This is a genomic window from Sulfurivermis fontis (genome assembly GCF_004001245.1).
Classification (GTDB): domain Bacteria; phylum Pseudomonadota; class Gammaproteobacteria; order Thiohalomonadales; family Thiohalomonadaceae; genus Sulfurivermis; species Sulfurivermis fontis.
The window spans coordinates 2,828,227-2,885,897 of sequence record NZ_AP018724.1; the positions used below are offsets into that span (position 1 = coordinate 2,828,227).

The window sequence follows — 57,671 nt, forward strand, 5'->3', positions numbered from 1 at the left end:
ACCTATTCCTCCCTCGACGGCATGGAGCGCATCCCGGCGCTGGCGGACAAGCACGGCCTCACCGTCACCGCCGGTGCCTGGCTCGACACCCGGCGCGAACGCAATGCCGAGGAACTGCTCAACCTGATCCGCAACGCGCGCAACCACCGCAACATCGACCGTCTCATCGTCGGCAACGAAAGCCTGTTGCGCGGCGACCTGGAGGTGGTGGAGCTGGTGGCCTACCTGCGCGAGGTACGCCATCAGGTGCGCCTGCCGGTGAGCACCGCCGAACCGTGGCATGTCTGGCTGGCCCATCCGGAACTGGCCGACGAGGTGGATTTCATCGCCGCCCACATCCTGCCCTACTGGGAAGGGGTGGCGGCGGACGAGGCGGTCAATTACGTGCTGCACCGCTACCAGCAGCTGACCCGTGCCTTCCCCGGCAAACCGGTGCTCATCGCCGAGGTGGGCTGGCCCAGTGCCGGCCATGCGCTCAAGGCGGCAGAGCCATCCAAGGCCAACGAGGCGCAATTCCTGCGCCGCTTCTTCAATGCGGCGCACGAACACCATATCGACTACTTCGTGATGGAGGCCTTCGACCAGCCCTGGAAGCGCGCCGAAGAAGGCAGCGTGGGACCGTACTGGGGACTGTGGGATGTGGAGCGCGAGCTGAAGCTGCCGCTCACCGGCGCAGTGTGGCAGAACCCGGGCTGGCCCTGGCAGGCGGCCCTGTCCGTGCTGCTGGCGCTGGCGCCGATGCTGTGGTTCCTGCAGCGCTGGCAGGCGCTGCGCCGCCGCGGCCGCCTGTTCTTCGCCTTCGTGCTGCAGTTCTGCGCCACCCTGCTGGTATGGACCCTGGCGCTGCCCTATACACTGCGCCTGGACTGGAACGAGACCCTGCTGTGGGCCCTGCTGATCCCCGCCCAGCTCGCCCTGCTCGCCGTAGTACTGATCAACAGCCTGGAGCTGGTGGAGCTGCTGTGGCAGCGCGGCCTGCGCCGCGGCTTCCACCCGCAGGAGCCCGCGCCAGGGCAACCGTTGCCCATGGTGTCGTTGCACCTCGCCATCTGCAACGAGCCACCCGCACTGGTGATCGAAACCCTCGATTCGCTGGCACAGCTCGACTATCCGGAGTTCGAGGTCATCGTGGTGGACAACAACACCACCGACCCGACGCTGTGGCAGCCGGTGCAGGCGCATTGCGCGAAACTCGGCGCGCGCTTCCGCTTCTACACGCTGGGCAAGTGGCCGGGCTTCAAGGCCGGCGCCCTCAACTTCGCCCTGCGCGAAACCGATCCGCGCGCGGAGGTGGTGGGCGTCATCGACGCCGACTACGTGGTGCAACCCTACTGGCTCAAGACCATGGTGCCCTACTTCGCCGACGGCAAGGTGGCCGTCGTGCAGGCACCGCAGGATCACCGCGACTGGGACGACAAGCCCTTCGAAGAAATCATCAACTGGGAGTACGCCGGCTTCTTCCACATCGGCATGGTGCACCGCAACGAGCGCAACGCCATCATCCAGCACGGCACCATGACCCTGGTGCGCAAGAGCGCGCTCATCGAACAACAGGGCTGGCCGGAGTGGTGTATCTGCGAGGATGCCGAACTCGGCCTGCGCCTGTTCAAGGCCGGCTTTGATGCGGTGTACGTCAATCACCCCTTCGGCCGTGGCCTCACCCCGCACACCTTCGCCGGCTACAAGGGCCAGCGTTTCCGCTGGGCCTACGGCGCGGTGCAGATATTGAAAATGCACTGGCGCTCCCTGCTGCCCTGGGACGACAACCCGCTCACCCCGGCACAGCGCTACCACTTCGCCATGGGCTGGCTGCCCTGGTTCGCCGACGCACTGCACCTGATCTTCACCGGTGCGGCGCTGCTGTGGAGTCTGGGCCTGGTGCTGCTGCCGCAATACTTCGCCTTTCCGCTGGCCGAGTTCCTGCTGCCGGTGCTGACGCTGTTCGGCTTCAAGCTGCTGCACTCGCTCACCCTGTACCGCGCCCGCGTACCCTGCACCTGGCGCCAGACCCTAGGCGCGGCGCTGGCCGGCATGAGCCTGACCCATACCGTGGCGCGTGCCATCATCCAGGGCCTGTTCACCTCCAGCCAACCCTTCCTGCGCACACCCAAGGCCGCGGAGAAGACCGCCTGGGTGCGCGCCCTGCTGCAAGCGCGCGAGGAACTGCTGGTGTTCACGGCCCTGCTGCTACTCGGCGGCGGCGTAATCGCCCGCTACGGCCTGGATAACACCGAGGCGGCACTATGGCTAGCCATACTCGCGGTACAGTCGCTGCCCTATCTCGCCGCCGCACTGGTATCGCTTGCCACTGTCCTGCCCGTGCCACTGCCGGCCTGGCTGCGGCGGCTACGCCGCCGCTTACCCACAGGTACTAGGGACAAGACACGGGATGCGAGCGCGGTGGGCGCTACGCGCACGACCATTTGAATTCATAGACACCACACGCTCATCCACCCTGCAAAAATACAGACTGCGGTTCTGGTAAAGTGCGGCTATGCACCCGCTCGCCATCCTCTACCAGGACGAACACTATGTCGCCATCGACAAGCCCGCCGGCATGCTGGTGCACCGCACCTGGATCGCCGAGGAGGCGGAATACGCCATGCAGCGGCTGCGCGATCAGCTCGGCCGGCATGTGTTCATCATCCATCGTCTCGACCGGCCTACCTCCGGCGTGCTGCTGTTCGCACTGAGTTCTGAAGCTGCACGCGCCATGTGTGCAGTATTCGAATCACGTCAGGTGGAGAAGCGCTATCTCGCCGTAGTGCGCGGCTGGACCGAGGAGGCAGGCGTCATCGACTACCCGCTGCGCGAGGAGAAACACAAGGAGGCACAGCATGCCGTCACCGCCTGGCGCCGCCTCGCCACCGTCGAGCTGGACATCGCCGTCGGCCGCTATCCCAAGGCGCGCTATTCATTGATTGAGGCAATACCGGAAACCGGGCGCATGCACCAAATCCGCAAGCATTTCGCCCACATCTTCCATCCCCTCGTCGGCGACACCACCTACGGCGAAGGCCGTCACAACCGCCTGTTCCGCACTCACTTCGACTGTGAACGCCTGCTGCTGATGGCCACGGAGTTGCGCTTCATCCATCCCTACTGCAATGCGCCCGTCGTCATCCACGCACCGCTGCCGCCGGATGTGACAGAATTGTTTGCGCGACTGGGTTGGAATGCGAGCTACCCGTACGCGGCAGCCTGTTAATGTGACCGGACATAGCGATAGCGGTGTCCGACAAACTGCCTCTGGCGACGGCAACCTGTAACGAGAAAGAGGTATCCTGATGGCAAAGGCCCAGGCCCGCCCCTGGTTCACAACCCGGAATTCAACGCAACACAATGTGGTTCAAACAGGCCATTCTCTATAAAAAAGCGGAACTGACGCGCATGCTGGAGGCCCCGCTGGCGGCGCTGGCGGAACGCTGTGCCACCGTGTGGCCGGAGCCGGCGGCGCTGGACGCGCTGCTGCAAGACGGTATGGCCAGCGTACCCCATGCGCAACGTCTGTACGTGTGCGACGCCGACACGCGGCAGATATCCGCCGGGATCACCGCCGGGCAGGTCGAGGAACACCGCCGCGGCCGCCGTTTCAGCGAACAGCCTTACGATGCCGGCAACCTGCCGTTCCGCGGCATGACGCTCACCTCGGTATTTCTCGACGAGGACACCCTGAAACGCCGCATCGCCGCCATCCAGGCGGTGATCGGCGACGACATGCTGCGCGGCTTTCTGGTGGCGGAGTTCGAGCTGGATACCATACCGCTGCCGCAAAGCGCCTTCACCGGCGCCGGCTGGACGCAGTACAAGGGCGACCCGGCGATCCGCGCCGGGGTGTTCAACCAGTGCCGCAGCCGCAGCCGCCTGGATCAGCACATCGACCAGGTGGTAGACACACTCGATGCCCTGATGCGCAGCCACGGCATCTATCACGTGATCCTGCACTTCTCCAGTTCGCGCGCCATCTTCTGGGTGTTCGACGATCCCTACAGCTACCGCTTTCACGGCGTGGACGAAATCCTCGACCCGGAGATCTGGCTGGCCTATCCCGCCCGCCCCTATCCGCGCAACGCCAAGGTGCCGGCGGCGCAGATCCGTTCCGTGCTGGAACGCTTCCAGGCGCTGCGCGAGTCGGACGAAAACATCTACCTGCGATCCGGTTCGCTCAACGTCATGAACGGCATCGTCGGCCTCACCTTCTCCTGCGACGGCTCGCACTATCTGACGGTGGACGAGTTCCTCAACCAGCAGCATCCGTTCTGGGCCTGACGCTACGGCGGACCCGCAAGGACAGGGCATACAGCAATCCGCTGAGCGCTCCATAAAAGTGGGCGTCGACGATTACACCGCCCCCCACCCACTGGGCTGTCGGCAATTCGCTGCCGCCAAACTGTTCCCAGGCAAGCTTGGCAGCCACAACCACAAGCACCAGCCGTGCCCTGTGTCGCTCCCGCGGCAACATGGCCACGGCCCCCGCCACCAACATGCCGTGCAGCACACCGGAAAGTCCCACGTACCACGCCAGGGCCGTAGCAAACAGATACAGTCCGGCACCAATGGCAAACGCGCACCATACAAAGGCGAACAGCCATGTCGCCGTGCGCATGGCTCTGCCGCACCAGATCCAGATCAGGAACATGCCAACCAGGTTCAAGGCGAGATGCGCCCAACCAAGATGGGCTACATGGGCAGTAAACAGCCGCCAGGGGGCTGCGCTCAGCAACGCGCGCTCATAACGCAGGTACGTACTCCAACCAGCCCACTGCACAAGCACGCAGACAACCCCAAGAGTCAGCGGCAACCGCCACTGCCGCAACATTTGGCACACCGTCCGAAAACTCGCCGACCACGTAATCATCATGCAACCACAACCGACATGTGCAGCAGAGTTGCTGTACGCATGGATCGGCAGTGTAGGGAGGCAGCCTGAGCCGCTTCTGAACGTTCCCGCGGTTGACGCTGAGGCCGAATCATTTTACATCATAGGCTGCAAGCGGCTGCAGCTTCCAGATGTCGGCGGCATACTCACTGATGGTGCGATCGGTAGAGAATTTTCCACTGGTGGCACTATTGATGATGCTCATACGCGTCCAACTATCCTGATCGCGGTAGGCAGCAGCGGCTCGACGCTGGGCATCGACATAGCTACGGAAGTCGGCAGCAACCAGCCAGGGGTCGTGCGGGTTACGGATAGCATGCACGATAGAGTCGAAGATACCTGGCTCAAGCTGGTTGAATTGGCCAGCTTCAATCAGGGCCATCACGCGCATCAGATCGGCATCGGCTGCAATAATGGCATTGGGGTCATAGTTACCGCGCAATGCCTCCACCTCGGCGGCGGTAAGCCCGAACAGGAAGAAATTCTCCTCCCCTGCCTCTTCGCGAATTTCGATATTGGCACCATCGAGTGTGCCGATGGTGATCGCGCCGTTCATCATGAACTTCATGTTGCCGGTACCCGATGCCTCTTTGCCGGCCGTCGAGATCTGTTCCGACAGGTCGGTACCAGGGCAGATGACTTCCATCGCCGAGACACGGTAGTCGGGCAGAAAGGCCAAGCGCAGCAGACCGAAGGTATCCGGGTCGCTATTGATGACATCAGCCACGTTGTTGATCAGCTTGATGATGCGCTTGGCCATGGCATAACCCGGCGCAGCCTTGCCGCCGATGAGCACGGCACGCGGCGTCCAGTCTCCCATGTCACCACGCTTGATACGGTCATACAGATGTATCACATGCAGTACATTCAGCAACTGGCGCTTGTACTCGTGAATGCGCTTGACCTGAACATCGAACATCATTTCGGGATCGAAACTCACACCGCAGTCGTCTTGCACCAACGCGGCCAGGCGCACCTTGTTGTCGAACTTCACCGTGCGCCAGCGCTCCCGGAACAAGGCGTCGTCAGCCAGCGGCAGCAGACGGCGTAGTTGCGCCAGATCGGATACCCAGTCACCCCCAATGGATTCAGTGATCAGGCGACTCAACCCGGGATTGCAGGCTGCCAGCCAGCGACGCTGGGTTACGCCATTGGTTTTGTTGTTGAATTTATCCGGCCATAGTTCGTAAAAATCACGGAACAACCCTTCCGTGAGCAATTGCGAATGTAGCGCAGCCACGCCGTTGACGGAGTAGCTACCGACGATCGCCAGATAGGCCATGCGCACCATCTGCTCGTGGTTTTCCTCGATAATGGACATGCGCGCCAGTCTTTCTGTATCCCCCGGCCAGCGCTGTGCCACCTGTTTGAGGAAGCGGGCATTGATCTCGAAAATTATATCGAGGAGGCGCGGCAACAGGCGTCGGAACAGACGCACCGGCCACTTCTCCAGGGCCTCGGGCAGCAGCGTATGGTTGGTATAGGCCATGGTGCGTGAGGTGATGCCCCAGGCATCTTCCCACTCCATGCCATTCACATCCATCAGCAGACGCATCAATTCAGCGACAGCGATCGTGGGATGAGTATCGTTGAGTTGGAAACAGTTCTTCTCGGCAAACTGGCTGAAATCGCTGCCGTGAAACTTGATCCAGTGACGCAATACATCCTGTAACGAGGCCGAGGCAAGGAAATACTGCTGCTTGAGGCGCAGTTCCTTGCCGCTCTCCGAGGCATCGTTGGGATACAGCACCATGGTGATGTGCTCGGCATCGTTCTTGGCGCGCACCGATTCTGTATAGGAACCGGCATTGAATTCGCCGAGATCGAACTCGTCTGTGGCCGCAGATTTCCACAGCCGCAGCGTGTTCACCGTACCGTTGCGATAACCGGGAATGGGAACGTCATAGGGCACGGCCAGCACATCATGGGTATTGAGCCAGCGCACATGCAGCTTGCCAAACTCATCGGTCCAGCTTTCCGTATGGCCGCCAAACTGTATGCGCTGGGTATATTCCGGCCGCTCCAGTTCCCAGACATGGCCGTTGCGCAACCAGTGATCCGGCTCCTCGACCTGATGGCCATCAGCTATCTCCTGACGGAACATGCCGTACTCATAACGCAGCCCATAGCCGATGACCGGCAATTGCAGCGTGGCGCAGGAATCGAGAAAACAGGCCGCCAGACGACCGAGGCCGCCATTGCCGAGGCCCGCATCGCGCTCACAATCGGCCAGCTCCTCCATCACCAGTCCCAGTTCGCCAAGTGCTTGTGTCGCCGCATCCTGAATGCCGAGATTGAGCATGGCATTGCCCAGCGCACGCCCCATCAGGTATTCGAGCGACAGATAGTAAGCGCGCCGGCTGTCCTGCTCGATATAGGCATAATTGGTATTTTTCCAGCGGTCCATCAGCCGATCACGCACCGTGAGGGCAAGCGCCTGATAGGCATAGTGCGGGGTAGTACAATATTTGTCGCGGCCGAGGGTATGGGAGTAATGGCGCCTCAGATCGGATGCCAGTCCGTCCGCATCGAGGGTACGTGCCGGCAGTTCGGTCATGGCAGTGCTAGGGCGGAATTTATCGCCAGGGCAGGGGGACATTGGTAGCTCCAAACATTCACGAAATTACAATCCGCACACTATAGCCAATCAGGCTGTGGATTAGCAGTCGCTAATCCGCCGGGTCACGCACCAGATTGGTGCATAGCCCGGCAGAAATGTTGTGCTCAGTCGGGAACACTTTGCTGCCTCTGCATGAATCGCAGATTTCCCACCCCTGCTGTGTGTTTTCCCCGCCCAGCAGTGCCACTGCCTCTAGGCCTAACGCTGCCCATTGCCGGCTCCCCGCCAGAACGCCGCCATCAACGGCTCTGTCAAGCACCACAGGTCTTGTTTTCAACAACTTATTGTCATTCAAAATTGGCGGCACATCCCTGTAGCGCGGAAGCTCTGAACTTATTCTGAGCTTACTTACGTATGCGCGAGTTGGTCAGCGAAACACTCATAGACATGCATGTCTATGGTGCCGTGCCGACTATGCCGGCAAGGAACAGAAGAGTTTATGGCAATCGTGGTAAGGCCGCCCACGGAGCGGAGCAAATCAAAGATTACGAGGCCCTGGAAGCTACGTGGCTGAAGCTGTGGCTGGGGACGTGGCAAGAACCCATTAGTTTCTTGTCACGTTAGCTGAGGGATGGTTCATCTCATCCAACCGGATGAGTATTTCCTTGATGACACTGCGTACGGAACGATCATCAGTGTACAGCACCATGTCCGCGACCTCACGATATAGCGGATCACGCACGCTCATCAGTTCTTCCAACTTGGCACGCGGATCCGCTGTCTGCAACAGTGGCCGATTGCGATCACGCGCGGTTCGTTTGAGCAACTGGTCAATGGAAGCAAACAAATAAATGACCACGCCCCGCTCGTGCAAATGCCGGCGATTCTCTTCATACAAAACCGCACCACCACCTGTGGCAAGAACGAGATTGTTTTCCTCGGTCAGGTCGGCTATCACGTCCCGCTCACGCTTGCGGAAGCCATCCTCACCTTCGATGTCGAAGATCAGCGGGATACTGGCACCGGTCCGGCGCACGATCTCATGATCGCTATCCTTGAATTCCCATTGCAAGACATTGGCGAGCTGCCGACCGATGGTTGTCTTGCCGGCCCCCATGGGGCCGACAAGAAATAGATTGTCATGTTTCGCCATCGGTCAAGAATACACCAGCAATCAAATCAGCGGGCAACGGACATGTCCTTCATGATCTTGGGAGTAACAAAGATCAGCAGCTCGGATTTTTCATCCTTGTTATAACTGTTACGGAACAACGCACCAATCAGCGGGAGATCGGCGAAGAACGGAACTCTATTGACCTGATTCTGCTTGGTCTGCTCGTACACACCACCGAGCACAACCGTTTCGCCATTATCAACTAACACCTGTGTTGTTACATTTTGTGTATTGATAGGCGGTTGACCCAAAATCGAGCGCGCATAATCCGGGCTATCCTTGTTGACTTTCAAATCCATAATAATGCGATCATCCGGTGTAATCTGCGGTGTCACTTTCAGGCTGAGTACCGCCTTCTTGAAGGTAATGTTCGTAGCTCCACTTGAAGTAGCTTGCTGGTAGGGTATTTCCACGCCCTGCTCAATTGTTGCTTCCTGCTGATTAGCAGTAATTACACGCGGGCTGGATACCACTTCTGTTTTCCCCTCGGCTTGTGCAGCTGACAGTTCCAACTCCACCAGCGTCCCGAGCGGCAAACGAGCCAGTGCAATGCCAATAGTGCCGGCAGTACTTGCTAGATTAGTAACTGGTAAATTCACATTATACCGATCGGGTGCGGTAATCGTTTCACCATTAATTACCTGTGTTGTTGCATTCAGGCTACCGGAAGTAACAGCAGTATCTCGGGAGGTGGGTGGGAACTCCGGCGTACTAGTAACACCGAAGCGCACACCCAATTCTTTATTGAAGTTATCAGTTGCAAGAACGATGCGCGAATCGATCAATACCTGCCGCACGGGAATATCGAGCTCAGTCACAAGCTTCCTAATAGCTACCAAATTCTCCGCGGTATCTTTTACCAGCAATTTATTGGTGCGCTCGTCGATCGTAATACTCCCCTGCTCAGAAAGAAGAGAGTTATCTTTGGACTTGAGCAAAGCAGCCAAATCACTGGCCTTCGCATAGTTAACTTGAATACTATCGCTGTATAGCGGCGCAAGTTCGCGTAATTGCCTCTGTGCTTCCAGCTCTAACTTTTCACGTGCGGCAAGCTCATCGGTTGGTGCAATCATTACTACATTGCCCATCTGACGCATCCCAAGACCACGCGCCTTAAGGATGATATCCAGCGCCTGATCCCACGGCACGTTCTTCAGACGCAAAGTAATATTTCCACGCACGCTGTCACTGGTAACGAGATTCATCCCAGTGAAATCAGCCAACAACTGCAGCACGGCACGAACTTCGATATTTTGGAAATTGAGCGACAGCTTCTCTCCTGTGTATTGCTCTTTTTCCTTACGCAAGGCATCCTCTTCGGCCTTGGACACCGGCTGGACCTCGATAATCAGCGTTTGCCCCGTCTGATAGGCCAGATGCTGATATTTGCCGCTCGCACCGATCTCCATACGGACATTATTGCCCCGTGTGAATGTATCTACAGTCTCAACCGGTGTCGCAAAGTCGACAACGTTAAGGCGGCGCTCCAGCTCCTCCGGCAGGTTCGTAGCCAAGAACTCCACTACAACCTTGCCGGCCTCCTCGGTAATATCCGCCACAATGCCAGAATTAGACAGGTCGACAACTATGCGGCCTTCACCATTCTCACCACGACGGAAATCAATATTGGTCAATCGATTGCGAGACGACGCTTCCACAGCAGCTTCGGCCGTCTTGGCACTTGCAGAAACGGGGGACACTGCAGTCGCAGCCTGCCCCAAGGTCACAACAATTGCGCGTTCCTCCGTCTGCACCTGGTAAGGCACAAGACGCACCAGATTAATCACAACTCTTGTGCGCCCACCCGCCTCAACAGCCTGAATACCCCGTGCGACACCAATACCAATGGTCTGATTTTTTTGTACTTCACCCAGAGCAATGCCAGGCAGGTCCAGGGCGATGCGCGCCGGATTGTCAATGGTAAACGTGCCGGGCTTTGGCGCCTCACCGGAAAGGTCCAACCTGATTTGAACATTGTCACCCGGCAATGAAGCGTAGGTAATTTCATCAAGTGTCAGGGACGCCGCTCGAGCAGCACCCACTGCCAGCAGAGCCAGTGCAACCAATGCCGTCAGCCTGCGACCTAGATTCATAGCACGTTGCATCTGCGTATCTCCCGACCTATGGGCCATAAATATTTTTCCACCAGCATTCATTCTTGCGCACTCCATGACACTTATTCTGCCAACATCAATGTAGCATCACGCTCTGTCCATCCTCCCAGACCGTTGGGGACAATCTCCCGCACGTCAATCTGGGTTTCACTAATATGAACAATCCGGCCGAAGTTCTGCCCCACGTAATTTCCTTCTTCGACACGGTACACCATGCTGTCCGGCGCGGTAATTACAGCCCAGACACGCCCCTCCTGCTCAAGATGGCCAACGAACTGCAGAGAGTCCAGCGGGAATGCTTCCAACGGCTCCTTGTTTCGTTCAACATCAGGCTGCAGGCCTTGATCAGCGACACTCTCGGCTATTGCTTCTTCTACTGTCGGCTTGAACGGATCACGCAGATTTTCTTTTTTATAAGCATATGACTCGTAGCCTTTGATTTCCGGCAGAGGAGGTATCCGCCCGGCTTTGCGCGCCTTCACTTCTGCTACGTAATTGGCAAGGTCGGTATGGCTATCGCTCGTACATGCCGCCACACCCAGCACAGACAATACGCATATTGCGATGATGCGCGCCACGGAACGAGGTGCAATATGTGGAACCATAACCATTATATTCCCCTCTATCGACATCAGCGCCGCGCCTTCTTCTTCGCTGCGGCCTGACTCTTGCGCGCAGCAGCAATTTCTTCTTCATCCAGATATCGATAAGTTTTGGCATTTGCTTGCATTATCAATTCATCACTCTTGGCACCTTTTTTTGTCGACCTCGATATATTTATATCGTGGAGAGTGACGATACGCGGCAGAGCCGCCACACCACTCACAAACTCGCCAAATGAGTGATATGCACCGTTAACAACGATCTGGATGGGAAGTTCAGCATAGAACTCTTTTGGAGTGTCGCCACCTGGCTTGAATATCTCAAACTCCAAACCACTCGCCAAACCTGTCTGAGTAATATCTACTAGCAAATCTGCCACTTCCGTCTTGCTCGGCAACTGACGCAGCATGGTGCCGAACGATTCCTCCATTTCCACCATCTGTTGTCGATAGGCATCCAAATTGACAGCCTTGGCCTGTTTCGCTTCAAAGTCCTTTTTGAGCTTGATTTCCGATTGGCGCGAACGTTCCAACGCAGCCAACTGCTCCTTGGTATCAAACCAATAACCGAGCCCCAGCACCACAACACAAACCAAGCCAATCAACCCGCCCTTCGCAACTGCTGGCCAACTGCCGATGTTGTTGGGATCTAGATTCCTGAATTGCGACAGATCCAGTGCCATGGTTTATTCCTTTTCAGCGGTCGATGCTTGGCTTACCCGAAGGGTGAACGATCGCATCCCCTTGTCCGCTTTGCTGTCAGTCTGGATTATCTCAAGCACAGGATTTTCGAACCAAGGAGAAGCATCCAGATTACGCATAAAAGTTGAAACACGCGCGTTCGACTGTGCCTGTCCCTGAATCGTCAGATTACGTCCGCTTTGCTTGACATTGGTTAGATACAAACCTTCCGGCACCGCCTTCGCCAACTCCTCGAACAGGTAAACAATTTCGGAGCGATTACCCTGCAACTGCTCGATTACCTTCATGCGCGCAAGCAACTGTTGTCTTTGCCGCTCCAGGTTGTCGATCTCTTTTATTTTGGACTCGACTTCCTTGATTTGCGTCTGCAGATAACTATTACGTGACTCCTGATTCTGAATCATGCCGTTGATGTGCAGATGCACATAGCCCACCACCAGCAACATCAGGAAGGCGGAACCACCCAACATGACGAAAAACTGCCTGCGCTGTTCCTTGCGCAGTTCCTCACGCCAGGGAAGAAGATTTATGCGCGCCATTAGTCGAAGCTCCGCAGGGCCAGGCCACAGGCAATCATCAGGGCCGGAGCGTCATTACTCAGCACCTGAGCCTTGATCCTGGGCGCGATACTCATGTTGGTAAAGGGATTTGCCACCATGGTCGGCACTCCCAGTTTGGCCTCGATCAACTCATCGACGCCGGTTATGGAGGCGGAACCACCGGCCAATACGATTTGATCAACACTGTTGAACTGGCTGGATGAGAAGAAAAACTGGAGTGAGCGGCTGACCTGCTGGGCCATCGCCTCCTTGAACGGGTCCAGCACTTCAGGAACGTAGTTGTCCGGCAAGCCGCCCTGACGCTTGGCCATGCCAGCTTCCTCGTAGGAGAGACCGTAGCGGCGCTGGATTTCCTCGGTCAGTTGCTTGCCGCCGAACACCTGTTCGCGGGTGTAAATCGTCTTGAGGTCGTGCAGGACGTTAAGCGTGGTCATCGTCGCACCGACGTCGACCACGGCAATGGTCTTGTCCACACCCCGTTCCGGCAGTTGCGCCGCAATCAGGGTGAAGGCATTTTCCATGGCGTAGGCCTCGACATCGATGACCTTGGCAGTCAGGCCCGCCAGTTCGATTGCTGCCACGCGCACATCCACGTTTTCGCTGCGTGAGGCTGCCAGCAAGACATCGACGCGGGTCGCGTCACTGTCCGAAGGGCCAAGAACCTGGAAATCCAGGTTTACTTCCTCCAGGGGGTAGGGAATGTACTGATCCGCCTCCAGTTGGATCTGGCTTTCCATCTCGGCATCCGAGAGGTTGGCGGGCATGGAAATGACCTTGGTGATTACCGCCGAGCCGGCTACGGCGGCGGCGGCATGCTTGGCCTTGCTGCCGGAGCGCTTGACCGCCCGCTTGATGGCCTCGCCAACCGCATCAACATCGGAAATATTCTTCTCGATCACGGAGTTAGGTGGCAGCGGTTCGACCGCATAGCTTTCCACCCGGTAACGGTCGCCACTCTTGCTCAGCTCCAGCAGCTTGACCGCAGTCGTGCTGATATCGAGTCCGAGTATCGATGGCTTACTTCCTTGCAAGAGCTGGGCTATCGAGAACATTTTTCCTTTATAAACCCCTATGTTAGGAGATATATATGTTTTACTACATTAAATACCAGTGTCAACTGCGGGTCAACAAATAATTTCGCCAACCTGCGCATAGTTCCGAGACAGCAAAACCTTTATACTCCAAGCCGTTATCCGGATGTGTTGATGCCGTCGCAAAGCCCACCCCTGATGAAAAGCCCTCGGAAACTCCTCCGCCTCCTGCTATGGGGCCTAATTACCCTCTGCCTGCTGGGCGGAGTGGCAGCGGTCATACTCTATGTGCAGATCGCCCCCACGCTCCCTTCCACCGACACCCTGAAAGATGTCCGCATGCAGGTACCGTTGCGAGTGTACGCTCGTGGCGGCGAACTCATCGGTGAATACGGCGAGATGAAACGCACCCCCCTGGCCTATAAGGATATACCCGATCTGATGGTCAAGGCGGTTCTGGCAGCCGAGGATGATCGCTTTTTCGAACACCCCGGCGTCGATTACCAGGGCTTGCTGCGTGCGGCGGCACACCTGCTACGCACCGGTGAAAAAGGCCAGGGCGGCAGCACCATCACCATGCAGGTAGCGCGCAACTTTTTCCTCACCCCGGAAAAGACCTATACCCGCAAGATCACGGAAATACTGTTGGCCCTGAAAATCGATCGTGAGCTGAGCAAGGAGGAAATCCTCGAGCTCTACCTCAACAAGATATTTCTTGGCCAGCGTGCCTATGGCGTTGCCGTTGCCGCACAAACCTATTATGGCAAGGATATTCACGATCTGACCCTGGCTCAGTACGCCATGCTTGCCGGACTGCCCAAGGCACCGTCCACCATGAATCCGGTGAGCAACCCATCCGCCGCACTGAACCGCCGCAACTACGTACTGGGCCGCATGCTATCTCTGGGCTATATATCGCAGGACCAATACGACGCAGCCGTCGCCAGTGGCGTCACTGCCAGCCTGCACGTGATGACACCCGACGCGGAGGCCCCCTATGTCGCCGAAATGGCCCGCGCCTGGATGGTGGATCGCTATAGCAACGATGCCTACACCGCCGGTTACAAGGTCTACACCACCATCGACACCCGTCTGCAAACTGCCGCCAACAAGGCTCTGCGCGATGCCTTGCTCGCCTACGATCAACGCCACGGCTACCGTGGTGCCGAGGCCCATATCGACCTGGCGAAGAATGCGTCGTTCGATGCCTGGGATCAGGCGCTGAGCGGCTACGGCATCATTGGCAACCTGCGTCCCGCCCTGGTTGTCGCCCTTGAGGAACAGTCCGTGATTGCTTATCACCCTGCCGTCGGCATGGTGCTCATCGAGTGGCCGGGACTGGCTTGGGCGCGCCGCCATGTCGACGAAAACACCCTCGGCCCAGACCCGGTGCGTGCGGCTGACATATTGAAGGTAGGCGACATCATCCGTATTCAGCTGCAGGACGACTGCAGCTGGCATCTGTCGCAAGTTCCCGATACCGGCGCCGCCCTGGTAGCGCTGCGCCCGCAGGATGGCGCCCTGCAGGCACTGACCGGTGGCTTCGACTTTTTCCACAGCAAGTTCAACCGCGCCATTCAGGCAGAGCGCCAGCCCGGCTCCAGTTTCAAACCCTTCATCTACGCGGCCGCCCTCGACAAGGGGTTCACCCCGGCCACAGTGGTAAACGATGCACCGGTGGTATTCGAGGATGCAGAGCTGGAAAGCGCATGGCGTCCGGAAAACTACAGTGGCCGCTTTTATGGACCTACGCGTCTACGCGTGGCGCTAACCAATTCACGCAACCTGGTCTCTATCCGGGTACTGCGCTCTATCGGCATCGGCTACACCCTGGAGTATCTGGAGCGCTTCGGCTTCAACCGCAGCAAGCTGCCGCGCGACTTGTCCCTGTCCCTGGGCAGTGGCAGCCTCACCCCCATGGAATTGACGCGCGGTTATACGGTCTTCGCCAACGGCGGCTTCCTTGTCGAACCTTACTTCATCGAGCGGGTGGAAGATGCTGCCGGAAACATCATCTATCAGGCAGCACCCCTACGGGCCTGCAACGAATGTGAAACGACGTCTCCCGACGAGGCTCCGAACCAAACTCTGGAGGAAACGCCGACACAGGAACCACCGCCGCCATCCGCGAACCCGGCCGGCTTGGCGCCGCGGGTTCTGGATGCCCGCACCGCCTATATCAGCACCAGCATGATGCAGGACGTGATTCGCTACGGTACCGGCCGTCAGGCACTGGCACTGGGCCGCAAGGATCTGGCTGGCAAGACGGGGACTACCAACGAACAACGTGACGCCTGGTTCGCCGGTTACAACCAGGCCCTCGCCGTGACCGCCTGGGTTGGTTTCGACACACCCCGCCCGCTCGGCAACCAGGAGACCGGCGCCCGTGCCGCACTGCCGATGTGGATCGACTTCATGGCTGAGGCGCTGCGTGATGTACCACAGTTGCCGCTGCAACAGCCGCCAGGACTGGTCACGGCACGCATCGACGCGGAAACCGGCGAATTCACCAACGGTACCAACCCGAATGCCATCTTCGAAGTGTTCCGCAGCGAGGATGTCGTAACGGAGCCTACGCCTGCGATGGCCAACGGCACACCCGCTGGAGAGGACGCCGGCAACCTGTCGGAACAACTGTTCTAGCCATGAAGCGACGACGCGGCGCGGCCACCCGCTCCGGCAGTGACTCCCGCGCCTACCAGCAGGTGGTGCAGGAGGCAGCTCGTCTGCTGGCGCAGGGTGAAGCCGCGGGTTTCGACGACGCCAGGCGCAAGGCGGTCAGTCGCCTCGGCATCACCCTGCGCCAGACGCCTGACAATGCCGCCATCGAGCAGGCCATGCTGCAGTACCGCACCCTGTTCCAGGCAGACGGCCAAACCAAGCAATTGCGGCATTTGCGTCAGACGGCCCTGCAGGCCATGCGCCTGCTCGCCCCCTTCGAACCCCGTCTGGTCGGTCCGGTGCTGGCCGGGACGGCACCGCCCCACTCACCCGTGCATCTGCACCTGTTTGCCGACACTGCAGAGGCCGTGGCACTGTTTCTGCTGGAACGGAACATCCCCTGCGAGCATGACGAGCGGCGCGTCCGCTATACGCTGGAGACATGGGAGAACCTGCCCCTCTATCGCTTCGTCGCCGGCGATGTCACTGTGGAGTTAACCGTCTTTCCGGCCCAGAGCCTGCGCCGCCGTCCCTTGAGCCCGGTGGACAACCGCCCCATGCAACGCGCCGATGCTGCGGCTGTAGCGCAATTGCTGGGTGGCACCACCTAAGGAAGGTCTGAACAAGTCCATCCGTGGACAAAACCACGCCATCCCTGTGCCGCGGAAGCTCTGAACTTATTCAAAGCGTCCCTAACCTCCCGCGATGCACTTCAGTTACAAATGAACAAGGCCGCCGAATTTCCATCCGGCGGCCTTGTTCATTGTCCAGAAACAAAAATCAGAGCGGAGGATAATGCGCCGGCCACGGTGCCCGTGCCACCCCGGTAACAACGGCGGCACGCGCCACGGCAGGCGGCACATGGGTAATCAGGCGTGGATCGAACGGCTTGGGAATGATGTAGTCGGGGCCGAAGCTCAGGCTCTCCAGGCCATAAGCCTGCAGCACCTCCGCCGGCACCGGCTCATGAGCCAGCTGGCGCAGGGCCTCCACCGCCGCAATCTGCATTTCACGGTTGATGCTCTTCGCCTGCACGTCGAGGGCGCCGCGGAAGATGAAGGGAAAGCCCAGCACGTTGTTGACCTGATTGGGATAGTCGCTGCGGCCGGTGGCCATGATCAGGTCGTCGCGCACCTCGCGTGCCACCTCGGGGCGGATCTCCGGCACCGGATTGGACAGGGCGAACACCACCGGGCGCGGCGCCATTGCCGCCAGCGCCTCACGGCTCACCAGATCGGGGCCGGACACGCCGATGAACACGTCTGCACCGGTCATGGCATCGAGCAGGGTACGGCGCTCGGTGGTGAGGGCGAACTGCTGCTTGTAGACACTGAGATCGTCACGGCCACTGTGAATCACGCCCTTGCGGTCCACCAGCGTGATGTTCTCACGCATGGCGCCGAGGGCCACCAGCAGATTCATCGAGGCGATGCCCGCAGCACCGGCACCGAGACAGACGATGCGCGCCTCGGCCAGACTCTTGCCCTGCAATTCCAGCGCATTGAGCAGGCCGGCGCCGATGATGATGGCAGTGCCATGCTGATCGTCATGGAACACGGGGATATCCAGCCGCGCCTGCAGGGCCGCCTCGATCTCGAAGCAGTGTGGCGCCGCGATGTCCTCCAGGTTGATGCCGCCGAAGGTGGGGGCGATGCGCGCCACGGTGTCGATGAAGGCCTGCGGCGACTCCGCCTGCACCTCGATATCGAACACATCCACGTTGGCAAAGCGCTTGAACAACACGCCCTTGCCTTCCATCACCGGCTTGCCGGCCAGCGGGCCGACGTTGCCGAGTCCCAGCACCGCCGTGCCGTCGCTGATCACCGCCACCAGGTTGCCCTTGCCGGTATAGCGGTAGGCGGCGGCAGGGTCGTCCTTGATGGCCAGCACCGGCACGGCCACACCGGGCGTATAGGCCAGGCTCAGCTCCGCCTGGGTGGCGCAGGGTTTGGTGATGGCCGTGGCGATCTTGCCCGGCATCGGCTGGGAATGGTAATCGAGCGCGGCCTGTTCACGCGCAGTAAGAGTCGGGGTCGTCATGTGGCTTGCGCTCCGCGAGGTCTGGCAGCCAAAAATGCCCGGCGCAAACGACAAGGGGTGCCCACCGGACACCCCTCGTATCAGCGCCGGGACCGGTGCTGTTACTTCTTCATGCCGTACTTCTGGCGGAAGCGATCCACGCGGCCGGCGGTGTCGACAATCTTCTGCTTGCCGGTATAGAACGGGTGGCACATGGCGCACACGTCCAGGCTCAGGTCACGGCCCACGGTGGAGCGGGTCTTGAAGGTATTACCGCAGCTGCAAGTCACGGTAATTTCATTGTATTCGGGGTGGATAGCCTGCTTCATGGTCACAACCTCTGTGTGGGGTTCCATGCGTGCCGCCACCCGTGCCAAGGCCGGGCACCGCACGCGAAAAAGGTGGTGATCATACGTAAAATCCCCGCCGTCAGCAAGCCGCCCGCGCCCCGCTATATCAGGGGCGCCATCCGGGTTATTCTAAGTCCAATCTCTTTCCCGCCCAGGCAATGGACAGATACATGCCCAGCAAGCCATCTTCACAGAGCTTCAAATACGACTACCAGGGACTGGATGCGGCCTCCCTCAAGCACTCCCTGGCCAACCGCATGATCTTTACCGTCGGCAAGGACTCCTACACCGCTACCGACCGCGACTGGTTCCATTCCCTAGCCTATGCCGTACGCGACCGCCTCATCGAGCGGTGGATGGAAACCATGCGCAGCTATTACACCGCCGATGCCAAGCGGATCTACTACCTGTCGATGGAATTTCTCATCGGCCGCACCCTGACCAACAGCCTGCTCAATCTGGGATTCTACGAGGAGTGCGCCCGTGCCCTGCAGGAACTGGGGCTGGATCTGGAAGAGGTGGTGGAACTGGAGTATGACGCCGCCCTGGGCAACGGCGGTCTCGGCCGCCTCGCCGCCTGCTTTCTCGACTCCATGGCCACCCTGCGCCTGCCCGGCTACGGCTACGGCATCCGCTACGAATACGGCATGTTCCGCCAGAGCATCGAAAACGGACGCCAGGTGGAACACCCGGACAACTGGCTGCGCTACGGCAATCCCTGGGAGTTTCCCCGCCCGGAAGTGCTCTACCCCATCAAGTTCGGCGGCCACGTGGTGGAGTATCCCAACGAACGCGGCGAACTGCGCCACCGCTGGATCGACACCGACCAAGTCATGGCCATGGCCTACGACACACCGATCCCCGGCTATGGCGTCGATACCGTCAACAACCTGCGCCTGTGGTCGGCCAAGGCCACCCGTGACTTCGAGCTCAAATACTTCAACGAGGGCAACTACATCAAGGCGGTGGAGGACAAGACGCGCTCGGAGAACCTGTCCAAGGTGCTGTATCCGGCCGACACCACCACCGTTGGCCGCGAACTGCGCCTGATGCAGCAATATTTCTTCGTCAGCGCCTCGCTGCAGGACATCCTCTATCGCTACCGCAAGGTGCACGGCAACTTCGACCTGCTGGCTGACAAGGTGGCGATCCAGCTCAACGACACCCACCCCTCCATCGCCATCCCGGAGCTGATGCGCATTCTGCTCGACGTGCACCACCTCAGCTGGGACAAGGCCTGGGCCCTGACCGTCGACACCTTCGCCTACACCAACCATACCCTGCTGCCCGAGGCGCTGGAAACCTGGCCGGTGGCGATGTTCGAGGAGCTGCTGCCGCGTCATTTGCAGATCATCTACGAAATCAACCACCGCTTCCTGCAGGACGTGATGCACAAAAATCCCGGTGATGTGGACCTACTACGCCGCATGTCGCTCATCGACGAAAGCGGCGAGCGACGCATCCGCATGGCCCACCTGGCCATCGTCGGCAGCCATCGCGTCAATGGCGTCGCGGCAGTGCACTCCCAACTCATGCGCGACACCATCTTCGCCGACTTCCACCGCCACTTCCCCGACAAATTCATCAACATCACCAATGGCATCACGCCGCGACTGTGGCTGAATCAGTCCAATCGCGGCCTGTCGGCGCTGATCAGTAAGCACATCGGCGAAGAATGGAAAACAGATCTCGAGCAGCTGCGGCGGCTGGAGCCCTTGGCCGAGGATGCCGCCTTCCGGGCCGAATTCAGTGCCGTCAAACGCGCCAACAAGGCACGCCTCGCTGCGCGCATCGGTCAGCAAATAGGTGTGGAGGTAAATGTCGACTCGCTGTTTGATGTGCAGATCAAGCGTATTCATGAGTACAAGCGCCAGCTGCTCAATGTGCTGCACGTAATCACGCTGTACAACCGCATCCGCCGCAACCCGGACCTGGATACTGTGCCGCGCACAGTCATCTTCGGCGGCAAGGCGGCACCGGGCTACACCGCCGCCAAGCGCATCATCCACCTGATCAATGCGGTGGCCGACATCGTCAACCACGACCCGCAAGTGCATGGCCTGCTCAAGGTAGTGTTCCTGCCCAACTACGACGTCAGCTCCGCCGGTGCAATCATCCCCGCTGCCGATCTGTCGGAGCAGATATCCACCGCCGGCACCGAGGCTTCCGGCACCGGCAACATGAAGCTGGCGCTGAACGGCGCGCTGACCATCGGTACGCTGGACGGCGCCAATATCGAGATCCGGGAAGCCGTGGGCGAGGACAACATTTTCATCTTCGGCCTGGATGTACCACAAATGAAGGAGATACGGGCACGCGGTCACAATCCGTGGGATTATTACCACGGCAACGACGAGCTGCGCGAGGTACTGGACATGATCGGCAACGGCTATTTCTCGCCCGACGCACCAGACCGCTTCCGGCCCACCGTCGAGGCACTGTTGCAGGGCGGCGATCACTATCTGCTGCTGGCCGACTATGCCTCCTACGTGCAGTGTCAGGAGCGGGTGGCGGAGCTGTACCGCGACAGCGAGGAGTGGACGCGCCGCGCGATTCTCAACGTGGCGCGCATGGGCCGCTTCTCCAGCGACCGTACCATCGGCGAATATGCAAGTCAGGTGTGGGACGTCAAACCCGTGTCCGGCTGACCGCAGGATGCCGCTGCCCCCCTGAAAACGCAGAGGGCGCAGGCAACACCGCATACCATGGTGTTGCCTGCGCCCGCGGTGCTTCCGCAACCGGTTCTGATCAGCGCTTCATGGAGTCGAAGAAATCGCCGTTGGTCTTGGTGGCCTTGAGCTTGTCGAACAGGAATTCCATCGCCGCCAGCTCGTCCATCGGATGCAGCAGCTTGCGCAGGATCCACATCTTCTGCAGCTCATCGGCATCGGTGAGCAGCTCTTCGCGGCGGGTGCCGGAACGATTGATGTTGATGGCCGGGTAGATGCGCTTCTCGGCGATGCGGCGATCGAGGTGGATCTCCATGTTGCCGGTGCCCTTGAACTCTTCATAGATCACGTCATCCATGCGCGAGCCTGTGTCGATCAGGGCGGTGGCGATGATGGTGAGTGAGCCGCCTTCCTCGATATTGCGCGCCGCGCCGAAGAAACGCTTGGGACGGTGCAGGGCATTGGCGTCGACACCGCCGGTGAGCACCTTGCCGGAGGACGGGATGACGGTATTGTAGGCGCGCCCCAGACGCGTGATTGAGTCGAGCAGAATCACCACATCCTTCTTGTGCTCCACCAGGCGCTTGGCCTTTTCGATCACCATCTCGGCCACCTGCACATGGCGGCTGGCCGGCTCGTCGAAGGTGGACGACACCACCTCGCCGCGCACCGAGCGTGCCATTTCCGTCACTTCTTCCGGACGCTCGTCAATGAGTAGAACGATGAGGAAGCATTCGGGGTGGTTGTGGGTGATGGAGTGGGCGATGTTCTGCAGCAGCATGGTCTTACCGGCCTTGGGCGGCGAGACGATGAGGCCGCGCTGCCCCTTGCCGATGGGCGCCACCAGATCGATGACGCGGGCGGTGATGTCCTCGGTACTACCGTTGCCCAGTTCGAGGTTGAGACGCTCATTGGGATGCAGCGGCGTCAGATTCTCGAACAGCACCTTGTTCTTGGCGTTCTCCGGCGGCTCATAGTTGATGGTATCGACCTTGAGCAACGCGAAATAGCGCTCGCCTTCCTTCGGCGGCCGAATCTTGCCGGTAACCGTGTCGCCGGTGCGCAGGTTGAAGCGGCGGATCTGACTGGGTGATACATAGATGTCGTCAGGACCGGCCAGGTAGGAACTGTCGGCGGAACGCAGGAAACCGAATCCGTCCTGCAGAATTTCCAGTACACCGTCACCGCAGATATCCTCACCGCCCTTGGCCGTGGCCTTGAGCAGGGAAAAGATGACGTTTTCCTTGCGTGAGCGTGAGGCGCCCTCGATGCCGAGGGACTCGGCCAATTCAATCAGTTCGGCGGCGGGTTTTCTCTTGAGTTCGGTCAGATTCATGGTCAAGCCGTTGGATGGAGCGTGGATTGCAACGTGATATGGGGGTGTTCAGGATCGACAGTAGGGCCACTCTGGGGGCCTGCATGCTGTCTTGGGGAATGGCCGGGGGCCGGTGCTAGTTCTTGTATCTTAGGGGAACTGCGGGAAAATCTACCACCAACTGCTCACGGCGTCCAGCCCTGGCCGGACGCCGTGCCGTGGATTACAGGTTGCTGTCGATAAACGCGGTCAGTTGCGACTTGGAAACGGCACCGACCTTGGTCGCCTCGACATTGCCGTTCTTGAACAGCATCAGGGTGGGAATGCCACGGATGCCGAACTTTGGCGGGGTGTTGGGGTTCTCATCGATATTCAGCTTGGCCACCTTGAGGCGGCCGCTGTATTCCTCGGCGATCTCGTCGAGGATCGGGGCGATCATCTTGCAGGGACCGCACCAATCGGCCCAGTAGTCGACCAGCACAGGGCCTTCGGCCTTGATGATTTCCCGCTCGAAGGTGTCGTCGGTTACGTAAACGATTTTGTCGCTCAAGGGAATTGCCTCCATCGTGCCCGTGACCGCAGACCGCACGGCCAGGCTTGTTCGTTGTTGAGCCTTGGACCCACATTTGAGCCGAATCCGCCCGCCAATGCAAGCCCATAACCGATGCGTTTTTGGTATGCTCCTTGCCCCATGAGCGAAACGCATCTGACGGACACCCGCTTCACGGACTTCGATCTCCCGGCATCGTTGCTGCAAGGTATTGAAGAAGCTGGATTTTCAAACTGCACGCCAATTCAGGCCAATACCCTGCCCTTGTCCTTGCAAGGCATCGATGTGGCCGGGCAGGCGCAAACGGGCACCGGCAAGACCGCCGCCTTCCTGATTGCGGTCTACAACCACCTGCTGCGCGATCCCGGTGCGCCGACGCGGCGCATCAATCAACCGCGGGCACTGATTTTGGCCCCGACGCGTGAACTGGCGATCCAGATTCACCACGACGCTGCCATTCTCGGCCGCTACACCGGCCTCAAGCTCGGCCTGGCCTACGGCGGCACCGGTTACGAACAGCAGCGCAGCACCATCGAACAGGGCGTGGATATCCTCATCGGCACACCCGGCCGCCTGATCGACTATTTCAAGCAGCATGTCTTCGATCTGAAGGCCATCCAGGTGATGGTGGTGGACGAGGCGGACCGCATGTTCGACCTCGGCTTCATCGCCGATCTGCGCTACATGCTGCGGCGCATGCCTCCGCCACACCAGCGCCTCAGCATGCTGTTCTCCGCCACCCTGTCGTTGCGCGTGACGGAGCTGGCCTACGAACACATGAACAACCCCACCCTGGTGGAGGTGGAGCCGGACAAGGTCACCGCCGATCGGGTCAAGCAGGAGATGTATTTTCCCGCCAGCAATGAAAAGATTCCGCTGCTGCTCGGCCTGTTGCACAAATTGCGGCCGACGCGTGCCATCGTTTTCGTCAATACCAAGCGCGCCGCGGATCGTGTATGGGCCTATCTGGAAGGCAACGGTTACAAGACCGCCATCCTCTCCGGCGACGTGCCGCAGCAAAAACGCCAGCGCCTGCTGGCCCAGTTCGAATCCGGTGCGTTCCCCATGCTGGTCGCCACCGACGTGGCGGCACGCGGCCTGCACATCCCCGACGTCACCCACGTATTCAACTACGACCTGCCGCAGGATGCCGAGGACTACGTACATCGCATCGGCCGCACCGCGCGGGCCGGCGCCAGCGGCGAGGCGATCAGCTTTGCCTGCGAGGAATACGCCTTCTCGCTGATGGACATCGAGGCCTATGTCGGCCACAAGATCCCGGTCAGCAGCATCAGCAGCGAGTTGCTGCGCGAACCGCTGCCACCGGTGAAGTCGGAACACCGCCGCCATCCCGACAAGCGCGGCGGCCCGCGCCGCTCCGGTGGCGGCGGAGGCCGTCGTCGCCGCTAGCCCAGTCGTTCCAGCAACGCCAGCAGCTGTTCCTGTTCCACCGGCTTGGACAGAAATGCATCCATTCCTGCCGCCAGGCAGCGCTCCCGATCTTCGACCGTGGCATTGGCCGTAAGCGCGACAATGGGCGTGCGCTGCCCGGCCGGCTCTTCCATGCGCCAGCGCCGTGTGGCCTCCAGGCCATCCACCTGCGGCATGCGCATGTCCATCAGCACCAGGTCAAAATGACCGCGCGCCAGCATCGCCAGCGCATCGGCACCGTTCTCAACCCAAACGACGCGATGACCGGCCTGTTCCAGAAAACTGCGGATTACCAGGGCATTTATGCGGTTATCCTCCGCCAGCAGCACCCGGCGCTGTACTGCCGCGGGCAACACCGTGGGCAGCGCCATCCCGTTGCGGGCGGCACTCATCCGGGGCTGATGCTGCAACAGCGCTTGCAACGTGTCACGCAGCGACTCCAGTGTCACCGGCTTGTTCATCTGGCCGTCGAATAGAACGGCGTCGCTGTCACCATTGAAGAATGTCACGTGACAGAGCAAAACATGTTCCGTCTTCTTGTCCTGGCGCAACTGGTGCGCCAGTTCCAGCCAGGACGCTTCGCGACCGTGCTCCACCAGCATCACCAGCACCGGTGGTGCGCTGGACACAATCAACCCTGCCACTGCGGCTCCGTCCGCCGTGGCCTTCACATTCAGCCCGAGGCGTAGCGCCAGATCTTGCAGGGCACGCCGCCCCTCATTGTCCTGCTGGACGATCACCACAGACAGGCCGTGCAGCACGGCCGGCGCATCTGCTATCGCAGCCGTTGCCTCCACGGTCCACGGCAACTCGAACCAGAACAGGCTGCCCTGCCCCTCGGCACTGAACAAGCCTATCCGTCCGCCCATCAGTTGAACCAGTTCACGGGCGATGGTGGTGCCCAAACCACTGCCGCTGTAGCGGCGGGTATTGGAGGAGTCGATTTGGGTGAAACTGTCGAAGATGCTCTGTTGCCGATCGGCCGGGATGCCGATGCCGGTGTCCTCGACCTCGAAACGAACCCAGCTGCGGGCATCCGGGGCAGATTCCCCTGCCAAGGAGAAGGCGCGCACCACCACCGAACCGGACTCAGTGAACTTGATGGCATTGGACACCAGATTGATCAGTACCTGGCGCAGGCGCAGGGAGTCGCCGCGCACCAACTCCGGGATATCTGCGGCCGTATGACAGATTAGATCGAGTCCTTTCTCATGCGCCGAACAGGCCAGCATCAACGCCACCTCGTCCAGCAACTGGCGGGGTGAAAAGGTCTGTTCCAGGAGCTGCAGCTTGCCGGCCTCGATGCGCGACAGATCGAGGATGTCGTTGAGCAGGGTATGCAACGCATCGGCCGCCAGTGACAGATTGGTTACATAGGCGCGTTGATTGGGCTGCAAATCGGTTTTCTCCAGCAAGCCCAGCATGCCGATGATGCCACTCAGCGGCGTGCGTATTTCATGGCTCATGTTGGCCAGAAACTGGCTCTTGGCATGACTGGCGGCCTGGGCCCGCATGCGCTCCTCATCCAGGGCAAGATTCTTCTGCTCCAGGGACGAGAGGGTCTCGCGCAGTTGTGCCGTGGCGTGATCGATGCGCCGCAACATTTCGTCACGCCCGGAGGCCAACGAGGCAATCATGCCGTTTATGCCCTGAGCCAGCGAATTGATTTCACCGCCGCCGTTGACCTGGGTGCGCACGTCGAGGTTACCGCGCGCCACCTTTTGCACCGTTTCGGTCATGGCAACGATGGGACGGGATATCTGGTAACCGATGTAGATGGCAAACAGGCTGGTAATGAACAGCAACAGGCTGGTCAGCACCAGCGACTGGGCCATGACCTCGACGCGGCGCCGGGCATTGGCCTCGGTGGACATTTCCACGAACACCCAACCGATGATATCGTTCCCGGAGTGCTCCTGGTTCACATCCGGAAAGTCGCTCACCTGGAGGCGGGTCTTGCGTATCGGTGCGCAAAACAACAGCGACTTCCGGGATTCGGCACAGACACCATCGGCATCCGGATTGGTCGCGATGTTATGCCAGTCAAAACGCACCTGGCCCACCTGCTGATACACCGCGCCCTGGGTATCACGCACACCGATCCATACGACGTCACGGCGCTGCAGCATGGATGTCGCCAGGCGCGCCAGCATCTCCTGGTTGCCCGACACCACACCATATTCGCTCGCCGGCGCGAACTGTGTGGCCAGCACGGAACCTTCCTCGCGCAGGGCGCGGTCCAGAGCCTGCAGCTGCAGGGAGGTGAAATAGGCCGACAGCGTGAGGGCAATGACCGTCCCCGGCACCAGGGCGAGCAGCAACACCTTTCGTGTAATGCTCCAGGTCTTCATTGCGCCACCTCCTGCTGCCGCACCAGGGCAGCCAGTCGGTCTTCCGGCGGCAGATTCAGCTCCAGCGCCCGCGCGACCTGATAATTCACCGAAACCGTGAAATAGGCCGGATGGCGCGCTGGCGGCAGATGTACCGGGCTGGCCGACAGAGCCGCCCGCACCATCTCACCCGCATCCTGACCGAACTGTTCCGGTGTTGAATGCACTGCCATCAGGGCACCTGCCTTGGCCAGGGCCTGGGAATACCCCACCAGGGCAATGCCCCGGTGATAGGCCGTCATGATCAAAGTACGCGCCGTGTCGGCATTGACGACGACCGGATCGGGCAGCGCCAGCAGCACCCCCGACGGTCGCATCACCTGCTCCATGGCCGCGGTCAGTTCGCGCTCGGCGGTGATGCTCGCCGTCGTGATCTGCAGCCGCTGCCGCTCACCGGCCTGGCGCAAGTCAGCGGCCAACGCAGCGGACACCGGCCCAAGTACGGCACCGACCTGATCGCGCTGCGGCAAGGCCAGACGTAACAGGGCCAGGTAACGCGACAATGGCTGTTCGAGGAACAGGCCGCTCATTTCCGTGCCCGCAGACCGCGCTAGTGCCAGATAATCATCCCGCGGCAACAACACGCAAAGCAGCGGCGCGTCCTCCCGCGCAGCGCTCAGTGTGCGTGCCGCGGCCACACCCACCGCCACCCGCAAGACAGGCCTGCTGCCGCTGTCGGATCGATACTGCTCGACGGTGCGGTAGACCAGTTCATAGTGCGCGCTATCGCGCGCAAGGGCCTGGCGCATGGCGGCAAATACGGCCCAATGATAGGTATTTTCTCCCCCCACCACCAACACACGAGGCAACTCGGCGACAGCCAGCAGCGGCATGGCCAGCAGACAAAACAGCAGCGCCAGCGCAGGCATCCGGCCTGCACCCGATTTCGGCATCCTTTCCTCAACTAAGCGCATGATTGGCGGGCTGCGTCCGGCAGCGTTCCCCTTCCTCAGGGCACCTGCAATTCGATGCCGAAGTAGACGCGCTTCTCGAGAAACACGTCATTCACGTAATCATAGTAGGGGCCGAGCAGATCGCGCACCGTGAAGAACATGGCGCCTTCCGCACCATTATTCCTGAACTGCTTGCGCAGGGTGGCATCGGCAGTCGTAAAGCTGACCGGATCACCGGCACCGGGCCACTCGAAGTTGGTGACATGGTACAGCCCCAGGCTGCCATGCCAGTCGGCAGACAGACGGCTGGCCAGCAACAGGCTCAGGGTGTGCTCCGGTGTCGCCACCGACATGTCGATATATTCATCGGGCGTGACGCGGTCCAGCGTATATCCCCTGGCATGGGCATAGGCATAGGCCAGGCTGATCAGGCTGGCGTCCGTCGGCTGGACGCGGGCCTGGATCTCGAAACCGGTGATGTTGGTGCTGCCGTCATTGGTGAATTTGTACGCACCGAAGTTCATCAACTCGTCCTGGGTCTGTGCCGGGTCGATATACGGGGCGATGACGTCACGTATTTCCTCGCGGTACAGCTTGATTTCGTACCCCACCCGGCGGTCGGCCGCATAGCTGCCGAAGCCCAGCTCATAGGAGGTCATGTGCTCCGGCCGCAGGTTGCCGGCGCTGTAATAGATCTGATCCATGGCCGTACCGGCCGGCAGCGGCGGAAAGGGCTGCTGCAGCAGCACGGCGGCATCGGCCCGCTGCTCGAACACCGCCGGGGTGCGGTAGGCCTCGGTATAGCTGGCACGCAGATAATGCGCCTCATCGACGCGGTAGTTCACAGCCAGACGCGGCGAGGTGTTGCTGCGATTGAATTCATTGTGCTCCACCAGGGCACCGACGTTGACGGTCCAGCGCTCATCCGGCTGCCACTCACCATTGGCGAAGAGGCGATACAGATTGTGCTTGTAGGCATCGGGCGTGCCCAGATAACCGGGGGCGCGGCTGTAGTCGATACGCGCCTCGGCACCCCAGGCCAGACGCCAGTCATCCGCCGGGGCGAACAGGTGCTCGAACTCCAGGTTGTAGCGCTCGGTTTCGATGGTGTAGTCCAGGCCGAGCACAAACGGCGGGATATCCGCCACCACGCCGTCCGAGTGCAGCTGGTAGTTGCGGTAAACCTGCACGCTGAACTCTTCCGTCGAACTGTGGATGTGTTTCCAGCGCAACTGCTGATAATCGCCATGGGACTGCTGCCAACGGATGGGATCATCCTCCGACGGCCCATAGCCACGCTCCCGCGGCCCGCGGCTCTCGCCGACATGGAAGGTCAGATAGTCATTCACCGTGGCGCGGTAGTCGGCACGCAGGGTCAGCGCCGTGGTGCGCTGATCGTCATTGGCCGCCTTGAGCGCACCATTATCCCAATTGAGATCGGTATGGCCGCTGTCCTCACGCTGCTCCACGGTAAGGCGATAGTCCAGGGCACCTTCAGTGCCGGCATAGCGCATGGTGCCCTTGCGGTACTGGTCCTCGCCCAGCGTAGTCTTGAAGGCAAAGCCCTGCACATCGGCCGGATGGAAGGTGATGATGTTGATGATGCCGAGGAAGGCGTTGGCGCCATAGGCCACGCCATTGGGGCCCCGCGTCACCTCGATGCGGGCGATATCCTCCAGCGATACCGGCAGGTCGACCCAGTCGACGCCGCCGGTGATGGGGGTATAGATGGAGCGCCCGTCCACCAGCACCTGCATGCGGCGGGAAAACTGGTCGCTGGCGCCGTGATAGGTCACCGTCACCCGCGACTCGCGGTCATGGCCCACCTGAAAACCGGCCACCAGCCGGAACAGCGAGGGGATATCGGTCACGCCGGCCGCCTCAATCATCTGCCGATCGATAACGGTCACCGCCGCCGGCACGTCGGCACGCTGCTGCGGCAGACGTGTGGCAGTGAGGATTACCGGCAGCTCGGCAAAGAAATCCTGCTCGCCGAGCGCCAAATCCAGTTCGTCCGCCGCCTGCGCGTGGCCGGTCCATGCCGCCAATCCCAGCAATGCACCGAGGACTTTAACCCTGTTGTTATTTGTGCTCCCCACCCGACTCTCCCCGGACGCCGCAAGGCGGGCGCCGTGCTACCATAGCACGGATCAGCCCTGCCGGGCCCGTCCCAACTATCGTGAAGCAAGCTCCGATGTCCGCCGAAAACAAGTGCAGCCTCTGCCGCAACTCCAAATGTTGTACTTATATCACCCAGCAGATCGATACGCCGCGCTCGATGCACGACTTCGACCACCTGCTGTGGCAGATTTCGCATCATAACGTTTGCATCTACAAGGATGAAGACGGCTGGTATCTGCTGGTCAACACCCCCTGCCGTCACCTGCTGCCGGGTGGAGGCTGCGGCATCTACGAGGAGCGCCCCGACATCTGCCGCCAGCATTCCAACGACTATTGCGAGTACGACGCCCCGGCGGAAGACAGTTTCAAGAAGTTCTTCGACAGCTACGAAAGCCTGCTGGCCTACTGCCGCAAGCGCTTCAAGAAGTGGGACAAGCGTTTCAAGAAGAGCAAATAGCCCGGGGCAATCCGGAATACGGCATCTGCCTATTCCGCCAGCGGCATGATATCGCCGAAATCGGCGATGGCGGGAAATTCGGTCACCTCACGCAACGGCTGGCGGCTGTCCGGCTTGCTCACCGCGCGCAGGTGGGCGATACCGTAGCTCTGGGCGGCACGCAGCACCGGCAGGCTGTCATCCACCAGCAGGGTACGGCGGGGCGCGAAGGGTTCGCGCTGCTGCATGCGCTCCCAGAACGCCGGATCCTCCTTGGGCAGGCGGAAATCGTGGGAACAGACGATGGCGTCGAAATGCCCGGCCAGGCGGGTGCGCTCCATCTTCAGCGCCAGGCTTTTCATGTGAGCATTGGTCACCAGCACCACCCGCTTGTCCATCCCCCGCAGCCGTTCCAGAAACTCCGGCACCTGCGGATGCACCGCAATGAGGTGGTCCACCTCCTCCTTGAGCAGGGCGATATCCAGCCCCAGCTCGCGTGTCCAGTAATCCAGGCAGTACCAGTCCATGGTTCCCGCCACCGCGTGAAAACGGGGATAGAGCTGGGCCTTGGCCTGCTCCGGGGCAATACCGTTCTTCTCGGCATAGCGCTGCGGCACATGCTCGGTCCAGAAATAGGTGTCGAAATTGAGATCGAGCAGGGTACCGTCCATGTCGAGCAGGACAGTGTCGATCTCCTCCCAGGGCATGGGTTGGGTAGCGGAAATGGTCATGGCCGGCATTGTACTGCGCCCTTGCCGGCGCATGTCACCCCAAAAGGGCAGGTTTCCCCTCCCTGGCGCCTCGGGTATCATCGGCCGGGCGGGACGGTGGCCGACGACTTGATCTGATGCGCGAAAAACCCAGGATTCTGCATACCAAGACGCTGGTTCAGACGCGCCTGTTCCGTATCGAGCAGGTCGACCTGCGTTTTTCCAACGGCGTCGAGACCCGCTTCGAGCGGCTCATCGGCGGCCCGCGCGGCGCCGTCCTCATCGTCCCCCTGCTCGACGACGACACCGTGCTGCTGATCCGCGAGTACGCCGCCGGGGTGGACCGTTACGAGCTGGGCCTGCCCAAGGGCCGCATCGAGGGCGAGGAGTCCATTGTCGATGCCGCCAACCGCGAGATCATGGAAGAGATCGGCTACGGCGCCCGCCACCTGCACCACCTCACCTCCCTCTCCCTGGCGCCGGGCTACCTCGGCCACACCACCCATGTGGTGCTGGCGCGCGGCCTCTATCCGCACAAGGTGCCGGGCGACGAACCGGAAGAGATCGAGGTGGTGCCCTGGCCGCTTGAGCGCCTGACAGAACTATTACAACAAGATGATTTCACCGAGGCACGCAGCATCGCTGCGCTGTTCCTCACCCGGGAGCACCTTCAGCATGAGTCAGCACCCTCATAACGATCCCTGCAACCTGCTGACGCCGGCCATCGAGATCGCCATCGAGGCCGGGCGCAAGATCATGGAGATCTACGAGAGCGACTTCGCCGTCGAGCACAAGGACGACAGCACGCCGCTCACCGCCGCCGACACCGCCGCCCACCACATCATCGACGCCGGCCTGCGCGAGCTGACCCCGGACCTGCCCATCCTCTCCGAGGAATGCGCCGACATCCCCTACAGCGAACGTGCCGCCTGGCGGCGCTACTGGCTGGTGGACCCGCTGGACGGCACCCGTGAATTCGTCAAGCGCAACGGCGAGTTCACCGTCAACATCGCCCTCGTCGAAGACCATATGCCCTTGCTCGGCATCATCTACGCGCCGGTCTTGGGTGTGTACTACTACGCCTGCCACGGCCAGGGCGCCTGGAAGCGGGATGCCGTCAACCAGCCGGTGCGCCTGCACTGCCGCCGCTGGACCGGCAACCGCGCCGTCATCGCCGGCAGCCGTTCGCACCGCGGCGCCGCGATGGAGACCTTTCTCGCCAATCTGGGGGAATATGAACTGATACCGATGGGCAGCGCGCTGAAGTCCTGCCTGGTGGCCGAGGGCAAGGCCGACATCTACCCGCGCCTCGGCCCCACCTCGGAATGGGACACCGCCGCGGCGCAGTGCATCGTGGAAGAGGCCGGCGGCCGCATCACCGACACCGCCATGCGGCCGCTGCGCTACAACACCAAGGACTCGCTGCTCAATCCCTACTTCTTCGCCTACGGCGACGCCACGGTGGACTGGTCGCAGTATCTGTAGGATGGGTGAAGCGCAGCGCAACCCATCATGAACTTTGGCCGATGGGTTTCACTTCGTTCCACCCATCCTACCAAACCTGAAAATACCATCAGTCATAAGGCGGGCCGTGCCCGCCGCAACACGGCGCCCATGGCGCGCCCTATGCCGGGCTAGTCCCTAGCCCCTGTCATACACCGCCATGATGGCCTTCAGCTCGGTCAGCACGCGCCGGCGCTGCTCCGCATCCAGTCCGTCCATCTGGGCTACCGGCTGGCCGGCCTCCAGCGCGGCGATGGTGTTGCGCACGCTGTCGCAACCCAGCTGACACAGGGCCTCGATACATTGGCTGGTGCCGTCGTTGTCACTCATGCAACCGGGATTCCTGGGGGTGGTGGTCATAGAAATATACATCATCCTGCCTGCTGCGCCTCCAGCATCTCCCAGCGCTCGTAGGCGACGGCAAGCTCGCCCTCCAGGGCCGCCAGCCGGTCCTGCGCCGCGGCGACCGCCGCCTTGTCCTGCTGGTAGAAATCCGGCGCGGACATGGCCTGGTGCAGCGCCTGCTGCTCCGCCTCCAGCGCCTCGATGCGCTGCGGCAGGGTTTCCAGCTCGCGCTGTTCCTTGTAGCTCATCTTGGCCTTGGGCCTGTCGCGCGGCGCTGCCGGGGTGGCGGGCGCCGCGGCCTTCTCCGCCGGCCGCTCTGCCGGGGTGCTGCGGCGCTGGCGTAGCCAGTCGTCGTAGCCGCCCACATAGTCGCCGATGCGCCCCCCGCCCTCGAACACCAGGGTGGAGGTGACCACGTTGTTGAGAAAGGCGCGGTCATGGCTCACCACCAGCAGGGTGCCGCTGTAGTCCACCAGCAGCGACTCCAGCAGCTCCAGTGTCTCCATGTCGAGGTCGTTGGTGGGCTCGTCCAATACCAGCACGTTGGCCGGATGGGTGAACAGCCGCGCCAGCAGCAGGCGGTTGCGCTCGCCGCCGGACAGGGCCTTGACCGGCGTGCGCGCCCGCGCCGGGGCGAACAGGAAGTCCTGCAGATAGCTCATCACGTGCTTGCTCTGGCCGTTGACGGTGATCTGCTCGCTGCCCTGGGCAACGTTGTCCAGCACCGACTTCTCCTCGTCGAGGATGGCCCGGTGCTGATCGAAATAGGCCACCTCCAGCTTGGTGCCGAGGCGCACGCTGCCCTGTTGCGGCGCCAGCTGACCGAGCAGCAGGCGCAGCAGGGTGGTCTTGCCGGCGCCGTTGGGGCCGATGATGCCCACCTTGTCGCCGCGCATGATCACCGTGGACAGATCCTTGATCACCGGTTTGCCGTCATAGCTGAATGACACGCCCTCCGCCTCCACCACCAGCTTGCCGGAACGCTCCGCCTCATTCAGCTGCAGCCGCGCCGTGCCCTGGCGCTCGCGCCGCTCGGTACGCTCGCGCCGCATCGCCTCCAGGGCGCGCACCCGGCCCTCGTTGCGCGTGCGCCGCGCCTTGATGCCCTGACGGATCCACGCCTCCTCCTCCGCCAGCTTCTTGTCGAACAGCGCATTGGCGCCGGCCTCGGCGTCCAGCGCCTCCTGCTTGCGGCGCAGGTAGGTGGCGAAATCACCGGGCCAGGAGGTCAGGCGGCCGCGGTCCAGTTCGATGATGCGGGTGGCGAGGCGTTGCAGGAAGGAACGGTCGTGGGTGACGAACAGCAGGGTGCCGTTGAAGCCGAGCAGGAATTCTTCCAGCCAGGTGATGACGTCGATGTCGAGATGGTTGGTGGGCTCGTCCAGCAGCAGCAGGTCGGGCTTGGTGATCAGCGCCTGCGCCAGCAGCACGCGGCGCTTGAGACCGCCGGAGAGGGCGGAAAACTCGGCCTCGGCGGGCAGCTCCAGGCGCGACAGCACCGTCTCCACCTCGCGGTTCAGCTCCCAGCCGCCGGCCGCCTCCAGCCGCTGCTGCACCTGCTCCAGCTTGCGCAGCATCGCGTCGCTGCAGTCCGCCGCCAGCTCGTGGCTGACATGGTGATACTCGGCCAGCAGCGCGCCGGCCGCGCCCAGCCCCGCCGCCACCACGTCATACACCGAACCGGTCAGGCCGTGCGGCACCTCCTGGGTCAGGCGCGCCACCTTCAGGCCGCCCTGGCGCACCACCTCGCCATCCTCCGGCACGATCTCGCCGGACAGCACCTTCATCAGCGTCGACTTGCCGCTGCCGTTGCGCCCCACCAGACACAACCGCTCGCCGCGCTCGATGGACAGCTCCACCCGGTCGAGCAGGGCCGGGCCGCCGAAGCTGACCGTAATACCACGCAAACCCAGTAACGCCATGACCCACATCCAAACCAGAACAAAAGGAAACTATATTCTCTCACGTCAGCCCCCGACTTACCCCATGCGGAGAGAGCCGATGCGTTACCTCTGGGCCGTCTGCCTCCTGTTCCTGCTGCCCGCGGCCAACGCCGCCGGCAGCGCCGAACTGATGGAATACCGCAGCCGCGTCATGGAAGGGGCCCAGCGCCACCTGCGCGCCGCCGCCTCCATCGTCAACGACGGCGTCGAACTGCCCGCCCACCTCGCCGAACACGCCCGTGCCCTGCAGGTCTTCAGCCGCATGATCCCCGAGATGTTCCCCCCCGGCAGCCACGGTGCCGGCAGCGACGCCAAAGCGGAGATCTGGCAGCGCTGGGAGGAATTCAGCGGACTGGCGCAACGGCTGGGGAAGAACGCGGCAGTGCTGGAAGAAACAGCGGCGGATGCAAAACGGCGCAAACAGGCCTACACCGACGTGCTGGAAACCTGCCGCACCTGTCATCGGGAGTTTCGCAAACAATGAGGCGGTTTTCGGCCAGATGCGGACGCTTGAGTGAAACAATTGCCGGTCGACACCGAAATGCCGCGCGGCATATTGCGGATCAGGAGATGCAACTTGTTGAATTCTGGCAATCAAACGCTATCCCGCGGCCGCCACTGTGCGGCGCATATTCCTTTTTCGCTGCTATGCGGCCATTCAGCGGCATAGCGGCGGTAGAAAGCCGCACAGGAAATATTGGCAATCCATTGATACTGAAAGTAATATCGAAATTCAGCGCGGGCATCCCGTCCGCATATGCGGCGGATAGTTCGCCGAATAGTAGTTAGACACCATGGGTCGTCGTCTCATACTCACGCTATTTACTGCTTTCGTAGCCGGGGTGAGTTTTGCTCAACCCAAATCATTTGTCATCTGGCTCGTAACACCTGCTGAATCAAGCAGCGCAAGCGTCGAGGTCTGGCCCGCGCCAGGAGATCGGCAGTCGTTTGTTTGGCGGCTTGTCTCTGCGGGCGGCACCATACTGGCTGAAATGAAACAACCCGTGGTACCGCCCGGCTATTCCGTCAACTACGGAGACTGCAAAGTCAATGGCGTGCTCAGGCATGATGTCATTGCATTTGTCCGCCACGCCGAAAGCCGTGAATGGTCGAGCGACATTCATAGTTTCTGGTTTGTCGACGCAAAGGCCAAGGCCTTTACCAAGTCACGGCCCAAACAAGTTACATGTCGTAATGAAGGCTATGGCGTCTAACATCGCGGTCGAGAGGGACCTTCGGCAAGCTACACTTGCCTCGGCCCCTCACCTTAAACGTTCGGCATTACACCATGATGTTCTAGGGATGCCCTGAACAAGTAATCCAATATGAGCAAGTCGTCGATATCAGCGAGTCATCACACGCCGAATCGCACCGGCAGCGCCGGTATTTGCTCATCCCGGCGGCCCGTGAGCCGCATTTGGCGTAGTGCATCGGCACTACGCCTCCAACGTGTGCAAGAGTTGCCTGCGCACCAGGTAGATGTTGGCCAGGGCGCAGGTGACAAACAGGCGGTTGGCATTCTTCTCCAATCCCCGGTAGCGGGTCTTGGCGAAACCGAATATCCGTTTGATGACACCGATGCTGCGAGCTCGGGGAGCTCGGGGTCAGAGTAAAAACTCTCGGAGCTCGGGGTCAGAGTAAAAACTCTCACCCATCCCCCTTGCTGCACTCCTGGCCCGGGTTCCCCAGCAATCCGCCATAGTCACGGAGCAAGGCTGAGGGCACCAAACTACTCTGGACGTGACAAAGCCAGCGTATCCTGCCCTCCCAACAGCTGCGCATGAAGCGCGGCCGGCTGTTCCGTCACCGGATTGCCGTCGTGGTAGAGCAGCACCAGCTCCAGCGGCCCGCCGGGCAGCGCCTTCACGGCCACCTGATCGGGGCTGATGGTGGCGCGGCCGAGGGTTTTGGTGGTCGGCCAGCCGATGTCGGTGTAGGTGGCGTAGACCAGTTCCGAGCAGACGATGCGGTCGGTGGTTTCCACGTCGAAGTTGAAATCGTAGCCCTTGCCGATCTGGCGCAGGGCGTTGAGGATGCGCCCGATGCGCTGCTGTCGATCGTTGTCCCGCGCGCGCAGGACGGCGAGGTCGTCGATGTTGAGAAAGCCCGCCAGCGGATTCAGCTCGACACCGGAGCGCAGGGCCTCGACCACGCCGGCGCCGGCGCGGATGGCCTCCTGGTGCGGCGCCACCAGCGGGTGGTCCCACAGGCCCAGGTCGCGCAGTTCCGCCTCGGTGCCGATCCAGATGGCGGCATGGCCCCAGTGGCCCGGGATCAGGGCGTCGGTCAGGCGGAACGGCGTCTTCTCCAGCAGGATGTCGCCCGCCTGCAGCCGGGCGGCCACCACCGCCGCGACATCCGTGCGCTGGTACAGCTTGCCGTGGCGCGTCTCCACCAGGCCGACGGTGTTGCCGAACAGCATGCTGAACACGCTCACGCCGCCGGCCGCTACGTCGGCCAGCTGATCCCCCGTCACCCGGCCCATGAAATTCAGCTTGCGCCCGACCACGTAGGCCGGCGAAAAGGCCTTGGTCATGTCATAGGAGGCGCTCTGCTCGATCAGGCTCTGCAGATAGCGCAGGCGTGGCGCGACATTGATTGCGGAGGCATGACGCCGCGCCCCCTCTTCATAAAAGCGGATGGCGCGCCGCACACGGGCGCGGTTGCCGATGGAGTTGTAGGAGCGGCCGATGGCGGCCAGGATCTCGCTGCCGATGCCGTAGCCGGAATCGCTGGCGTTGAGCATGCGCCGCAGGCGCACGTCCTCCTCGAACAGGGTGATGGCGAGCAGATAGTTGTCGTACAGCACCAGGGCGGCAGACAGGGACAGCATCACCCCTTCCAGGCGCTGCTGCGGGGTAAGGAGGCGGTTCAGCTCGGCATCGGCATCGAGCCAGCACTCATGCTGCTCGGCCATTTGCAGCAGCCGCTCGCGCAGATGCAGATGCAGCACCATGCCTTCGTTGAGCAGCTGCAGATCGGCACCGGTCAGCGGGCCGTTCACGCGCTTCAGGCGGCGCCCCTCGGCGATGGTATTGGCCCGATACACCAGGGCCTGCTCCACCAGTTGCTGGTAGTCCTCCAGCTCCCGCGCCAGCACCTGTTCCGCCTGCGCTACCGCGCTGTGTTCCTGTTGCAGGTGCGTCGCGCACAGCGATGGCGCCGGCGGTGCCTCCCATCCCTCCAGGATCGGATCGATGCTGGCGTGCACCGGCCAGGCCAGCAGCAGCCACAATCCGCACAGACTCTTCCGCATGATGCTCATGCCTCCCTGCCCTCCGCCGTGACACTATGCCTGCCGCCCAGTGTGCCAAACACGGCACGGCCGCCACAAGGACGGCCGCAGCAGGCGCCGCTCAGGACGGCTCCTTCATCGCCACCGCGCCGCTCTCGCGCAGATAGGCCTCCTCCACCGGGGTGAGGTCCACCTCGTCGTAGCCCGTGAGCATCGGCTTGACGTGTTCGGCGAAGGAATGGCCGGTGGTGAGCAGGTAGATGTGGGCGATGACGAAGGCGAGGATGGCGTAGGCGCTCAGCACGTGCACCGCGGCGACCCAGCCCAGCGCACCGCCCGCCGTGCCCCAGAAGTCGTAGGCGAGATAGAGCAGGCCCGACAGCCACACCGCCGGGAACAGCACCAGCTTGAGGCTGAGATAGGCCAGTGCCTGCAACGGATTGTGCTTGCGCCAGTAGGCCTTGCGGTAGGGATGGTGCTCGCCCTTGAAGATGCCCCAGGCATAGAAGCGTGCCACGGCCCACAGCCCCTGGGTCGTCGGCAGGTAGTGGCGCCAGGTGCCGGTGGTGAAGTGCCAGAAGATCGCCAGCAGCCACAGCGCGATGAGCGCGAGGGCGCACCAGGTGTGCACCGTCACCGCCGTGTCGAAACCGATCATGCCGTGCACGCCGCGCACCGCGAGGCCGGTGAACAGCAGGGTGAAGATCAGCGCCATCTGCGTCCAGTGCCAGAAGCGCTCGAAGCGGCTGTAGACCATGATGATGCGCGTGCTCATGCGGCAGCCCTCCCCTTCGCAGACCAGACCCGCAACAGTGCGTGGCCGCCGACGCCGAGCAGCGCGCCGCCTACCAGCAACAGGCCGATCCAGTCGAGCCAGCGGCCGTCGCGGCCCGGCAGATAGAAATCCTTCAGTTCACTGAGGCGACCGTCGCGGCTGTGGCATTCGTTGCAGGCCAGCGCGTTTTCCTTCGGCGCCACCATGTGGGTGATGGGCCAGTAGGACAGCGTCTCCACAAAACCGTATTCGCCGCTGTAGGGCAGGCCGCCGCGCTCCATGCCGGCGCGGATAGCGCGGCCGAAGTCGTAGTTGCCCCAGAAGGCGTCCGCATCGTCGCCCCACAGGTGCATGTACACCAGGGTGTTGTTGCCCTTGTCGTAGGGCTGCACCGTTTGCATACGCTTGAACGGCCAGATGCGTGCATCCGGATTGGCCGCCGCGCCGCTGAAACCGTTAATCGCCACCGGACCCTGCGCCGGATCGAAGCGGGTGTCGATGGTCGTGTACTGCATCTGGCCGTCGAACCAGGCGTAGTACGGGGTGAGATTCTCGCCGTAGACGAAGCTGCCTTTGATGGACTTGTAGGTGTCGCGCGCCGTGCCGTTGCCCTGGGTGTAGTCGTGCTCCTTGTAGCCCACGCCCTCTTTGGTGCGCCCGGCGGTGCGCCAGTCCCACTGCGTCATGGTGGCGACGCCGCCGCGCGCCATGGCCGGGATGTGGCAGGTCTGGCAGGCGACGCGATCGACGTGATCGTTGAGCTTCACGCGCGCCACGGAATCGTTGGGGTGGGGTTGCAGGCCATGACAGGATTCACAGGTGGCGACGTCGCGGCGCATCCCCGGCTTGCCGGTACCTTCAATGTCCTTGGCGGTGATGTTGTAGCGGCTGCCGGCCCAGCGGTGACGATCGGACACATGACACTGCGAGCAGGCGAAGTTGAGGCCCTTGGCATCCATGTGTACGTCCAGGGCGCGGTCGGGCCGCTTCAGCGAGGAATCGAGATCGCCGTGCTTCACGCCATCGCCGCCGCCACCGTAGAAGTGGCAGGCGCCGCAGTTCTCGCGCCCCGGCGCACCGACGCTCTGCGCCACCTTGGCGAAATCGATGGGCGCCTTGCCCTCGAACATCACGCTGCACGCCTCGTTGCCCTCGGTGGGCGGCACCTTGTAATAGCCGCCGCTGCGGTCGTGGCACACCAGGCAATCGACATGCTCGGCGCTGCCGGCATCCACCCGCTCCTGCCATTTCAGTCCCGCGGCCCCGAAGTCCTTTTTCTCATCCCAGCCGTAGCTGGCATGACACTGCGCGCACATCCCCTCGTTGCCGCGCGCATTGGTGCAGAAGTTATTCACCAGATGGCGCTTGCCGAGTTTGGCGCCGCTGCGCGGATCGATGTACTCCCAGGTCCAGTGGAGGGACGCCTGCACCTGCTTGCCTGCCTCGGTGTGGCAGGCCAGGCAGGCGCGCGTCACCGCCGGGCCGTCGGCGAACGGCCCTTGCAGTTCCTTGAACTTGGTGTGGTCGGCGGTGGAAGAGGAATCGCGCTGGCTCGGCGTGGTGTCATCCACGATGCGAAAACGCATGTCTGCAGCCGGTGGCGGCGTCTCCTGCGCCGGTACCGCAGCTGCCAGCCACAGGCCGGCCCATAACATCACTGCCAGTTTTCTAATCATCACTTCCACCCGGGTGCATGCACATGGCGCAAGTTTGGTACAGAAGCCCGTGACATGCATTGATAACTGTCAGTCCAGAGAACAAACCGGCAAAAATCCATGCTCAAGAAGCCAACGCTAAGGAAGCTCTGAATAAGTTCAGAGCTTCCGCGGCACAGGGATGTGCCGCCATTTTTCAACGACGATAAGTCGTTGAAAAATGAAGCCGAGCGAAAATCACACTTTTCGCTTGGCGTGGTCTGAGAAGTCCAGGATGGACTTATTCAGACCTTCCCTAATATTCCCCCGAAAAATAACGGAGATCGTGCACCACGCTGCACGGCGTATGATCGGCTGTCATGCAGACCCACGACACCATCACACAGCTCGCCAGTGACCTGGCGCGCAAGACCGCAGCGGCCATCGCGCTGTTGCAAGCTGCCGGTGCCGGTGACGGCCGGCCGATCGCAGTGATCTCCGCCTCGCCCGCGGCGGTGTGCGTGCTGGCCCATGCCTGCGCCGCGCTCGGTCTGCCGCTGATGCCCCTGGACCCGGGACTGCCGGATGCAACGCTCGCCGACCTGCTGGCACAGGCCGGAGTGAGCGTGGTCATCGCGGATCTCCGCTACCAAGGTTACGGCCATATCGACACCGCGGCGCTGCTCGCCGCTGCCGAGAGTGAAGCCATACCGTCGTCACGTCTTGCGCCGAACGATATCGCACTGCTGATTGCCACCAGCGGCAGCAGCGGACAACCCAGGGCGGTGATGCTGACGGCAGACAATCTGACAGCGGCGGCGCGGGCCTCGGCAACGCGCACGCCGCTGCGGCCCGGCGATCGCTGGCTGGCCTGCCTGCCGCTGTTTCACATCGGCGGTTTCTCCATTCTCACGCGCTGCGCGCTGGCCGGCGCCGAGGCGGTATTGCTGCCGGGCTTCGACGCTGCAACTGTGTGGCAGGCGCTGCGCACGGAACGCATCACGCATCTCTCGCTGGTGCCGGCGATGCTGGCGCAGCTGCTGGAGTGCAGTGCGGATGCGCCGCCGGCCACCCTGCGCCATGTGCTGATCGGCGGTGCGGCCTTGGCGGCGGAGTTGGCGGAGCGCGCCGTGCAGCGCGGCTGGCCGCTGCAACCCACCTACGGCATGAGCGAAACCGCCTCGCAGGTGGCGACGCTGGAGCGGCTGCCATTGCCGTGGCGCACGGGGCAACTCGGTCGTCCGCTGCCGGGCGTCGAGCTGGCGGTGACGCATGACGGCAGGCTGAAGATCCGCGGGCCGATGGTGATGGCCGGCTATGCCAATCCCGAGCTGCAGCGCGGCGACGGTCTGCAGGATGGCTGGTTCGTCAGCAACGACCTGGCGGAGATCAGCAACGCGGGTGAACTGCGGATCATCGGTCGCGCCGATGCGGTGATCATCAGCGGCGGCAAGAAGGTGCATCCGGCGCTGGTGGAGGAGCTGCTGCTGCGCTGTCCCGGCGTGACCACGGTTGCAGTGGTGGGGCGGCCCGATCCCACGTGGGGCGAGATCGTCACCGCGATCTACAGTGGCACGCCGGATGAAGCGGAACTGCTGGCGTGGTGCCGTGAGCACATCGCCGGCGCAGCACGGCCGCGCGCCGCGCTGCGCGTGGCGGCGCTGCCGCAACTGTCCAACGGCAAACCGGATCGCCAGGCCATCCGGCAACTGGCAGCATCCATGTAGATGGGTGCAGCGGAGCGGAGCCCATCAATAGAAAAGGCACGAGGTACAAGGAACAAGATACGAGGAATGAGCTCGCTGTGCCGTATTGTTTTGCATCAAGAAACCGTGCGCGCAGCATATGCGTTTCCCGCCCCGCATCTTGTGCCTCATACCTGGCTGTTTGATGGGTTGCGTTGTCGCTCCACCCATCCTACGGTACCGGCGTCAAACCCAGTCCGGGAGCCGTGTTGAGTATCAACTTACCATCACATATCGCCGGTGGTATCGTTACATCGCGGGCCAGCCAATCCAGGGTGGCAAAACCGTGGGCAAGCTCTGGAGCGACGGCAGCCGCGAGGTGCGCCGCGGCAGCGACGCCGACGGCGGAATCGACCACCGAGGTAAGCACCACTTCCATGCCCGCATCCTGTGCGCGCGCCGCCAGATCGCGGCTGGCGATGATGCCGCCGATGCGCGCGGGCTTGATCACCAGCCGACGCACGGCACCGGCGGCCAGTAGCGCTGCACTGCCGAACTGCGGCAGCGATTCATCCACAGCGATGGCATACGGCAGGGACTGCTGCAAGGCGCGCAACTGCTCCAATGTCGGCTGCGCCAGCGGTTCTTCCACCGCGTCGATGGGCAACGAACTGATCGCTCTCAGAAAGAGTTGTGCATCGCTCTCGTCCCAGGCGCGATTGGCATCGAGGCGCAGACGCAGGCGGCCGGCGGTTGCCGCATGTATTTCGTGCAGCAGGGTCAGTTCGTCAGCGACGCCGCCGACACCCACCTTGATCTTGGCGATGGCATAACCCTGCGCCAATGCCGCGACCGCCCGTTGCGCCGTATGTGCATCGAGCGCGCCGAGGGCGGCATTCACTTCCACCTTGCCGGTGAAGTTCTGCGCGCCGAGGTGCACGGCCAGCGGCACGCCACGCTGCCGCGCCGCCAGATCGAACAGCGCCGTCTCCAGCGCCCAGCGCACCTCGGGAACCGACACCTCGAGCGCCCGTACCGCTGCGTGATCACGACCGGGCAACTCCTGCGCCAGTGCCGTCAGCGCAGCGAGGATCTGCGCGGCGTTGCCGGCGCTGGGCAAGGGTGCGCAGTCGCCCCAGCCGGTGAGGCCGTCGTCACCGATCAGCGACAGCAGCATGCCGCGGCGCTCGTGCAACACCGCGCGCGCCGCCACCCAGGGCCGCCGCAGCGGCAAGGCATAGGAATGCAGGTGGGCCGCGACGATGCGCATGCGAGGATGGTTTACGGCCGGCGGCGATACTTGCCGAAATCGGGCGGGCGTTTTTCCAGCCAAGCGTTGCGCCCCTCCTGCCCTTCCGCCGTCATGTAGAACAGCCCGGTGGCATTGCCGGCCAGCTCCTGGATGCCGGCGAGGCCGTCGGTGTCGGCGTTGAAGCCGGCCTTGATCAGGCGCAGCGCGGTGGGCGAAAGTTTCAGCATGTCGCGGCACCAGGCGACGGTTTCCTCTTCCAGCTTTTCCAGCGGCACCACCGCATTGACCAGGCCCCAGTCCAGCGCTGTCTGCGCATCGTACTGGCGGCACATGAACCAGATCTCCTTGGCCCGCTTCATACCGATGGTGCGCGCCATCAGGCCGGCGCCGAGACCGGCATCGAAACTGCCGACGCGCGGGCCGGTCTGGCCGAAGCGCGCGTTGTCGGCGGCGATGGTGAGGTCGCACACCAAATGCAACACATGGCCGCCGCCGATGGCATAACCGGCCACCATCGCCACCACCGGCTTGGGCAGGCGACGGATCTGCATCTGCAGGTCGAGCACGTTGAGATGCGGCGTGGCGGTGGCGGCATCGTGATAGCCGCCGTCGTCGCCGCGCACCTTCTGATCGCCGCCGGAACAGAAGGCATCGGGACCGACGCCGGTGAAGATGATCACGCCCACCTGGGGGTCGCGGTGGGCGCGGGCGAAGGCATCCTGCAGCTCCATCACCGTCTCCGGGCGGAAGGCGTTGCGCACCTGCGGTCGGTTGATGGCGATGCGGGCGATGCCGTCGCAGGTGTGATAGAGGATATCGCCGTACTCGGCGCCGGCAACCGGCTGCCAATGGCACTGCGTTGTGCTCATGCGGGCAAACTCCTTGCTTGTGTGTGAAAACTGCGGATGCGCGCCAGGCTGTATGCGCGCTCGATGGGGACGTGGACGATGTGCAGGTGCGGCGACTGCATGGCGGAACGGAGCGCCGCCGGCAGTGCCGCGACGCAGTCCGCGCGCGTGTAGCCGAGACCGAAGGCCTGCGCGGCCCGCGCCGGGTCGAGGGCCTGCGGCGTCAGCCAGCCCTGCTCGTATTCCGCCAGCGTCGCCTGCGGCAGGTGATCGAAGATGCCGCCGCCGCCGTTGTCGAGCAGCACGACGGTGAGCGGGCAGTACTGTCCCAGGGCGAGGGCATTGAGGTCGTGCAGGAAGGCCAGGTCGCCCACCACGGCAACGGTCGGCCCCAGCGCCGCGGCGATGCCGCAGGCGGTGGCGATATTGCCGTCGATGCCGCTGACGCCGCGATTGCCGAACAGGCGCAGCGGCGCGGCGGTGACGCCGGCGAACCAGTCGGCGGCGCGCACGCTGAGCGAGTTGCCGAGGAACAGCGGCGTTCGCGCCGGCAGATCATGCAGCAGTGCGCGCAGCACCGCGCCTTCGAAGGGTTGTTCCCCGGAACAGGCCGCTGCCGCCGCCTTGCGCGCTACGGCATCTGCGGCGCTGAATCGCTGCAGCCAGGATTCCGTCGCCGGATTTCCATGCAGGGCACGGCACAGCGCGCCAGGATCAGCCTGCAGCACGTGCGTGGCCGTAGCCACCGGATCGGCCAGGCGCGGCTGCGCGCTCACCACCACCTGCGCCGCCTGCGTGCAGCGCGCCAGCCAGTCGTTCACCGCGCGCGACACCGGCGCACCGCCCAGCCGCAACAGCCAGGCCGGCGCGGGCGCGCCGCGCGCCACGCTGTCGGGGTGGTGCAACACCTGCGCCGCATTCGTGCCGCAGCGCAGGCCGGACAGCACGTCGGCGAACACCGGCACGTTGAGACGCTGCGCACAGTCGATGATCGCCGCGCGCGCCGGCGCACCCAGGTCCTGCGGCCCGCAGACGATGGCGCCGGGACCGCAGGCGATGATCTGTTGCAGCGCAGTCAGGGTTTCCTCGGCCGGATGCAACACGGCGCGCAGTGCCTGCGGCACCCGCGCCGTCGCATCCAGTAGCGGCACCGGGTCCGGCACCAGCGGCTCGCGCAGCGGCACGTTGCAGTGCACCGGGCCGGGCAGCGGGCCGCAGGTCTGCGCGACGGCGCGCGCGGCGAACGGCGCCAGCCAGAGGCTGTCGTCCTCCGCCGGCGGCAACGGATGGAAGGCGCGCACATGGCGGCCGAACAGGCCGTTCTGATCCATGGTCTGATTGGCGCCGCAGTCGTGCAGCTCGGGCGGGCGATCGGCAGAGAGCAGCACGAGCGGCACACAGCCCATGTCCGCCTCCACCACGGCGGGCAGCCAGTTGGCGACGGCCGAGCCGGAGGTGGCGATGAGGACCACCGGCGCCGCCTCCGCCCTGGCGAGGCCCAGGGCAAAGAAACCGGCGGCGCGCTCGTCGACACAGACCTGCACGGTGAGATGGGGATGACGCAGCGCGGCCAGGGTGAGCGGCGTGGAGCGGGAACCGGGCGAGACGACGGCGCGGCGCACGCCGGCGGCGGCGAGGCCGTCGAGCAGGGCCCAGGCCCAGCGGTAATTGCGCAGGGCGATGTCGCTCATGCGCTGGAGCCCAGCACTTCCAGCATGGTTTGCAACTTCAATTCGGTTTCCGCCAGTTCGGTGGCCGGATCGGACTCGGCCATGATGCCGGCGCCGGCCCACAGCACCGCGCTGTCGTCTTCGAGATACGCGGCGCGCAACACCACCACCGCATCGCCGTCGCCGCGGCGATCGATCCAGCCGACGACGCCGGTGTAGAGGCCGTCGCGCCGCTCGCCGCATTCCTCCAGCCAGGCCTGCGCCGCGTCGGTGGGCGTGCCCAGCACCGCCGGCGTCGGATGCAGCGCACGCACCGCGTCGAGCAGGCCGACGCCGTCATGCAGGCGCCCATGCACCCGCGTCCACAGATGCTGCACGAAACGCAGCGACAGCAGCGACGGCACCGCCGCATGCTCGACGCTGCTGCACAGCTGCAGCATACGCTCCTTGATGCTCTCCACCACCAGGGCATGCTCACGCCGCTCCTTGGGGGAGGCAAAGAACTGCGCCACCGCCAGCGCCTCCTCCTGCGTGCCGCGGCGGCGCCGCACCGTACCGGCGAGGGCGTGACTGACGAGCTCGCCGCCGCGCTTGATGGCGAGCTGCTCCGGCGTGGCCGCCACCACCTGCCCCTTGCCATGGGGCAGGGACAGCACATGACAGCCGGGATACATCTGCGCCAGGCGCGCCAGCACGCCGCCCACATCCACCGCGTGCGACAGTTGCACACGCAGGCGCCGCGCCAGCACGGCCTTGGCGAAACGGCCGGCGCGGATCGCCGCGCACGTCGCCGCCACTCGCTCGCACCAGGTAGCGGCATCGGGCGTGATCTGCTGCGCCACGAGCCGGCTGTGACCCGGCGACGCCGGCGCGGTGAACAGCGTGCGCACCGCATCGAGCCAGGCTGCCGCCATTTGTGCCGGTGTGCGGCCAGCGCGCCGTGCCGTCAGGGTGAGGACAAAGCCGGCGCCATCGCGGCGCAGCAACACCTGCGGCAACCACACTGTCGGTCGTGCCGGCTCGGTGGCCGGCGGCACGGAGAAGAAGGTCAGCGGAACGGCATCGCCGCAGCAGTGCCACTGCGCGCAGTCGCGCCGGTAGTGCGCCTCATCGACATAACTCACCACCGTGCCCACAGCCCACCATTCCAGCTCACCGTGCGGCGCCCGCCAGCGCGTATCGCCGCCGATCACGGCGCCATCGAGCAGGGCAACGGGCAAAGGCAGTGCGAGTGACACGAGATCGGCGGCGCCGGCCAGTTCCGGCGCCGCGGCATCCACCGCCTGCCGCACCAGACGACACACCGTATCGGCCAGCGGTTCCAGCGCCGTGATCGCACCCGGCCCCATCACCGCCGCCATCAGTACAGCACTCCCAGGGCGAGCAGCAGGGCAAAGCCCAGGGCCGCCTGTGCAGTCTGCGCCAGTTGCCGGTTGAGCGCCACGCCGGTGGTGCCGGTCAGCAGACGGCGCACCAGCAGCAGGCTATACGGCAACAGCAACAGCGCCAGCCAGGCGCCGCCGCGGCCGGACTGCGCCAGCAGCGGCAACACCGCATACGGCAGCAGCATCATCACGGCATAGGCATAGCGCGCGCCGCCCTCACCCAGCCGCGCCACCAGCGTGCGCCGCCCGGCGCGGAGGTCGGTGTCCCGATCGCGCAGGTTGTTCACCAGCAGCACCGCCGCCGCCGGCAGCCCCAGCGCCGCGCCGGCCAGCCACGCCGTGGCGGACACGCCGGCCGCCTGCAACCAGTAGCTGCCGGCCACCGCCAGCAGGCCGAAGAACATCCACACGAACAACTCGCCCAGCGGCGTGTGCGATATCGGGCGCGGTCCGCCGGAATAGGCCAGCGCGGCGAGCAGCGAGGTGACGCCGATGGCGAAGATGAACCAGCCGCCGACGGCGACCAGATACAGGCCGAGCAGCAGGGCCAGGGCAAACACCGCGCGGGCGGCGAAATGCACCGCGCGCGCACTGGCCCAGCCGGCGGCGGTGACGCGCAGCGGGCCGAGGCGATCGGGCAGGTCGTTGCCGCGCTCGTGATCGGCGGCGTCGTTGTGCAGATTGGTGCCGATCTGGATCAGCAGCGCCGCCAGCAGCGCCGCCAGCGCCGGCCCCCACAACAGGGCCGCGCCCTCCGCCCAGGCCAGCGCCGTGCCGGCCAGCACCGGCGCCGCGGCCAGCGGCAGCGTGCGCGGCCGCACAGCGGTACTCCAGATGCGCCAGGCAGACGGTGTGACAGCGGCGGGCAGGGTCATGTCTCGGCCTGGAAGGCGGCGAATCTGCCGCGCCAGAGATCGTCGATGGGCACGGCGCGGAAACTGTCCAGCGAGGTCAGCACGATCGTCAGTGCGGCGCGCAGGCAGGGCGTCTCGCCGCGCCGGGCCTCGATGGCCAGCTGCACCGACGAGCCGCCGACGGCGCTCACCGCAAGGCGGAAGGTCAAGGTGTCACCGAAACGGGCCGGGGCGAGAAAGTCGCACTCCAGACGCACCACGGGCACGCCGAGCCGATGCTCCGCGATGAGGGTGCGGAAATCGATGCCGATGCCGTCGGCGAACCAGTCCTCGACGACTTCGTTGAGCAGCTCGGCGTAGCGCGGATAAAAGATGATGCCGGCGGGATCGCAATGGGAGAAACGGATCCGTTTGGCGCGCTCGAAAACCATGGACAGCGCTCCTTCATAATGGTGTCGGCCCGTCGCCGCAGTATACCGGCCGGCCCCGACATCGGCCAACGGCACGCCCGGCCTGCAGCGAGCCTCTGCAATCACGCTAGAACGACAGGGGATTGGACGTAGCCGAACACAGCTTACTTGGCGCTGAGGCCGGCCACCTTGATGCGCGTCAGGTGGCGAAGGCGGTCCTGAAAGCCAAAGAGGCCCGCAATCGCTTGCAGGCCTCTTTGGCAGAATGAAACGAAGATGGTGGTGGTGGGGTGGCAGCCTGCGTCAAACCGTGCTCGCAGAACACGATACCGGGGTTCCGGCAAGTTGATAAGTCCTGATGGCTACTGCGAAAAGCGGGGCTTGACGTGCCGGAATCGGTGATTGGTCAGGCGGTTCTTCTGGTGGATTGGTTACCGGAATGGCCTTTCAACCGCGTAGGCTTTCCGAGGCCGGCTCGATTCCCAAACCGGAATCGAACCCGCGACCGTTATGGCCGGGTGGCATCCAACCGCAGCATCAGTGTGAACGGCTCGGTCGGCGATGTCTGGAAGCCGTAGTGCTCGTAGAACTGCCTCGCGCGATCATGAAGGGCATGGACGAGTAGCGCCCGGACGCCGGCGTTCTGCGAGACCACCACCGCCCGTTGAACGGCATCCTGAAGCATAGCCCCGCCCAGCTTTTGCCCCTGGGCGCGGGTGTCGACGGCCAGCCGGGCCAGCACCAAGACCGGAACGGGGTCCGGCATGTTGCGGCGAACTGCGCCGGTAGCCAGACGGTGTGCGACCGCCCCCGCGGCCATCGCGTAGTACCCCTGAACGCGGTCGTCCTGATCCACGACGACGAATGTGCGACTGGCGCCGCTTTGCTGATTGACCATCGCCCGGCGTTTGAGCCACTCATCAAGTGCTGGCTCGCCGCAGGAAAAGTCGTCAAGACGGTGGGCAGCGGTCAGCGGTTGAGGCGCGCTTAAGCGTGCACTCATTCCTTGACCCACGGGGCCCTCAGCGCCATCAGCCGTTCAAGGCCTGGATTGGGCGCGGGCGGTGCGTCGAGCAGGTCAATGAACTGCTGAAACTTGTCGGCGTCGAGGTTGAAGTAAACCTGATCCAGCAGCACCGCCTGAGCCTTGTCGCAGGCGGCCTCGAGCATGAAATCCGAACGGTTCTTGCCCAGGAGCTGGGCGGCACGGTCGATCAGAGCGCGCTGCTCAGGCAATGCCCGCAGGTTGATGGCGGCGTCACGCATGATTCACTCCGAGTATGCATACACGTTAGATACACAAATCCTAGGGGCGAGTGTAGCTGTTGTCAATACGCGCCTACCGCTTATGGCGGTCACTCGTACCCCATCTTGAGCGCCTGGGCTCGCTCGGCCAAGGCGTCGAGGGCCTTGTTGCGCTCGGCGTCGATCCGCTTCTTTAGGCGATCACGTCCTGGTAGCGGACACAGCGGTGGGGGCCGATCTTGTGGAACCGGATCTCGCCGCGCTCCAGCAACTGCAACAGGAACGACCGCCAGACATTGAGCACATCCGCTGCGTCCTGGGTCGCCAGTTCGGCATGGATCGGGATAATGCTGACCGCGTTGCCCTCGCCGATCTCGATGCGGCAACGGCGCCAGTATTCACCGCGTAATGCGCGGCGATTGCCTTGCGCATGCGGAGAATAAGGCCCATAATCTCCGCATGAATAGCGGTGATTACAAATACCTCTGGCAAGCCGGTGACTGGCCCAGCTTCCGCTATGACCTGACCCGGCTTGCCGGTCCTCTGTCCGAAGTCAGCCGTACCCAGGGTCTGCTGCTCGGGCGTCTAGCCGATGTCGGCATGGCTTTGCGCGAGCAGGCAAGCCTCTCGGCACTCACCGAGGACGTGGTCAAGACCAGCGAGATCGAGGGCGAGCGGCTCGACGTCGAGTCCGTGCGCTCAAGCATCGCCCGTCGCCTGGGTGTGGACATAGGGGCCCGGGCGCCGGTGGATCGGCATGTCGAAGGCGTGGTCGAGATGGTGCTCGATGCCACGGCCAACTGCGTGGACCCGGTCACGCGGGAGCGCTTGTTCGGCTGGCATGCCGCGCTTTTTCCTACCGGGTACTCAGGCCTCTCCAAGATCAAGGTCGGCGGCTGGCGCGACGAAGCGAGCGGACCGATGCAGGTGGTGTCGGGTCCCATAGGCCGTCAGCGCGTACATTTCGAAGCCCCACCGGCCGATCGCCTGGAGACAGAGACGAGGCGCTTTCTCGACTGGATCAATGGCGAGTCGGGCGAGCCGCCGCTCATCAAGGCGGGGCTGGCCCATCTGTGGTTCGTCACCTTGCATCCCTTCGACGACGGCAACGGCCGCATCGCCCGCGCCATCGGCGACCTGCTGTTGGCGCGCGCCGACGGCAGCCCGCAGCGCTTCTATAGCCTGTCGGCGCAGATCCAGCGCGAACGCAAGGCGTACTACGACATCCTGGAGCGCACCCAGAAGGGGACGCTCGACGTCACCGACTGGCTCGCCTGGTTTCTCGACGCCTTGCACCGTGCCGTCGATCAGGCGCAGCACCCCCTCGACGCCGTGCTGACCAAGGCGCGCTTCTGGCAGCGCTTTGCCGGTACGCCGATGAACGCGCGCCAGGTGAAGCTGCTCAACCGGTTGCTGGGCGGCTTCGAAGGCAAGCTCACGTCCAGCAAGTGGGCGGCCATCGCCAAGTGCTCGCCGGACACGGCACTACGCGACATCAACGAACTACTGGCCCACGGCGTATTGCGCAAATCCGCCGCCGGCGGGCGCTCGACATCCTACGAGCTGAACCAACCGCCCGCAGGGTAAATGCGCCTCGGAACGACTTGGCTCGCTGGCCAAACAGCGCCTTCATGGACGCCTGCCAACTCGTTCGGAAGGAGACCAAGATGGAAGTTGTTCACCTCAACCAGAAGCAACTGGCCACCCGCTGGAGTGTCAGCGAGGCCCGGCTTCCGCGCTGGCGCAGCGCGGGGATCGGCCCCAAGTTCCTGAAGCTATGCGGTCGCGTCCTCTACCGCCAGGTCGACATCGAGGCCTACGAGGCGTCGTGTCTGGCGACCTCGACCAAGAGCCGTGGAGCGCAGAGTGAAGTGTTGCGTTTTGTCGGCAACAAACAACAAATACCGACGTTTCAGAACAGGCGGCCGGCCTGAACGCAGCTTGTTGACTCGTCAAATACCTCACCGGAATCCTGCCGCGCTATCGATCTGCTTCATGAGAATCAACGGGTTGCTGCCAAGCCATACGGATGAATGCGGGTTCCTGCGTGTCGGTGCGGAAGGATTCGGGTAAATACGGGGAAAAGGTGGGGCGGCAGCCTGCGCCAAACCTATATAACTCAGCGCCTTAGAACCGCCGCAAACTCCTGCGGAAAGGAGCGGAATCCAGCCCCCAGTGCCGGCAATCGTATCAGTTCCCGCCGGCCGTGGCATCAGCCAAGTGCCTCAGGTCGATGTCCAGTTCGATTCCGGGTTTGGGAACCGAACCTGCCTCCACCTATCGGGTCGCGCCGTCCTTCGGCGGAAGTGAGCTTGGGTGCGTGGGTAACCATCACTGATAGTGAGGATTCGGGGCGGGCCCACTGAGCAGTAAAAGAGTGCATCCGGCCCTCGCTAGTTAGGCAGGAATCTCACCAACGGGAAGAAAATCCCCTTGCTCGTCGTCGCGTAAGCTGACGTACTCGAGTCGCCACTGATCTACGCGTCGAAGATCGGCAAGCGTCATGTGCGTGTCGGGCACCGCTTCGCAGGCATCGAGTGCGATTTCGGTGGCTATGTCTGGTGTCCCGTAGGCCTTCTCGAAAAGGTCGCGCAACTGCTGTGCGACGCGTTCGGCGGATTCACGTGCAGATGAGCCCCCATTGACGGCGTCGTAAACCACGGATATGGACAGCACGTATGGTTCATCCTCTGCTACTTCAGTCCAGCGCTGCTCCCCCAAATCAAAGAACAGACCAACCAGATGCCTTGCTTCCGGCTCCAGAATCCTTCCAACCCAGTTCTTGACCTCTCGTTTGCCGGAGCGCTTGCTCAGGCGGTTCTCGAATGCATTTTGAAACGCCGGCCTTCCATAGCGGGCGGCAAGCCACTGTTTCAAAACTCGCTTCGATTCGGTTGGGAGCAAGACGCTATCGTCCCTCGCCGCGTACTTGGCAAAGGTGTCTTTGGTGATGGCGTGTCGATTCCCTTGCCGAAGCTCTAGTATCAGTGAACTGCCATCCGCAGCGTCGTACGCAAGATGGAGTCGACGCGGGTTCTTGGCATAAGAGAGCTGCGGGTCAAGGGTTGCATCGCCGATTACGTCAGCGAGGATGACCTCGATGCAATGCTCGGCTTCATGTGAGATGTCACAGTCATGCGTGATGATGACGGCACGGACCTCGTCATCCGCCGTCTCGACCAAACCCAGTAGTGCCGCAGTTTGGCGAGTGAGTATGTCGCCCTGTCGCCAATCCGTATCCCGTGCCAGCATTCATCTTCCTCCCAGGTCATTGCTCGGGAGACCCGGGAATGGAAGCCTCGGTACGCCAATCGTCCGAAGGTTCGGCTTTGGTTCGCGCCAGCCCGGAACGGTCGTATGCCATATCCATGGCCCGAGCTTCGGAAATCAATGACTGAACGTGCGATGGCGAAAGCTGGTCGGATGTGATTAGATCCATCAGCGACCGGCCTTCGAACGCCTTCATTTTCAGCATCGCAGGCGCACGTGTGATTCCAGCTTCGTAAAAAGCATCGGCCACATGGCTGAGCGATTGGATTCGCTTGAAATTATCGGCCTCAGGCATCGACTCGCCGCCAATCCACTTGTAGATCGCTTGCCTGGAGACACCAAATACCGCCGCCAGATCAGCGATGGCAGGATTGAGTACCTGCCGGATGTTGGCCAGGTGTTCCGAAGCGGAACGAAGATCCGGACGCTCGACGACGTCGTCTGTCGCTCCAATATCGACATGGACCGGAACGCGAGCCTCGACCAGCTTGCGCCACTCCCCGGCGCGGGAGATATCGAACACGCTACCGGTACCGCTGACAGCGAGCGTCGAGCCGATCAACGCGAACGCTGCCGTGGCGGCAGCACTGATTGGCACGACGAACGGCGCACTTCGATGTGTAGGCAATGCTTCGGTGTACATAGCAGATGCCTCCAATGAGCTCATGCCCATGCCTTGCGTGCGTGACCCGTCGTGGTTGCTTCGAACACGGATTTGATCGTCGCATGAAGCGAAAGCAGCTGCTCTCCAAGTTTGTCCATATCGATTGGCATACGCCCTTCGGTGTAATGATCCGTGTCGATCACGCCATGTTCGCGAGGTTCTTTCATCTCGAACCGTGGATTTACCGCCAGACCGCTAGGTAGCATGTCTGGAGGGAAGCCGAGCGGTGCAGTCATTCTGTACACGCGGGCCACCAACGTCCCAGTTGGTAGGAGTGGGCGAGTTGCTGTAGTAAACACAGACTCGGTCATCGTGTGCCGGCGAGTTGCATTGAAGTCCACGCCATGCAGTCCACCGACCAGGTACTGTTCGACGGTTTCGCCAGCTTGTGGCAATACGGCATCCAGGTAGCGCAGTCCCAGTCGGCCAACGTGGTCGAGGGTTACGGTTTCATGCACTGCATTCAAACCGCGCAGCAGTTCCGGGATGAACTCATTGTGGGTTTCGTAATGAGTCGTGTGGAAGGTGATCGCCGAGGGCGAAAGGATGTAACCGGCCGTCCGGTCGCTCCTGGTCATGAGCCAGGAAACCGTCTGCTGGATCTGCGGCTCGACGCGCTGTGCCTGTCCAGGACCCGGGACCACCAAGTGAGTGATCTGCTGCGGCTCGAATAGTGGGTAGCCCTCGCGCCGCAGCCGATCCTGGATCTGGTCGACGTACTTGGCCATCGCGGCAACAGGATTGAAATGCGCCTGTGCCAGCGCATAGTAAACAGGCGCGTTCGACATTCGCTCGCTCACAGGCTGCTCCATTTCATTGGTTGACACTTCAGTTGTCAGTTTACACTGTGGTTGACGATGGCGCCAGGTGAGTTTGGTCTTCGGTGTTGGTCGCGAAAAGTATTTTTGGTTGACGCTGTGCTTGACAAGGCGATGCGATATTGCAAATATCGCAAACATGACAAAACAAGCCCAAGCTTTACCCGCCACGCTTCGCGCCATCCGCGCCAAGCTCGATCTCACCCAGGAGCAGCTCGCCGAGCGGCTCGGGGTCTCGTTCGCCACGGTCAACCGCTGGGAAGGTGGTGGCAGCAAGCCGCAACGCGCGGCGCAGGAGGCCATTCTGGCGCTCGCCCGCGAGGCCGGGGTGGAGAAGGCTGCTGAGGATGCCCCGGAGGCCGCCGTCCAGGTCTCGCGTCGTCGCAGTCGGCGAACCACCGCCGCGACGCCCACCACCAAGCCCATGGAGCAGATGCTCTGGGATGCGGCCTGCTCCATCCGGGGCGAGAAGGATGCGGCCAAGTTCAAGGACTACTTACTGCCGCTGCTCTTCCTGAAGCGGCTGTCCGACGTCTTTGACGACGAGATCGAGCGGCTGGCCGAGGAATACGGCGATCGGCCCACTGCGCTGGAGATCGCCGAGTCCGACCACTCGCTGCTGCGGTTCTATCTGCCGCCCGAAGCACGCTGGGCGGTGATCAGCGGGCGCGAGCAGTACGACTGGCCGCTCGACGACAAGAAGCGCAGCACCGCGCCGAAGGACATCGGCGAGCACCTGACCAAGGCCGTGCGCGCGGTGGTCAAGCAGAACCCCTCGCTCTCGGGCGTCATCGACGTGGTGGACTTCGCCGCCGAGCGCAACGGCGAGCGGGACATCAACCCGGCCAAGCTGCGCGGCGTGGTCGAGACCTTTTCCGACCCGCGCTACCGGCTGGGCTTGGCCGACGTGCAGCCCGATTTCCTCGGCCGCGCCTACGAGTATCTGCTGCGCAAGTTCGCCGAAGGCTCGGGGCAGAGCGCGGGCGAGTTCTTCACGCCGACCGAAGTGGGCTTCCTGATGGCGCACATCCTGCGCCCCAAGCCCGGCGAGACCTGCCACGACTACGCCTGCGGCTCGGCCGGGTTGCTCATCAAGCTGCAGCTCGTCGCCCGCGAACTCGATCCGACCAGCAAGGTACCGCTCAAGCTTTCCGGCCAGGAGCTGCAAGCCGAGAGCTACGCCGTGGCACAAATGAACGCGATCATCCACGACATGGAGGTGGAGCTCGCGCGCGGCGACACCATGATCAACCCCAAGTTCCGCAATGCGGACGGCTCCATCAGGCAGTACGACATCGTCGTCGCCAATCCGATGTGGAACCAGCCGTTCGCGCCGGACCTCTTCGCCAACGACCCCTTCGACCGCTTCCGCACCGCTGGCCGCATCACCAGCGGTAAAGGCGATTGGGCCTGGCTGCAGCACACGCTGGCCTGCATGAACGACCACGGCCGCGCCGCCGTGGTGCTCGACACCGGCGCGGTGACGCGCGGCTCCGGCTCCAGGAACGAGGACAAGGAACGCAACATCCGCAAGTGGTTCGTCGATCAGGACCTGATCGACGGCGTGATCCTGCTGCCGGAAAACCTCTTCTACAACACCACCGCCGCCGGCGTGATCGTGGTGCTGAACAAGCGCAAGCCCGCCGCGCGTAAGGGCCGGATCGTACTGCTCAACGCCAGCAGGCGATTCAAGAAAGGTCGGCCCAAGAACTACCTGCCGGAGGAGGACATCCGACCGCTGGCGGCGATGTACCTCAAGGGCGAGCTTGTCGAGGGCGAAGTGGCGGTCATCACCACCGAGCAGGCCATGGAGGCCGACTACAACCTGAGTCCGAGCAGGTGGGTAGACCAAGTGGGCGGCGCGGATCACGGCTCACTTGAAGACATGATTACAGAGCTGAAGAGGCTTTCCCAGGCGACAAACGATACAGATCGGCTGCTCTTTTCCATCCTGGAGCGCCTGAAATGAAGACAGTGAAGCTCGGTGAGGAAAATGTTGCCGAGGTGATTCTTGGCCAGTCTCCACCCTCGTCGGCGTACAACGGCACAGGTCATGGGTTGCCGTTTTTTCAGGGTAAGGCCGATTTTGGGCTCCTTCACCCTATACCCAGGGTGTGGTGCGATGCTGGCCAAAAGTTCGCGAAGGCAGGGGACGTGCTCATGTCCGTCCGTGCACCTGTCGGCGACGTCAATGTCGCACTGGGTGATTGCGTCATCGGTCGAGGCATTGCAGCGATTCGTGCCGGAATTAGAAGTGATCCGTGGTTCTTGTATTTCGCCTTGGCTTACTCCAAGCCGATACTCGAAAGCAGGGCAACCGGGTCCACTTTCGCCAGTGTAAACAAAGCGACCCTGGTCGATCTGGATATCCCGCTCCCCGAGATGCCTGAGCAGGTGGCCATTGGCTCAGTGCTTCGCCTGATTACTGAGAAAATCGAGCAAGAGAACCTCCTCATCACAACCGCCCAAGACATCAAGCGTGTCTCCATGCGGGATCTGTTCACGCGCGGACTCCGCGGCGAGCCGCAGAAGGAGACCGAGCTCGGCTTGGTGCCAGAGAGTTGGGACATCGTCACTCTTGGGACGCTCGGAAGAATCGGTAACGGTTCGACGCCGAAGAAATCGGTCCGCGACTATTGGGAGGGCGGTACCTTCCCGTGGCTGACAAGCGCAAAAGTCTACGATCGGGACATCGAAGCGGCTGACCAGTTCGTCACGAAGACCGCGCTAGACGAATGTCACCTCCCCATCGTGAAGCCCGGGGCCGTACTCGTAGCGATTACCGGTCAGGGCAAAACGCTGGGACATTGCGCCGTTCTGAGAATCGAAGCGACGATCAATCAGCACGTGGCCTACCTCCAAACCGACACCTCTAAGGCCGACTCCGGATTCATCCGTGGGTACCTCGAAACACAGTACGACTATCTACGGCAGGTGGCCGCCGGGGGCGGCAGTACGAAAGGTGCGC

The 57,671-nt window shown here is 62.5% G+C and carries 49 protein-coding genes and 2 pseudogenes (2 of these 51 only partly in view); 17 read left to right on the forward strand and 34 right to left on the reverse strand.

The window, feature by feature from the left end; translation table 11 throughout:
• The 3 genes from EP379_RS14170 to EP379_RS14180 form a co-directional block, all read left to right on the forward strand.
• A protein-coding gene (locus EP379_RS14170; RefSeq protein WP_127478426.1) for a glycosyltransferase crosses the window boundary here: on the forward strand, window positions 1–2,427 show its 3' portion. Its footprint begins 234 nt before the window's first position; the window shows 2,427 of its 2,661 coding nt (coding positions 235–2,661); the start codon falls outside the window, past its left edge; its stop codon occupies window positions 2,425–2,427.
• A 67-nt stretch (window positions 2,428–2,494) separates the two neighbouring features.
• Complete coding sequence (locus tag EP379_RS14175) at window positions 2,495–3,208, forward strand: pseudouridine synthase (protein WP_127478427.1); 714 nt, start codon at window positions 2,495–2,497, stop codon at window positions 3,206–3,208.
• Between the two features lie 134 nt (window positions 3,209–3,342).
• Complete coding sequence (locus EP379_RS14180) at window positions 3,343–4,269, forward strand: hypothetical protein (RefSeq protein ID WP_127478428.1); 927 nt, start codon at window positions 3,343–3,345, stop codon at window positions 4,267–4,269.
• Here the strand turns inward: EP379_RS14180 and rrtA are convergent.
• The 8 genes from rrtA to EP379_RS14220 form a co-directional block, all read right to left on the reverse strand.
• Window positions 4,241–4,819, reverse strand: a complete 579-nt coding sequence (rrtA, locus tag EP379_RS14185) for a rhombosortase (protein WP_172600500.1) — start codon at window positions 4,817–4,819, stop codon at window positions 4,241–4,243. The genes EP379_RS14180 and rrtA overlap by 29 nt on opposite strands.
• Window positions 4,820–4,970: 151 nt before the next feature.
• Window positions 4,971–7,436: a glycogen/starch/alpha-glucan phosphorylase gene (locus tag EP379_RS14190; protein ID WP_232023918.1), complete on the reverse strand. Its 2,466-nt coding sequence runs from the start codon at window positions 7,434–7,436 to the stop codon at window positions 4,971–4,973.
• Between the two features lie 607 nt (window positions 7,437–8,043).
• The gene (gene aroK, locus EP379_RS14195; protein WP_127478431.1) at window positions 8,044–8,592 is read right to left on the reverse strand and encodes a shikimate kinase AroK; all 549 of its coding nucleotides are present in this window, start codon (window positions 8,590–8,592) and stop codon (window positions 8,044–8,046) included.
• Between the two features lie 26 nt (window positions 8,593–8,618).
• Window positions 8,619–10,769: a type IV pilus secretin PilQ gene (locus EP379_RS14200; RefSeq protein WP_232023919.1), complete on the reverse strand. Its 2,151-nt coding sequence runs from the start codon at window positions 10,767–10,769 to the stop codon at window positions 8,619–8,621.
• Window positions 10,770–10,789: 20 nt separating this feature from the next.
• Window positions 10,790–11,338, reverse strand: coding sequence for a pilus assembly protein PilP (locus tag EP379_RS14205; protein ID WP_172600501.1), 549 nt, complete (start codon window positions 11,336–11,338; stop codon window positions 10,790–10,792).
• A gap of 20 nt (window positions 11,339–11,358) precedes the next feature.
• Window positions 11,359–12,006, reverse strand: a complete 648-nt coding sequence (locus EP379_RS14210; protein WP_127478939.1) for a type IV pilus inner membrane component PilO — start codon at window positions 12,004–12,006, stop codon at window positions 11,359–11,361.
• 9 nt (window positions 12,007–12,015) lie between these two features.
• Window positions 12,016–12,570, reverse strand: a complete 555-nt coding sequence (locus EP379_RS14215; RefSeq protein WP_127478433.1) for a PilN domain-containing protein — start codon at window positions 12,568–12,570, stop codon at window positions 12,016–12,018.
• Window positions 12,570–13,643: a pilus assembly protein PilM gene (locus EP379_RS14220; protein ID WP_127478434.1), complete on the reverse strand. Its 1,074-nt coding sequence runs from the start codon at window positions 13,641–13,643 to the stop codon at window positions 12,570–12,572. The genes EP379_RS14215 and EP379_RS14220 overlap by 1 nt, the downstream gene beginning before the upstream one ends.
• 246 nt (window positions 13,644–13,889) lie before the next feature.
• On the opposite strand from EP379_RS14220, the gene EP379_RS14225 reads away from it, so the two are divergent.
• On the forward strand, window positions 13,890–16,265 hold the full coding sequence (locus EP379_RS14225) for a penicillin-binding protein 1A (protein ID WP_232023920.1): 2,376 nt from the start codon (window positions 13,890–13,892) through the stop codon (window positions 16,263–16,265).
• 2 nt (window positions 16,266–16,267) lie between these two features.
• The gene (locus EP379_RS14230; RefSeq protein ID WP_127478436.1) at window positions 16,268–16,894 is read left to right on the forward strand and encodes a hypothetical protein; all 627 of its coding nucleotides are present in this window, start codon (window positions 16,268–16,270) and stop codon (window positions 16,892–16,894) included.
• Between the two features lie 169 nt (window positions 16,895–17,063).
• Here the strand turns inward: EP379_RS14230 and EP379_RS14235 are convergent, their stop codons facing one another.
• Window positions 17,064–18,323, reverse strand: coding sequence for a malic enzyme-like NAD(P)-binding protein (locus EP379_RS14235; protein WP_127478437.1), 1,260 nt, complete (start codon window positions 18,321–18,323; stop codon window positions 17,064–17,066).
• 101 nt (window positions 18,324–18,424) lie between these two features.
• Entirely contained in the window at window positions 18,425–18,631 is a 207-nt protein-coding gene (gene rpmE, locus EP379_RS14240) for a 50S ribosomal protein L31 (RefSeq protein WP_127478438.1), read from the reverse strand.
• Window positions 18,632–18,822: 191 nt separating this feature from the next.
• On the opposite strand from rpmE, the gene EP379_RS14245 reads away from it, so the two are divergent.
• Entirely contained in the window at window positions 18,823–21,300 is a 2,478-nt protein-coding gene (locus EP379_RS14245) for a glycogen/starch/alpha-glucan phosphorylase (RefSeq protein WP_127478439.1), read from the forward strand.
• Between the two features lie 100 nt (window positions 21,301–21,400).
• Here EP379_RS14245 and rho read toward each other — a convergent pair whose 3' ends face one another.
• Window positions 21,401–22,657, reverse strand: a complete 1,257-nt coding sequence (rho, locus tag EP379_RS14250; protein WP_127478440.1) for a transcription termination factor Rho — start codon at window positions 22,655–22,657, stop codon at window positions 21,401–21,403.
• Window positions 22,658–22,859: 202 nt separating this feature from the next.
• Entirely contained in the window at window positions 22,860–23,186 is a 327-nt protein-coding gene (gene trxA / locus EP379_RS14255) for a thioredoxin TrxA (RefSeq protein WP_127478441.1), read from the reverse strand.
• A gap of 141 nt (window positions 23,187–23,327) precedes the next feature.
• Here trxA and rhlB point away from each other — a divergent pair, with 141 nt between their 5' ends.
• Window positions 23,328–24,596: an ATP-dependent RNA helicase RhlB gene (gene rhlB / locus EP379_RS14260; RefSeq protein ID WP_127478442.1), complete on the forward strand. Its 1,269-nt coding sequence runs from the start codon at window positions 23,328–23,330 to the stop codon at window positions 24,594–24,596.
• Here the strand turns inward: rhlB and EP379_RS14265 are convergent.
• From EP379_RS14265 to EP379_RS14275, 3 genes are all read right to left on the reverse strand, one after another.
• Window positions 24,593–26,968 (reverse strand): response regulator, encoded by a 2,376-nt coding sequence (locus EP379_RS14265; protein ID WP_127478443.1) that lies wholly within the window; start codon window positions 26,966–26,968, stop codon window positions 24,593–24,595. The genes rhlB and EP379_RS14265 overlap by 4 nt on opposite strands.
• Complete coding sequence (locus EP379_RS14270; RefSeq protein WP_172600503.1) at window positions 26,965–27,876, reverse strand: ABC transporter substrate-binding protein; 912 nt, start codon at window positions 27,874–27,876, stop codon at window positions 26,965–26,967. Before EP379_RS14270 ends, EP379_RS14265 begins: the two co-directional genes overlap by 4 nt.
• Window positions 27,877–27,956: 80 nt before the next feature.
• A complete protein-coding gene (locus EP379_RS14275) occupies window positions 27,957–29,999 on the reverse strand; it encodes a TonB-dependent receptor plug domain-containing protein (protein ID WP_127478445.1) in 2,043 nt (680 codons plus the stop codon).
• A 95-nt stretch (window positions 30,000–30,094) separates the two neighbouring features.
• Between EP379_RS14275 and EP379_RS14280 the strand changes: the two genes are divergently transcribed.
• Window positions 30,095–30,478: a YkgJ family cysteine cluster protein gene (locus EP379_RS14280; protein ID WP_127478446.1), complete on the forward strand. Its 384-nt coding sequence runs from the start codon at window positions 30,095–30,097 to the stop codon at window positions 30,476–30,478.
• A gap of 29 nt (window positions 30,479–30,507) precedes the next feature.
• Here the strand turns inward: EP379_RS14280 and yrfG are convergent, their stop codons facing one another.
• Window positions 30,508–31,188 (reverse strand): GMP/IMP nucleotidase, encoded by a 681-nt coding sequence (yrfG, locus tag EP379_RS14285; protein ID WP_127478447.1) that lies wholly within the window; start codon window positions 31,186–31,188, stop codon window positions 30,508–30,510.
• Between the two features lie 116 nt (window positions 31,189–31,304).
• On the opposite strand from yrfG, the gene nudE reads away from it, so the two are divergent.
• Both nudE and cysQ read left to right on the forward strand, forming a co-directional pair.
• Window positions 31,305–31,862 (forward strand): ADP compounds hydrolase NudE, encoded by a 558-nt coding sequence (nudE, locus tag EP379_RS14290; protein ID WP_127478448.1) that lies wholly within the window; start codon window positions 31,305–31,307, stop codon window positions 31,860–31,862.
• Entirely contained in the window at window positions 31,843–32,652 is an 810-nt protein-coding gene (gene cysQ / locus EP379_RS14295) for a 3'(2'),5'-bisphosphate nucleotidase CysQ (RefSeq protein ID WP_127478449.1), read from the forward strand. Before nudE ends, cysQ begins: the two co-directional genes overlap by 20 nt.
• A 156-nt stretch (window positions 32,653–32,808) precedes the next feature.
• Here cysQ and EP379_RS14300 read toward each other — a convergent pair whose 3' ends face one another.
• Complete coding sequence (locus tag EP379_RS14300) at window positions 32,809–33,000, reverse strand: hypothetical protein (protein WP_127478450.1); 192 nt, start codon at window positions 32,998–33,000, stop codon at window positions 32,809–32,811.
• A 41-nt stretch (window positions 33,001–33,041) separates the two neighbouring features.
• The gene (uup, locus tag EP379_RS14305; RefSeq protein ID WP_127478451.1) at window positions 33,042–34,937 is read right to left on the reverse strand and encodes an ATP-binding cassette ATPase Uup; all 1,896 of its coding nucleotides are present in this window, start codon (window positions 34,935–34,937) and stop codon (window positions 33,042–33,044) included.
• Between the two features lie 79 nt (window positions 34,938–35,016).
• Between uup and EP379_RS14310 the strand changes: the two genes are divergently transcribed.
• Both EP379_RS14310 and EP379_RS14315 read left to right on the forward strand, forming a co-directional pair.
• Window positions 35,017–35,442, forward strand: coding sequence for a c-type cytochrome (locus tag EP379_RS14310; protein ID WP_172600504.1), 426 nt, complete (start codon window positions 35,017–35,019; stop codon window positions 35,440–35,442).
• Between the two features lie 310 nt (window positions 35,443–35,752).
• Window positions 35,753–36,172 carry a hypothetical protein gene (locus EP379_RS14315; RefSeq protein ID WP_127478453.1) on the forward strand — a complete coding sequence of 140 codons (420 nt, stop codon included), beginning with the start codon at window positions 35,753–35,755 and terminating at the stop codon, window positions 36,170–36,172.
• A 222-nt stretch (window positions 36,173–36,394) separates the two neighbouring features.
• Here the strand turns inward: EP379_RS14315 and EP379_RS16760 are convergent.
• From EP379_RS16760 to EP379_RS14335, 4 genes and pseudogenes are all read right to left on the reverse strand, one after another.
• Window positions 36,395–36,532: pseudogene (locus EP379_RS16760) on the reverse strand (IS5/IS1182 family transposase); the annotation flags it as partial.
• A 155-nt stretch (window positions 36,533–36,687) separates the two neighbouring features.
• Complete coding sequence (locus EP379_RS14325; protein WP_197722804.1) at window positions 36,688–38,223, reverse strand: YiiX/YebB-like N1pC/P60 family cysteine hydrolase; 1,536 nt, start codon at window positions 38,221–38,223, stop codon at window positions 36,688–36,690.
• A 91-nt stretch (window positions 38,224–38,314) separates the two neighbouring features.
• Window positions 38,315–38,968: a cytochrome b/b6 domain-containing protein gene (locus tag EP379_RS14330; protein WP_127478454.1), complete on the reverse strand. Its 654-nt coding sequence runs from the start codon at window positions 38,966–38,968 to the stop codon at window positions 38,315–38,317.
• Window positions 38,965–40,644, reverse strand: a complete 1,680-nt coding sequence (locus EP379_RS14335) for a tetrathionate reductase family octaheme c-type cytochrome (protein WP_232023921.1) — start codon at window positions 40,642–40,644, stop codon at window positions 38,965–38,967. Before EP379_RS14335 ends, EP379_RS14330 begins: the two co-directional genes overlap by 4 nt.
• A 338-nt stretch (window positions 40,645–40,982) precedes the next feature.
• On the opposite strand from EP379_RS14335, the gene EP379_RS14340 reads away from it, so the two are divergent.
• Window positions 40,983–42,329, forward strand: coding sequence for a class I adenylate-forming enzyme family protein (locus tag EP379_RS14340; protein ID WP_127478455.1), 1,347 nt, complete (start codon window positions 40,983–40,985; stop codon window positions 42,327–42,329).
• Window positions 42,330–42,519: 190 nt separating this feature from the next.
• Here EP379_RS14340 and menC read toward each other — a convergent pair whose 3' ends face one another.
• From menC to EP379_RS17055, 9 genes and pseudogenes are all read right to left on the reverse strand, one after another.
• The gene (gene menC / locus EP379_RS14345; RefSeq protein WP_127478456.1) at window positions 42,520–43,557 is read right to left on the reverse strand and encodes an o-succinylbenzoate synthase; all 1,038 of its coding nucleotides are present in this window, start codon (window positions 43,555–43,557) and stop codon (window positions 42,520–42,522) included.
• 11 nt (window positions 43,558–43,568) lie between these two features.
• Complete coding sequence (menB, locus tag EP379_RS14350; RefSeq protein ID WP_127478457.1) at window positions 43,569–44,408, reverse strand: 1,4-dihydroxy-2-naphthoyl-CoA synthase; 840 nt, start codon at window positions 44,406–44,408, stop codon at window positions 43,569–43,571.
• Entirely contained in the window at window positions 44,405–46,078 is a 1,674-nt protein-coding gene (gene menD / locus EP379_RS14355) for a 2-succinyl-5-enolpyruvyl-6-hydroxy-3-cyclohexene-1-carboxylic-acid synthase (protein WP_127478458.1), read from the reverse strand. The genes menB and menD overlap by 4 nt, the downstream gene beginning before the upstream one ends.
• Window positions 46,075–47,418 carry an isochorismate synthase gene (locus EP379_RS14360; RefSeq protein ID WP_127478459.1) on the reverse strand — a complete coding sequence of 448 codons (1,344 nt, stop codon included), beginning with the start codon at window positions 47,416–47,418 and terminating at the stop codon, window positions 46,075–46,077. Before EP379_RS14360 ends, menD begins: the two co-directional genes overlap by 4 nt.
• Complete coding sequence (locus EP379_RS14365; RefSeq protein WP_127478460.1) at window positions 47,418–48,317, reverse strand: 1,4-dihydroxy-2-naphthoate polyprenyltransferase; 900 nt, start codon at window positions 48,315–48,317, stop codon at window positions 47,418–47,420. Before EP379_RS14365 ends, EP379_RS14360 begins: the two co-directional genes overlap by 1 nt.
• A complete protein-coding gene (locus EP379_RS14370) occupies window positions 48,314–48,727 on the reverse strand; it encodes an acyl-CoA thioesterase (protein ID WP_127478461.1) in 414 nt (137 codons plus the stop codon). Before EP379_RS14370 ends, EP379_RS14365 begins: the two co-directional genes overlap by 4 nt.
• A gap of 487 nt (window positions 48,728–49,214) precedes the next feature.
• Window positions 49,215–49,709 carry a GNAT family N-acetyltransferase gene (locus EP379_RS14375; protein ID WP_127478462.1) on the reverse strand — a complete coding sequence of 165 codons (495 nt, stop codon included), beginning with the start codon at window positions 49,707–49,709 and terminating at the stop codon, window positions 49,215–49,217.
• On the reverse strand, window positions 49,706–49,972 hold the full coding sequence (locus EP379_RS14380) for a type II toxin-antitoxin system TacA family antitoxin (RefSeq protein ID WP_127478463.1): 267 nt from the start codon (window positions 49,970–49,972) through the stop codon (window positions 49,706–49,708). The genes EP379_RS14375 and EP379_RS14380 overlap by 4 nt, the downstream gene beginning before the upstream one ends.
• A gap of 89 nt (window positions 49,973–50,061) precedes the next feature.
• A pseudogene (locus EP379_RS17055) lies at window positions 50,062–50,327 on the reverse strand (excisionase family DNA-binding protein); the annotation flags it as partial.
• A gap of 83 nt (window positions 50,328–50,410) precedes the next feature.
• Here EP379_RS17055 and EP379_RS14390 point away from each other — a divergent pair.
• Together EP379_RS14390 and EP379_RS16770 are read left to right on the forward strand one after the other, a co-directional pair.
• The gene (locus EP379_RS14390; RefSeq protein WP_127478464.1) at window positions 50,411–51,538 is read left to right on the forward strand and encodes a Fic family protein; all 1,128 of its coding nucleotides are present in this window, start codon (window positions 50,411–50,413) and stop codon (window positions 51,536–51,538) included.
• An 80-nt stretch (window positions 51,539–51,618) separates the two neighbouring features.
• On the forward strand, window positions 51,619–51,885 hold the full coding sequence (locus EP379_RS16770; protein WP_232023923.1) for a helix-turn-helix transcriptional regulator: 267 nt from the start codon (window positions 51,619–51,621) through the stop codon (window positions 51,883–51,885).
• Between the two features lie 463 nt (window positions 51,886–52,348).
• Here the strand turns inward: EP379_RS16770 and EP379_RS14400 are convergent, their stop codons facing one another.
• From EP379_RS14400 to EP379_RS14410, 3 genes are read right to left on the reverse strand one after another with little or no spacing between them, the layout of a single operon-like run.
• Window positions 52,349–53,203, reverse strand: coding sequence for a CRISPR-associated endonuclease Cas1 (locus tag EP379_RS14400; RefSeq protein WP_127478465.1), 855 nt, complete (start codon window positions 53,201–53,203; stop codon window positions 52,349–52,351).
• Between the two features lie 16 nt (window positions 53,204–53,219).
• Window positions 53,220–53,864, reverse strand: coding sequence for a helix-turn-helix domain-containing protein (locus EP379_RS14405; RefSeq protein WP_232023924.1), 645 nt, complete (start codon window positions 53,862–53,864; stop codon window positions 53,220–53,222).
• Between the two features lie 20 nt (window positions 53,865–53,884).
• A complete protein-coding gene (locus EP379_RS14410; protein WP_232023925.1) occupies window positions 53,885–54,844 on the reverse strand; it encodes a TIGR04255 family protein in 960 nt (319 codons plus the stop codon).
• Here EP379_RS14410 and EP379_RS14415 point away from each other — a divergent pair.
• Together EP379_RS14415 and EP379_RS14420 are read left to right on the forward strand one after the other, a co-directional pair.
• Window positions 54,843–56,672, forward strand: coding sequence for an N-6 DNA methylase (locus EP379_RS14415; protein WP_127478467.1), 1,830 nt, complete (start codon window positions 54,843–54,845; stop codon window positions 56,670–56,672). The two genes, EP379_RS14410 and EP379_RS14415, sit on opposite strands and share 2 nt — an antisense overlap.
• A protein-coding gene (locus EP379_RS14420; RefSeq protein WP_127478468.1) for a restriction endonuclease subunit S crosses the window boundary here: on the forward strand, window positions 56,669–57,671 show its 5' portion. The gene runs 245 nt beyond the window's last position; the window shows 1,003 of its 1,248 coding nt (coding positions 1–1,003); the start codon lies at window positions 56,669–56,671; the stop codon falls past the right edge of the window. The genes EP379_RS14415 and EP379_RS14420 overlap by 4 nt, the downstream gene beginning before the upstream one ends.

Coding starts and splice junctions, on each gene's coding strand:
- EP379_RS14175 (WP_127478427.1), top strand. CDS start 2,495: ATGCACCCGCTCGCCATCCTCTACCAGGACGAACACTATGTCGCCATC.
- EP379_RS14180 (WP_127478428.1), top strand. CDS start 3,343: ATGTGGTTCAAACAGGCCATTCTCTATAAAAAAGCGGAACTGACGCGC.
- rrtA (WP_172600500.1), bottom strand. CDS start 4,819: ATGTTGCGGCAGTGGCGGTTGCCGCTGACTCTTGGGGTTGTCTGCGTG.
- EP379_RS14190 (WP_232023918.1), bottom strand. CDS start 7,436: ATGACCGAACTGCCGGCACGTACCCTCGATGCGGACGGACTGGCATCC.
- aroK (WP_127478431.1), bottom strand. CDS start 8,592: ATGGCGAAACATGACAATCTATTTCTTGTCGGCCCCATGGGGGCCGGC.
- EP379_RS14200 (WP_232023919.1), bottom strand. CDS start 10,769: ATGAATGCTGGTGGAAAAATATTTATGGCCCATAGGTCGGGAGATACG.
- EP379_RS14205 (WP_172600501.1), bottom strand. CDS start 11,338: ATGGTTATGGTTCCACATATTGCACCTCGTTCCGTGGCGCGCATCATC.
- EP379_RS14215 (WP_127478433.1), bottom strand. CDS start 12,570: ATGGCGCGCATAAATCTTCTTCCCTGGCGTGAGGAACTGCGCAAGGAA.
- EP379_RS14220 (WP_127478434.1), bottom strand. CDS start 13,643: ATGTTCTCGATAGCCCAGCTCTTGCAAGGAAGTAAGCCATCGATACTC.
- EP379_RS14230 (WP_127478436.1), top strand. CDS start 16,268: ATGAAGCGACGACGCGGCGCGGCCACCCGCTCCGGCAGTGACTCCCGC.
- EP379_RS14235 (WP_127478437.1), bottom strand. CDS start 18,323: ATGACGACCCCGACTCTTACTGCGCGTGAACAGGCCGCGCTCGATTAC.
- rpmE (WP_127478438.1), bottom strand. CDS start 18,631: ATGAAGCAGGCTATCCACCCCGAATACAATGAAATTACCGTGACTTGC.
- EP379_RS14245 (WP_127478439.1), top strand. CDS start 18,823: ATGCCCAGCAAGCCATCTTCACAGAGCTTCAAATACGACTACCAGGGA.
- rho (WP_127478440.1), bottom strand. CDS start 22,657: ATGAATCTGACCGAACTCAAGAGAAAACCCGCCGCCGAACTGATTGAA.
- rhlB (WP_127478442.1), top strand. CDS start 23,328: ATGAGCGAAACGCATCTGACGGACACCCGCTTCACGGACTTCGATCTC.
- EP379_RS14265 (WP_127478443.1), bottom strand. CDS start 26,968: ATGAAGACCTGGAGCATTACACGAAAGGTGTTGCTGCTCGCCCTGGTG.
- EP379_RS14270 (WP_172600503.1), bottom strand. CDS start 27,876: ATGCCTGCGCTGGCGCTGCTGTTTTGTCTGCTGGCCATGCCGCTGCTG.
- EP379_RS14280 (WP_127478446.1), top strand. CDS start 30,095: ATGTCCGCCGAAAACAAGTGCAGCCTCTGCCGCAACTCCAAATGTTGT.
- yrfG (WP_127478447.1), bottom strand. CDS start 31,188: ATGACCATTTCCGCTACCCAACCCATGCCCTGGGAGGAGATCGACACT.
- nudE (WP_127478448.1), top strand. CDS start 31,305: ATGCGCGAAAAACCCAGGATTCTGCATACCAAGACGCTGGTTCAGACG.
- cysQ (WP_127478449.1), top strand. CDS start 31,843: ATGAGTCAGCACCCTCATAACGATCCCTGCAACCTGCTGACGCCGGCC.
- EP379_RS14300 (WP_127478450.1), bottom strand. CDS start 33,000: ATGAGTGACAACGACGGCACCAGCCAATGTATCGAGGCCCTGTGTCAG.
- uup (WP_127478451.1), bottom strand. CDS start 34,937: ATGGCGTTACTGGGTTTGCGTGGTATTACGGTCAGCTTCGGCGGCCCG.
- EP379_RS14310 (WP_172600504.1), top strand. CDS start 35,017: ATGCGTTACCTCTGGGCCGTCTGCCTCCTGTTCCTGCTGCCCGCGGCC.
- EP379_RS14315 (WP_127478453.1), top strand. CDS start 35,753: ATGGGTCGTCGTCTCATACTCACGCTATTTACTGCTTTCGTAGCCGGG.
- EP379_RS14325 (WP_197722804.1), bottom strand. CDS start 38,223: ATGAGCATCATGCGGAAGAGTCTGTGCGGATTGTGGCTGCTGCTGGCC.
- EP379_RS14330 (WP_127478454.1), bottom strand. CDS start 38,968: ATGAGCACGCGCATCATCATGGTCTACAGCCGCTTCGAGCGCTTCTGG.
- EP379_RS14335 (WP_232023921.1), bottom strand. CDS start 40,644: ATGATTAGAAAACTGGCAGTGATGTTATGGGCCGGCCTGTGGCTGGCA.
- EP379_RS14340 (WP_127478455.1), top strand. CDS start 40,983: ATGCAGACCCACGACACCATCACACAGCTCGCCAGTGACCTGGCGCGC.
- menC (WP_127478456.1), bottom strand. CDS start 43,557: ATGCGCATCGTCGCGGCCCACCTGCATTCCTATGCCTTGCCGCTGCGG.
- menB (WP_127478457.1), bottom strand. CDS start 44,408: ATGAGCACAACGCAGTGCCATTGGCAGCCGGTTGCCGGCGCCGAGTAC.
- menD (WP_127478458.1), bottom strand. CDS start 46,078: ATGAGCGACATCGCCCTGCGCAATTACCGCTGGGCCTGGGCCCTGCTC.
- EP379_RS14360 (WP_127478459.1), bottom strand. CDS start 47,418: ATGGCGGCGGTGATGGGGCCGGGTGCGATCACGGCGCTGGAACCGCTG.
- EP379_RS14365 (WP_127478460.1), bottom strand. CDS start 48,317: ATGACCCTGCCCGCCGCTGTCACACCGTCTGCCTGGCGCATCTGGAGT.
- EP379_RS14370 (WP_127478461.1), bottom strand. CDS start 48,727: ATGGTTTTCGAGCGCGCCAAACGGATCCGTTTCTCCCATTGCGATCCC.
- EP379_RS14375 (WP_127478462.1), bottom strand. CDS start 49,709: ATGAGTGCACGCTTAAGCGCGCCTCAACCGCTGACCGCTGCCCACCGT.
- EP379_RS14380 (WP_127478463.1), bottom strand. CDS start 49,972: ATGCGTGACGCCGCCATCAACCTGCGGGCATTGCCTGAGCAGCGCGCT.
- EP379_RS14390 (WP_127478464.1), top strand. CDS start 50,411: ATGAATAGCGGTGATTACAAATACCTCTGGCAAGCCGGTGACTGGCCC.
- EP379_RS16770 (WP_232023923.1), top strand. CDS start 51,619: ATGGAAGTTGTTCACCTCAACCAGAAGCAACTGGCCACCCGCTGGAGT.
- EP379_RS14400 (WP_127478465.1), bottom strand. CDS start 53,203: ATGCTGGCACGGGATACGGATTGGCGACAGGGCGACATACTCACTCGC.
- EP379_RS14405 (WP_232023924.1), bottom strand. CDS start 53,864: ATGTACACCGAAGCATTGCCTACACATCGAAGTGCGCCGTTCGTCGTG.
- EP379_RS14415 (WP_127478467.1), top strand. CDS start 54,843: ATGACAAAACAAGCCCAAGCTTTACCCGCCACGCTTCGCGCCATCCGC.
- EP379_RS14410 (WP_232023925.1), bottom strand. CDS start 54,844: ATGTTTGCGATATTTGCAATATCGCATCGCCTTGTCAAGCACAGCGTC.